This window comes from Paraburkholderia piptadeniae, assembly GCF_900007165.1.
Lineage (GTDB): Bacteria > Pseudomonadota > Gammaproteobacteria > Burkholderiales > Burkholderiaceae > Paraburkholderia > Paraburkholderia piptadeniae.
The window spans coordinates 1-57,671 of sequence record NZ_CYGY02000014.1 but is presented as its reverse complement, the minus strand read 5'-3'; the positions used below and the strand labels follow the sequence as shown (position 1 = coordinate 57,671).

Genomic DNA, 57,671 nt, shown 5'->3' with positions numbered 1-57,671 from the left:
CAATGCGCAGCGTGTTAAGCATCGGGACCAGCTGGTCGCGATGATTCGCGACACGACAGTATTGCGTGCGACAGGTGAGTGGATAGGCTTGATGGAGAGGGCGGGCGTGCCGTGTGGCCCAATCAACAACCTGAGCCAGGTATTCGTGGACCCACAGGTGCAGTCGCGCAACGTGCGCATCGAGATGCCGCATCCGCTGACGGAACAGGTGGCGCTGGTCGCAAATCCGATCCGTATGTCGGAGTCGCCGGTGCAGTACCGTCATGCACCACCGACGCTGGGGCAGCACACGGAGGAGGTCCTTCAGGACTGGCTGGATCTGGCTGCGGCGGATATCGACGAATCACACCGCTCATCGCCTTGCTAATCAATGCCGACCGTGCGCCACCTCTGCTTGTGTGGTCTGACTGGAACCTCAATACATGAATCCCCCGGAACTTCGCAGCCCGCGCGAGTCGATGGAATATGACGTGGTGATCGTCGGCGGCGGCCCGGCGGGCCTGTCGGCGGCCATTCGCCTGAAGCAGCGTGCCGCGGAAAAAGGCGTCGAAATCGGCGTCTGCGTGCTCGAAAAAGGCTCGGAAATTGGGGCGCATATCCTCTCGGGCGCGGTGATGGACCCCCGCGCGCTGAACGAACTGATTCCGGACTGGAAGGAAAAAGGCGCGCCGCTGGACGTCGAAGTCACGGAAGACCGCTTCCTGTTCCTGAACGAAACGGGCGCGAAGTCCGTGCCGAACTGGGCGCTGCCCGATAACTTCAAGAATCACGGCAACTACGTGATCAGCCTCGCCAACGTCACGCGCTGGCTCGGCCAGCAGGCCGAAGCACTGGGCGTCGAAATTTTCCCGGGCTTCCCTGCCGCTGAAGTGCTCTACAACGACGACGGCTCGGTCAAGGGCGTCGCGACCGGCAACCTGGGCATCGGCAAGGACGGCGAGCCGACGGAGAATTTTCAGCTGGGCATGGAGCTGCACGCGAAATACACGCTGTTCTGCGAAGGCGCGCGCGGGCATCTGGGCCGCCAGCTTTCCGACAAGTTCAAGCTGCGTGATGGCGCCGATCCGCAGGTGTACGGCATCGGCATCAAGGAACTGTGGGAAATCGATCCGGCGAAGCACAAGCCGGGTCTGGTGATTCACACCGCAGGCTGGCCGCTCGATACGCAGACCTACGGCGGCTCGTTCCTCTATCACATCGACAACAACCAGGTGATGGTGGGCTTCGTGGTCGGCCTCGGCTATTCGAATCCGTACCTGTCGCCGTTCGAAGAATTCCAGCGCTACAAGACGCACCCGGAAATCCGCAAATTCCTGGAAGGCGGCAAGCGCGTGTCGTATGGCGCGCGGGCGATCACGGCAGGCGGACTGCTGTCGCTGCCGAAGCTCGCATTCCCGGGCGGCGCACTGGTGGGCGACGATGCGGGCTTTTTGAACGCGTCGCGGATCAAGGGTTCGCACGCGGCAATCAAGACGGGCATGCTCGCCGCCGACGCCGCGTTCGACGCCGTGCAGGCCGGTCGCCATAGCGACGAACTGACCGCGTATCCCGAGTCGTTCAAGACTTCGTGGCTGCACACCGAACTCTATCGCGCGCGCAACTTCAAGCAGTGGATGAGCAAGGGCCTCTATCTGGGCACGCTGATGGTCGGCATCGAGCAAAAGCTCATGGGCGGCAACGTGCCGTGGACGCTGCATCATCAGCACTGGGATCACGAGATGCTGAAGCCGGCGTCGCAGTTTAAGCCGATCGAGTATCCGAAGCCGGACGGCAAGCTGACGTTCGACCGGCTGTCCTCGGTGTTCATCTCGAACACGAACCACGAAGAGAATCAGCCCGCCCACCTGACGCTCAAGGATCCGACTGTCCCGATGAAGGTCAACCTGCGAACCTACGCGGGTCCGGAAAGCCGCTATTGCCCCGCCGCTGTCTACGAGTTCGTGAAGAACGACGACGGCAGCGAACGCCTCGTCATCAACGCGCAGAACTGCATCCACTGCAAAACCTGCGATATCAAGGATCCGACCCAAAACATCGTGTGGGTCACGCCCGAAGGTGGTGGCGGTCCGAACTATCCGAACATGTAGTTCAAAGGTCCATATGAAAACGATTGGAATTGTAGGTGCGGGGCAGATGGGCTGCGGTATCGCGTTAGTCTGTGCAACAGCCGGCCTCGATGTGACCCTCAACGATGTCGATGCGCAAGCGGCGAAACGCGGCATCAACAGCATCTCCGGGAATCTTGCGCGGATGGTGTCAAAGGGGAAAATGACTTCGGATGAGGCAACTGCCGCGCTGGGACGAATCAGGGCGGGCGGGGTATTGGCTGAACTCATCGAATCCGATCTCGTGATTGAAGCGGCGACAGAGAACATTCAGATCAAGGAAGACATTCTCAGGAATCTCGACGCCATCGTACGCCCTGGTTCGGTCATCGCGACCAATACATCGTCGGTGTCCGTCACGCGATTGGGCTCAATGCTCGGTGATCCGGGGCGCTTCATCGGGATGCACTTCTTTAATCCAGTACCTGTGATGGCGTTGGTTGAAGTCATCCGCGGCCTTCGGACCAGCGATGCCACGGTCGATGCAACCGTTGCCTTCACAAAGCGCATTGGGAAGCAGCCTATATGCGTGAGCAATTCACCGGGCTTTGTCGTCAATCGCATTCTGGTACCCATGATCAATGAGGCGATCTTCGTACTACAACAGGGTCTGGCGAGTGCCGAAGAGATCGATGAAGGTATGAAGCTTGGCGCAAATCATCCAATCGGACCGCTTGCGCTGGCGGATCTTATCGGCCTCGATACGACGCTCGCCATCATGAACGTGCTGTATGCGGATTTCAGCGATTCAAAGTACCGGCCGGCATCGTTGCTCAAGGAAATGGTGGACGCGGGGTACCTCGGGCGAAAGAGTGGACGTGGCTTTTTCACATATTGATCGCATCTGCTCCAATCAGGCCGTGCGCGGAGAAGCCGGGGCAATCGAAGCTGATTATCTAAGGGGCATTTCCGTGGATGAAGGCAACGGTGTTTTATTTAGGGTGTTACGGAATGAAGATCATTGTCCCTGTCAAGAGGGTCGTTGACTATAACGTGAAGGTCCGCGTGAAGTCGGACAACACGGGTGTTGACATTGCCAATGTGAAGATGTCGATGAATCCGTTCGACGAAATCGCCGTCGAAGAAGCCGTGCGTCTGAAGGAAGCGGGCGTGGCGACGGAAGTGATCGCCGTGTCGGCAGGCGTGACGCAATGTCAGGAAACGCTGCGCACGGCGCTGGCGATCGGCGCGGACCGCGCGATCCTGATCGAATCGAATGAGGATCTGCAGCCGCTGGCTGTCGCGAAGCTGCTGAAGGCGCTGGTCGACAAGGAACAGCCGCAACTGGTGATTCTCGGCAAGCAGGCCATCGACGACGACTCCAACCAGACGGGTCAGATGCTGGCTGCGCTAACGAATCTGCCGCAGGCGACGTTCGCGTCGAAGGTTGTCGTGGCTGACGGCAAGGCGACGGTGTCGCGCGAAGTGGACGGCGGCGCGGAAACGTTGTCGCTGAAGCTGCCCGCGGTCGTCACGACCGATCTGCGCCTGAACGAGCCGCGCTACGTGACGCTGCCGAACATCATGAAGGCAAAGAAGAAGCCGCTGGAAACCGTGAAGCCGGAAGACCTGGGCGTCGATGTCACGCCGCGTCTGAAGACGCTGAAGGTCAGCGAGCCGCCGAAGCGCTCGGCTGGCGTGAAGGTCGCCGACGTGAAGACGCTGGTCGAAAAGCTCAAGACGGAAGCCAAGGTGCTTTGATCCACGGAACGCGGAGACGAATGAAATGACGATTCTGGTAATTGCTGAACACGACAACGCGGCGCTCAAGGCAGCGACGCTGAACACGGTGGCTGCCGCGCAGAAGATTGGTGGCGACGTTCATGTGTTGGTTGCGGGCCACAACGCGCAGGGCGCGGCTGATGCTGCTGCGAAAGTGGCCGGTGTGGCAAAGGTGCTGCTCGCCGACGCGCCGCAACTGGCCGCTGGCCTCGCGGAAAACGTCGAGGCGACCGTGCTGAACATCGCGAAGGATTACTCGCACATCCTCGCGCCGGCGACGGCTTACGGCAAGAACATCGCGCCGCGTATCGCCGCGAAGTTCGACGTCGCGCAGGTCAGCGAAATCACTGCGGTAATCAGCACCGATACGTTTGAACGCCCGATCTACGCCGGCAACGCGATTGCGATCGTGCAATCGGCGGATCCCATCAAGGTCATCACGGTGCGTGCGACGGGCTTCGATCCGGTCGCCGCGGAAGGCGGCAGCGCGTCGGTCGAGAAGATCGACGCTGCGGCTGACTCCGGCATCTCGCAGTTCGTGAGCCGCGAAGTGACGAAGCTGGACCGTCCGGAACTGACGTCGGCGAACATCATCGTGTCGGGTGGCCGCGGTCTGGGCAGCGGTGAGAACTACAACAAGGTTCTCGAACCTCTGGCAGACAAGCTCGGCGCAGCAATGGGCGCATCGCGTGCAGCTGTCGACGCTGGCTACGTGCCGAACGATTATCAGGTCGGTCAAACTGGCAAGATCGTCGCGCCGCAGCTGTACCTCGCGGTCGGCATCTCGGGCGCAATTCAGCATCTGGCCGGTATGAAGGACTCGAAGGTCATCGTCGCGATCAACAAGGACGAGGAAGCGCCGATTTTCAGTGTCGCGGATTACGGCCTGGTTGGCGATCTGTTCACTGCTGTGCCTGAGCTCGTCGTCCAGCTTGCGGGCGACAACCGTTAAACTTATCGCGGCGTCGGGAGTACAACAGCGAAACAGTTTGATACCTCAAACTGTAGCTCCACGGACTGCAGCACGTGCGGACGTCTTCGCGGCCGTCCCTTGCTTTCGGGTGCTGCCTCGCAAGATGAGTGTTGCGGGCGAGATCGATGTGTATGGCGCAGGGCTACCAGAATTCTGGCGGATCTGGTGCACGAACCAGAGTCCGCAGGCGGTGGCCAGGTCGTGTACGGGAAGTCCTACGGTCGTCAGCCCCGGGCCCCACCACCGGAACCCAAGCTCGTCGCCGAATCCGACCACCGAGAGGTCATCGGGCGCGCGCAGCCCTTGCGTTGTCAGCTCTTCGAGGATGCCCTGAGTCATCTGGACTGAACCGGCGACGATGGCCGTCGGCCGCTTCGACAGCGAAAGCAAGCGACGTATTGCATTGAGGCCGAACTCGGGATCGCCCGGCGCTCCAAGCTGAACGAGCGCAGGATCCGCCGACTCACCTCCCGGCAGTGCCTTGTGATAACCCTTCAAACGTGCCGAACCCGTAGGCAGATCGTCGGTGCCGCCGATATAACCAATCCGGCGATGACCCAGTTCGACGAGATGACGGGTTGCCTCGAAGATTGCTTGCGTATCGTCAATTCCGAACCATTGGTCGCCGATCGCGGCATGTCTTCGCAGCAATTGGACATGCGGTGACAGTTTGAGCAATCGGACTGTTTCGCGATGAGGCTTTGCAGTCGGCACGATGATGATCCCCGCGACGTTTGCGCTGGCGAGTTCACGGATGCTCTGTAACTCGACCATCCGGTCGTCGTCGGTTTCCGACAGCGCCAGCTGATATCCCGCGCCCTGCAGGCACTTGGACAGCGCATGGGCGATCGTCGCGTAAAAGCCATTTCTGATGTCCGGCAGCACCAGGCCGACGAGGTTACTCGATACACCTCGCATCATGCGCGCGGCCAGGTTGGCCACGTAACCCATTTCATCCGCGACTTCATTGACTTTCTGTTTCGTGGTTGCGCTGATACGAGGGTCGTTCGCGAGCGCCCGTCCAACCGTCGAAGGCGAAACCTGCAGGCGTGCGGCGATGTCTTTGATGGTGATCATAAGATGTCCATGTAAGGCTTTTTATAACGATAGCACAACGTCAGGGCGTCTCCGGCCAAAGCGCCGAGCCGCTTCCCGGGCTACGCATACCGAAATAGCCTCTCCTATGGGCGTTCACAGCGCATAAGTCGTACGCCAGCGGTTGACCAGAACGGGGCCGATCAAATGCTCAGTCAATTGTCGACGGAATTCCTCGGTCCATTGATGCTAACGTGCGCGCGTAAGGATAGCTATATTTATTTGACGACCATGTAGATCGCGATTAGCATAATGCTAACGTTAGCGCATTAAAGCTTCAGACACGCCGGACGCTCGCATTGAGGTTTGCACGGGCGATCCATCGGATGCTTGTGAAGAGGAGACGGAAGTGATGTTTGACGAAGGATCTTTGCGCTTCCATGTCGAGAAGTGGTTCGGAAGAACTGCTATCTCGTCGCTGGAAGTGAGTCGCGTTTGGTCGGAAAGGCTGGGCCGAAGCCGATGTGTCCGGGTTGTGTCGGCGACGTCGGATTGCCCCGTGACGATTTTCTTTTTTCAACACGGCGACGGTAGATGGAGCGTTTCGCCGCCGGAAATCCGGCGCGCGAAGTCGATGGTGTTCTGCCGTTAGTTCTGTGGGCAATCGTCCCCGACTGCGCAGCACCGAACAACGATTAACAGAATCAACACAAGGAGACATCACAGTGAATGCCCCGCAACATGACGTCCGCTACGAGCGCAAGACACTTGCGCTGCTCGGAATTGGTTTTGGACTGGTGGGCTTCGATCGATGGCTGCTTGCGCCGCTTTTTCCTCACATCATGCGCGATCTGGGATTGAGCTATTCGCAACTCGGAAGCCTCATCGGAATTCTGGGCGTTGCATGGGGACTTTGGTCGATAGCAATGGGACCGCTTGCCGACCGGATCGGTCGAAAGAAAATACTCGTGACGACGATGATCGCGTTCTCGCTTTTGTCGAGTCTTTCCGGTTTGGCGACGGGTTTTATCAGCCTGCTGCTCTTGCGGGCGGCGATGGGCGTCGCCGAAGGCGCTTTTACGCCCGCGAGCATCGCCGCGAACAGTGAGGCTTCGCTACCGGCACGCCGCGGGCTGAATCAGGGTATTCAGATCAGCATGATTCCGTTGATGGGTCTCGGATTCGCGCCTATCGTGGCTACGCAGTTGCTTCAGGTCGTCCCCAACTGGCATTGGGTATTCACGCTGTCGGCGGTTCCCGGTTTGATCGTTGCAACGCTCATCTGGCGTCACGTGCGAGATCGCGATACGTCAACGGTCAGCGTATCTCGCGAGCAAGTCGAACGTCCGCGCTGGACTGCGCTTTTCGCCAGCCGTAACGTCACGATCGCAACCATCGCGATCCTGTGCGCGATGAGCGGAATCTTCGTGATCGGCGCGATGGTGCCGACGTATCTGGTTTCAGTCGTCCGTCTCGACATGCGGAGCATGGGATTCGTCGCTTCGGCGGTCGGGTTCGGCGGCTTCATTGGGTGCTTTGCGCTTGCGGGCCTGTCCGATTTTATCGGTCGCCGGCCGACAGCGTTGATCGGGTTCGTCTGTGCGGCTGTTCTTCTCTATCTGTTTTCGTGTACCGGTCCGAATCCGGTTCTATTGTTCATCTTGCTGTTCGGCGTTGCGTTGTTCTCGATGGGCTTGTTGAGTCTGCTCAGCGGGCCCGTCGCGACAGAAGCCGCACCCGTCGGACTCATCGCTTCGACGATCGGTTTCGTGTCGGGCGTGGGCGAGACGTTCGGCGGTGGGGTTGCGCCCGTCGTCGCCGGGTTCATCGCGCAGCATTTCGGCCTCGTGCATACGCTCGATTTCGCGCTGTACAGCTTGGCTGCGGGCGCTGCTGTCGCCTTCTTCCTCATTGAGACCGCACCGCGCAAGCGTCGTCATCACGAGGCGCAGGCACCGCATTCCCCGGACCCTATCAGAGCAGTTATCCCACGTAACGGCGACGCATGATCCGGTCCACCGAAACGATCACTGCCATGCTGCCCGTCCTTGTCAACATCTCAATTGCGGGTTGCCGCCCGTTCCCCGCACTGTCGTTCGACACGCATGCACTTGCGTTGAGTCATTGGGTGTATCTGGGTTTGCGTGGGGTGGATTGCATCGAGCGCTTCATGCATGAGTGGGAGGCAAACTTCGCTCTGCTCCGGGGGATCTGCACCGACCCTGAGACCGCCGGTGCAATCGTGAAGGAGGGCGCGCCGCTCGCGAGCTTTCGGATGCACGCGCCGGTCGCACCTCGACAGGTCTATTGCACGATCGGCAACTACCGAAGCCAGCTTCTGCAAGCCGCCCTCGATGCCGACGATGGTCCGCAGGGACCGGGTGCCGCCGGGCGCCGGGACGCGTTGCTGAATGCCATCGAGGTGCGCCGCCGCGATGGCGCGCCATACATCTGCCTTAAAGGTCCGGCATGCGTATCCGGTCCTGATGATTCACTACCGATTGCACCAGACGTCAAGACCCTCGACTGGGAGGTGGAGATTGGTGTTGTCATTGGCAAGAGAGCGATACATGTCACGCCAGAAGACGCGCTCGATTGCATTGCAGGCTATTGCATTGTCAACGACCTGACGCTGCGCGATCGGGTATTTCGACAGGATGCTCCAACGATGGGCACCGACTGGCTGCAATCGAAATCGCGCCCAGGATGGCTGCCTGCCGGCCCCTGGATGGTCCCCGCATGGGGAGTTGCCGACGTGTCGCAACTCACGTTGTGGCTGCGTCTGAACGGCGGCCTGATGCAGGCCGGTGTGGCTAGCGACATGGTCTTCACCATTGGGGAGCAGATTGCCTGGCTTTCCAACTCGATTCGGCTGGAGCCGGGAGACCTCATATGCACCGGCACGCCGGCCGGGCTCGGCAGCCACTATGGGCGCTACCTGTGTCCCGGCGACGTTGTCGAAGCAGGCATCGATGGCCTTGGCATCCAGCGTGTGACGTGCGTCGAATCATCCAACTACTGATCGCCGTGCGGCTGAAAAGCAGGCCTGGCAGACAGGCCTGCTGTTTTGTGGTGTGCAGAAAGCTACAACTTACACTTTATAGAGGAGATCATGGTGCACAAAGATTCACGACGTTGGCTCGCGGTGTTGCTCATATCGGTCATGCCGCTCGCGGCGCAGGCACAAGCAGAGTTTGCGAGCGCACCTGCGCAAGAGAAGCCGGATACCGCGGCGACCGCGGCATCGTCGAGCAAAGCCGACAGCAAGGCACAGAAGCAGGCACTCAAGGCGCAGAGGCAGGCTGAGCGAAAGCAGGCTCGTCAGATCAGGAACGCCGAACTGAAGAATCTGCAGCGAAATGGATACGGGCCACAGGCAGCGCCTGATCAATATCCCGAAAACCTTCTCAATGCCGAGCGCAAGTCCGCGCCCCAGAAGGCAGTTCCCTTATCGCCGGCGTCGTCGAATTGAAGCATTTCCGGATGAACCATCAAGGAGTTGAAATGGAAAGGCGACAATACACGTCCATCGCGAAAACTCTTCACTGGACGATGGCTGTCGTGATCGTCTGTGCATGGATCGCGGGGTATTACTCCAGCACCCTTAGCCTGCCACAGAAGATCCAGGCTGACAGCATCATGCTGCACAAGTCGATCGCGACGATTACGCTGTTCCTGCTTGCAGCGCGGATTCCGTGGAGGCTCATGCACGGTGCGCCTGAGGCATCGTGCGGTGTTCCAACGTTGGAGCGCACGGCTGCACGTTTTGGACACTTCCTGCTGTACGTCTGCATGCTTGCGTTGCCATTGTCGGGTTGGCTCTGGAGTTCAGCGGCCGGATTCAAGATTCCCGTCGCCGGATTGTTCTTCTTGCCGCCATTGATGGATAAGACTCCCGCGCTTGCGCCTGTATTCAAGCAGGTGCATATCTATCTCGCTTATGCGATCGCCATCCTGGTCTGCGGTCACGTGCTCATGGCGCTCAAGCATTACTTTATCGACCGTAGTGATTCACTTGAATCGATGTTGCCTTCGTGGAGAGGGGGGCGCAGGGCGAACGAGCAGTAGCAGCAATTAGCGGCTAAGGCGAAACCCTGATATCAGTGTTCCATCCGTTCGCGCGCGAGAGCGCGAACCTTTGCCCGGCATTTCGCCGGGCACTTTTTCCGGATCGGCCATGCAGAGCAGTCTCAGCGGGAAAGCGCCACCGGATGTCCTGACGTAACTTTCGCCGCTCAATGCTGTATCGGCATGACCATCTCGTCAGCACTATGTGGAAGCACTCGTCACTTGCTACCCCGGTACTTTCGGCTTCTGAGGTATCTGGCAAGCACTTTCGACGAGCGAGCGGAACCACTGATGGGCGGCGTGGGAATGTACACGTTCATGCCAGACTAGCTTGTAGATCAGTTTCTCCGTCTCGAACGGAAGTTCTCTCACGACTAACTCATGTTGGGTGACGATGGTTCGTCCGTGGGCGTCGAGGAATCCACTCGGCACGCATGTCAGCAAATCGCTGCCGGCGACGATTCGTAGTGCGTCGGCGAAGTGGTTGACGACTACCGGGATCGCCCTTGAGCGACCATGCAAACTAAGCCATCCGTCTATGGCGCCGAGATCCATGCCGGAAGGAGTCACGAGCACATGTGACGCCGCGACGAATTGCTCGAGGTTCATCGCTTCACACAGAACATGGTCCGACCGCATCACGCAGACATAATGATCTGTCCGTAGCCCCTGGACATGGATATCCCGTGGGAGTGATGGAAACATCCCGATCGCGCAATCAAGCGTGCCGCGCTCTATTGCCTCGAGTGAATTGGCGTTTGTGTGAAAGGAGAATGCCACCTTTGCATAAGGTGCCATTAAGCGCAGTTGCAACGCAATGGCACTGATTGCTTCGCTGGCAAGGCTGTCAGTGACAGCAATCCGGAAACTGGTCGCGTCGGAGCGTGGGTCGAAATGTGCGGGGGCGATTGATGCCCTTATGACTGCCAGCGAGCGGTGGAGCTCGGGCCAGATCGCCATCATCCGTGCAGTCGGCTGGACGCCATCGGCGACTTTCAGAAACAGCTGATCGCGAGTCAGCTCTCTGGCTCGCCGAAGGGCGTTGCTTACCGCGGGTTGACTCATCGACAGGCTCGCAGCAGCACGCGTCACATTGCGCTCCAGCATGATGGCCTCGATGACGGCGAGCAGATTCAGGTCAAGCCGCATGATTATTCACCGAAATGATAATGGTCCCCACGAATTCTAAATTAGACGTCAGTGATCTTTTGGAAGATAGTGCACGCACCAGCGTGAGCAGGGCTTATCGCTGCCGCCGACTATCTCCCAATATATCATCAGGATTCGTCTCATGAATGATCGTACCGACGTTGACACGATGCCGAAGCTGACTGGAAAGATCAGTCCGGATCGCATCCGTCTTATGCGCACGCCGCGTCCCCCGGAAGGACTTATCGAAAAGCTCAAAAGCATTTCCGACGCGACGAGCGTCGTTGCAGATGTGATGGACGAACTGGGAATCACCGGCGCGATCGGCGCCTCGGTCCTGAAGCCAACGTTGCCAAACGCAAGCATCGTTGGCCCCGCGCTTACCGTGCGCAACCTCATGCAGCGTGAACACGTCTATGAGACCGCGCGGCTTCATGTGAACCGGATGGCCGAGTTCGAGGCCCACAACCTGGCACTGCCTGGCGATGTGGTTGTGATCGACGGTGTGGAGGGTATCTCCAATATGGGCGGCATCTCGGCTCAGACAGGTAAGCGTCAGGGAGAAGCCGGTGCAATTGTTTCTGGAGGCGTCCGCGACGTCGGTCACTCACGTCGTGCGGATTATCCGATGTGGGCAACCGAAATCACGCCCGTCACGGGCAAATGGCGTATCGAAACCGTGGAGATCAATGGCGATATCCAGATCGCAGGGATTCGCGTCTCGCCGGGCGATATCGTCGTCGCCGATGAGACTGGTGTCTGCTTCATTCCCGCCGCGCGTGCGGAAGAAGTGGCTGAACGGGCACTGGCGAAAGCGAATTTCGAAATCGAGAAGTGCCTTGCCATCGACGCAGGCACTGCCGTTGCCGATCTGCCGAGCAAAGAGTGAACGTCATGGTCTTTCAATTTCCAAAACTGCGCGTTGCCATCCTTGACGACTATCAGGATGTCGTACGAACGCTCGACTGTTTCAGCACACTGCAGGGGCATGAGGTTACGGTCTGGAACGACTCGGTGACTGACGTTGACGTACTTGCGCAGCGACTGGTCGACGCGGATGTCCTGGTGCTGCTTCGCGAGCGAACCAGGGTGGATGAAGCGCTGCTCAGCCGCTTGCCGAACCTGAAGCTGATCAGTCAGAACGGCCATGTACCGCACATCGATCTCGCTGCCTGCACGCGGCACGGCATCGTCGTTTCTTCGGCCCTGACGTCACGTCCTTCATATCCCACTGTGGAATTCACCTGGGGTCTGATTCTGGCCGCGATGCGCAACATTCCGCTCGAAAGTGCGGCCCTTCGCCAGGGGGTATGGCAGAGCACGGTTGGTCTGGGCTTGCGCGGGCGGACGCTCGGCATTTACGGCTTTGGTCGGCTCGGTTCGATGGTCGCGCGGATCGGTGCCGCATTTGGCATGAACCTGCTGGTGTGGGGGCGTCAGGGATCGATGGATCGTGCGCAGGCGGAGGGCTTCCCGGTCGCCACGAGCAAGGAAGCCTTCTTCGCGCAGTCAGATGTGCTGAGCCTTCATCTGCGCCTGAACGCGGAAACAGTTGGCCTGATTGGCCTCGAAGAACTTGCGCTTATGAAGCCGACGGCACTTCTTGTGAATACCAGTCGTGCGGAACTGATCAAGCCAGGGGCGCTGGTGGCCGCGTTGCGTGAGGGGCGTCCGGGCAAGGCCGCCATCGACGTGTTCGAGCACGAGCCGCTGACCGATCCGGCTGACCCTTTGCTTTTGCAACCGAACGCCTTGTGTACGCCCCATCTCGGCTACGTCGAACGTGACAACTATGAATTCGGCTACGGCAACGCATTCGACCAGATCGTTGCCTTTGCGAGAGGCACGCCGATCAACGTACACAACACGGATGTGCTGAAACAGGGAGAAGTGAAATGAACCTCGAGCTTGAAGGAAAGGTCGTTCTGGTCACGGGTGGCAGCAAAGGCATCGGCCTTGCCTGTGCACGTGCGTTCGCCCGGGAAGGCGCGCGCGTCGTCATCGTGTCGCGTGGAGCGAAAAACCTCGGCGCTGCGCGGGCGATCCTTGCGGCGGATGGCATCGACGTCACCACGTTCGCAGCTGATCTCTCCAAAAGCGCGGCGGCCGAACGGGCGGTGATCGCGGCAGAAGAGGAAGTCGGGCCCATTGCGGTGCTCGTCAATTCCGCAGGCGGAGCCGTGCGAGTGCCGCCGGGCGAACTGACGCCCGACAAGTGGCATGTAGCGATGGACGCCAAGTTCTTTACCTACATGAACGTGATGGACTACGTCCTGCCACGGATGGTTGCGCGTGGCGAGGGCTCTGTTGTGAACATCATCGGCACGGGGGGCAAGGTTGCCTCGCCGATCCACATCCCGGGAGGCGCTGCCAATGCGGCGCTGATGCTGGCTTCAGCAGGCCTGGCCGCCGCCTGGGGACACGCAGGCATACGCGTGAACGTCATCAATCCCGGCGCCACCATGACGGGGCGGGTGCAGATGTCGCTTGAGGCCGAATCGCGCGCGACAGGCAGTTCGCCCGAGGACATCCTGAGCCAGAACATCAAGCGCATCCCGCTGGGACGCTACGCCAACCCGGAGGAGGTGGCCGATGCGGCGCTGTATCTCGCGAGCGCGCGCGCATCGTACGTAACCGGTGCGTCGCTAACCATGGACGGCGGATTGACGCCGCTCGTCGTGTGACCGGATAGCCGGCAAAAACCAACGTAGGAGGAGACAAGATGTTCAGCTGGTATCGCGAGCTAACGAAACGCGAGCGAAATACGTTCTGGGGATGCTTTGCGGGCTGGGCTGTGGACGCAATGGACGCACAGCTCTTCAGCTTCGTGCTGCCGGTGCTGATCGCCGTCTGGGGCATGACAACTGCGCAGGCAGGCTATCTGGCTACGGCGACGCTTCTATCGGCGGCTGTGGGTGGCTGGGCGTGTGGCTATCTCGCAGACCGCTTTGGTCGTGTCCGGGTGATGCAATTCACGATCCTCTGGTTCTCGGTATTCACCTTCATCGCGGGTTTCACGCAAAACTTCGAACAGCTCATTGCTGTACGCGTGCTGCAAGGGCTGGGATTCGGCGGTGAGTGGGCCTCAGGTGCGGTTCTAATGGGCGAGATCATCAGGCCCGCCCATCGTGGCAAGGCGGTCGGCACGGTGCAAAGCGGTTTTGGCATCGGCTGGTGCGCGGCGGCGGGGCTGGCCGGCATCATCCTCGCGCACGTACCTGCAGAATTCGCATGGCGGACGCTGTTGATGATCGGAGTGCTGCCCGGCTTCCTCGTACTGTATCTGCGCCGGACGATCGAGGAGCCCGAGCTTTATCAGCAGACTCGCGCTGCAATAGAGGCCGCCGGCCATGCTCCCAGTCTTGTCGACATCTTCCGTCCCAGGATGTTGCGCGTGACGATTCTCGCGTCGCTGCTGGCGTTCGGTGTGATTGGCGTGGGAGGGGCGATCGTCAACTGGCTGCCGACGTTCATGAAAACGGTTCGTCACCTGTCGCCAGGCGCGTCCGGGTATTACGTGTTTCTGGTCACCGGTGGCTCGTTCTTCGGATTTCTGGCAAGTGCGTACCTGTCCGATGTGCTGGGGCGGCGGCGCACATTCCAGCTCTTCCTGGTCTGCTCGTGGCTGGTGACGATCGCCTATATGTTCCTGCCGCTGTCCGGCTGGTGGCTCATCCTGATGGGCGTACCGTTCGGCTTTTTCACCATCGGCAACTACGCTGCACTGGGGCCTTTTTTCACCGAACTCTTCCCAACCGCCGTACGCGGGAGCGGCCAGAGCTTCGCCTATAACTTCGGCAAAGCGGCAGGCGCCGTTGCAGTTGCATGTATTGGCATCCTCGCCCAGCGGATCACCCTCGCCGAGGCAATCGGATCGGTCGCGCTGCTTGGCTACAGCGTTGCGGTTGTAGCAACGCTCATGCTGCCAGAAACGAAAGGCATCAGCCTTACGCCGGGGCTTGGTGACGTAGCGGAACAGGGCTCCAGGCCGATTGATGAGGAGCGGCAGCGGCCTATTCCCGGCAGGTCTTGAGTGGTGTGTACCTCGGAGCACACAACGTGACAATGACAGGAGAAAACAGATGACTCAATCGATGACGGATGTCCGGGCGGACATCCCGGCTCAGGACGACGACGTCGCCGGCCGTCGCAAAAGTTTCACCGTTGAAGGTATTGCGCACAAATTCCCGGTACCAAACGCATGCCGGATCGGCAACCTGATCGTCTCGAGCGCGATTCACGCCATCGACCCGGTGACACGTGCGATGCCGGAGGACCTGGAGTCCCAGTGTGCCCTGGTTTTCGCAAACATGAAGGCGACTGTGGAGGCTGCGGGAGGAAGCACGGACGACATCATCAAGACGACATTCTTTTTGCGCGACCGAGGCAACAGAGGGCCGTTAAACGACGAATGGGTACGTATGTTTCCCGATGCCGATTCCCGACCGGCTCGCCATTCACAGCTTCTGCCAGCGGAAGGACCTTCCCTGATTCAGTGCGATTTCATCGCGGTCGTCACGGGTGCCGGCTGACACTGACCGGGTGTCCTGGAGGGCGACAGCGCGCGCTGATTCCCGTTACAGGAAAGCCAGGAGACCACTATGACAAATGAAAACTCGATCAATCTAACACGACGCTCACTCCTTGCGGCGGGATGTATCTGCATGGGTTGCGCTGTGAGCGGACCTTTGCTTGCAGGCATTCCGACGTTCGAGAGCAGCGTGCCGGAATTCTATCGTCTGCTGGTCGGAGACTTTGAGGTAACCGTCCTTTCCGATGGTAAGAGTCCTCTTCCGGCGACCAGGCTTTTACAGGGCAACCCATTGAGGATCGCCGATGCGCTCAAGAGAAATGCCCTTGGTGAAGAGGTCGAGACATCCCACAACTCGTTTCTGGTCAACACTGGCAAAAAACTTGTGCTCGTCGATGCCGGCGCAGGCTCACTGCTCGGGCCGCGTACCGGGAAACTATTGAGTAGTCTTCGAGGCGCAGGCTATCGGCCAGAGCAGGTCGACGAGGTTTTTCTGACCCATATGCACACGGATCATATCGGCGGCTTGATGTCTGGGAACCAGATGACGTTTCCGAACGCATTGGTCCGTGCCGACCGACGCGATACGGACTACTGGCTAAGCGAAGGCAACCGGCAAGACGCGCCTGTGGAGGCGGAGCGTTTCTTCGAGGCTGCCATGGCGTCGTTGTCCGCGTATATCAAGGCGGACCGGCTCAGGACGTTCGAAGGCATGACCGAGCTCGTTCCAGGCATTCGGGCGCGACCGGCATATGGGCATACGCCGGGTCACACGATGTACGAGGTGGAAAGCAGGAATGAGAAGCTTCTCCTCTGGGGCGACATTGTCCATGTTGCTGCCGTTCAATTCGCCAACCCCGAAGTCACGATCGGATACGACGTTAACCGGACGGAAGCTGAACTGGAGCATTTACGAGTATTCGGTGATGCGGCACAGAAGCGGTACATGATTGGCGGTGCGCATCTGCCTTTTCCAGGGCTGGGTCATGTGTATAGAACGAATGACGCGCACTATGCGTTTACACCTCTCGCCTAGGACGGAACGGAGCGTGTTCAAGAGCCAAGTGGCATCGACGAGAGATTAGTCACTGCAAAGACGGCAGCGTTATAGGCGGCAACTGACGCAGCTTTCAATATTTTTCCCGTGGTCCGCTTGGAAAGTCCAATAGTACGACCGTAGTTTTAATTAAATAGTACTACTAATATAGTAGATTGGAAAAGGAGACATTATGAAAAAGGCAATCTTTGTGCTGACTGCAGTTGGGTCGATCGCAGGAACGGCCAACGCGCAAAGCAATGTGACGCTGTATGGTCTTGTTGATGCCGGTCTTGCCTACGCAAACAATGTTGGTGGGCAAAAGCTTTATACCGCAAGCTCGGGCAATATCCAGGGCAGCCGCTGGGGTCTGAGGGGAAATGAGGATCTCGGCGGCGGACTGCGGGCGTTGTTTGTGCTAGAGAACGGTTTCAATCCGTACACAGGCCGTTTGAATCAGGGCGGCGACGAGTTCGGGCGGCAGGTTTATGTCGGGCTGACGTCAGACGGATATGGCTCAGTCCTGCTGGGTCGTCAGTATGACTCGGTGGTCGACTTCACCGGTCAACTGGAGGCCGCCAGTCAATGGGCCAGCCTCTATGGCGGCCATCCTGGCGATCTCGATAACATGAACAACACGAATCGGGTCAACAATGCGATCAAGTACGCAAGCGCGAACTACCACGGCCTGACTTTCGGTGGGTTATACAGTCTCGGTGGTGTCGCTGGCAATTTCAATCGCAACCAGATCTGGTCGGGCGGCGTCAACTATTCACAGGGACCGCTTACGCTGGGTGCGGCCTACCTGAATATCAAGAACCCGAACTACTCCTTCTTCGGCAATAACGCGTCATCGTCTGCGACGGCGACGAACATGTCGGGGTCGCAAGTGTATTCGGGGTTTGCATCCGCCAAAACCCAGCAGGTGATCGCAACGGGCGTGGCGTATGCAGTCGGCTCGGCCACGCTCGGAGCGACGTATAGCAATACGCAGTTTCGCGGTCTGGGTGAAACGGCGGTCACAGGTCTGCCAAGCGGTTCCCCAAAATCCGGCGATGCGAAGTTTCACAACGTAGAAGCGAATTTCAAGTATCAGCTATCGCCGGCATTGCAGCTCGGGGCGGCGTACGACTATACGAAAGGCTACAGCGTGACGAACGAGAAGATTCATCAAGCGATACTGGGTTCCGACTATTTCCTGTCCAAGCGGACCGACCTTTATGCAGTTGGCATCTACCAACATGCTTCGGGGAAGAACTCGTTTGGGGCGAATGCGACCGCGCAGATCACTACGCTTTCGCCGTCCTCATCGCAGAATCAGCTCGCAGCGATTGTTGGCATTCGATCGAAGTTCTGACTTCCAACTTGGCCGGACAGACCTGGACGTCGAGATCGCCGGATCACTCGGTTCGGAAGTCACATCTATGCGGCTTGCCGGATTGCGTATCCCGCCTGCACTACACGTTTGCGCGGGCAATCCAGCGATAACTGGATATCGTCGAAAGCTGGCTGGCTATCCCCGGAAGCCAGAGTTCATTTTGTTGCGCATGATGTGCGCAGGGAATTGCAAAGGAGATTTCGTTGCTGATCGGAATACCCAAGGAGACGCGGCCGTACGAAACACGTGTCGCCGCGACGCCCGAGACGGTCAGGAAGTACGTTTTGCACGGCCATAGAGTTACCGTACAGAGCGGCGCAGGAACGGCCGCGAGTTATCTGGACGACGCGTACGCAGCTGCGGGTGCAGAACTCGTCGATGCGCCAGCCGCATTCGGCGCAGAACTCGTTCTCAAGGTTCAAAGCCCGACTGATTCAGAACTCCCGCTTCTCAAACGCGGCGCAGTGCTGGTCGGCATGCTGGAGCCATTTAATGCTGAAAACGCATCGAAGCTAGCCGCTGCGGGCGTTACTGCGTTCTCGCTCGAAGCCGCGCCGCGCACGACACGTGCGCAAAGCCTCGACGTACTGTCGTCTCAAGCTAACATTGCGGGTTACAAGGCTGTGCTGCTTGCGGCCAATCTGTATCCACGCTTTATGCCGATGCTGATGACGGCGGCGGGCACGGTGAAAGCCGCGCGCGTGCTGATTCTCGGCGCGGGCGTCGCGGGCTTGCAGGCGATTGCGACGGCAAAGCGCCTTGGCGCGGTGATCGAAGCATCTGACGTGCGGCCCGCCGTGAAAGAGCAGATCGAGTCGCTCGGCGCGAAATTCCTCGATGTGCCTTACGAAACCGATGAGGAACGCGAGGCGGCCGTTGGTGTCGGCGGCTACGCGCGGCCGATGCCGCCTTCATGGCTCACGCGCCAGTCGGCGCTCGTCCATGAGCGCGCGAAGCAGGCTGACGTGATCATCTCGACGGCGCTGATTCCGGGCCGTCCCGCCCCGACGCTGCTGTCCGTCGAAACCGTGCAGGCGATGAAGCCGGGCTCCGTGCTGATCGACCTCGCTGCCGGGCGCGGCCCCGAGTACGAGGGCCAGCGCGGCGGCAACTGTCCGCTGACGGAAGCGGACAAGGTCGTCGTCAAGCATGGCGTGACGATCGCGGGGTATACGAATCTCGCGTCGATGGTCGCGTCGGATGCTTCGGCACTGTATGCGCGCAATCTGCTCGACTTCATGAAGCTGATCGTCACGAAGGAAGGCGCGCTCAATATCGATCTCGCGGACGACATCGTCGCGGCCACGCTGCTGGCCCGCGCCGGTGAAGTCACGCGCAAGGCATAAGAGGGGACGGGGTGATGGAAGTCGTCAACCATACCGTGATCAATCTGATCATTTTCGTGCTGGCGGTCTACGTCGGCTACCACGTTGTCTGGAATGTGACGCCGGCGCTACATACGCCGCTGATGGCCGTGACGAACGCGATTTCGGCGATCGTCATTGTTGGCGCGATGCTCGCGGCGGGCCTGACGGTGGGCGGCGCTGGCAAGTTCTTCGGCACGGTGGCCGTGGCGCTGGCCGCGGTCAACGTATTCGGCGGGTTCCTCGTCACAAGGCGAATGCTGGAGATGTTCAAGAAGAAGGAACCGAAGAAGATTGCAGGATCTGACAACTCAGCGAAGGAGGGTGCGTAAATGAATCTGAACGTCGTTACGCTCCTTTATCTGATCGCCTCCGTCTGCTTCATCCAGGCGCTCAAAGGGCTGTCCAATCCAAAGACCGCGCGTACGGGTAACGTGTTCGGCATGTTCGGCATGACTGTCGCAATTCTTACGACCGTCGCGCTGATCGCGAAGGAGGCTGAGTTTCTCGGCTCGAACCTCGCGCTAGGGTTGTCGCTGGTGGTCATTGCACTGATTGTCGGCGGTGGGGTCGGTGCGTTTGTTGCCGCGCGCGTCGAGATGACGAAGATGCCGGAACTGGTTGCGGCGATGCACTCGCTGATTGGTATGGCGGCTGTGTGTATCGCGTATGCAGTGGTGTCGGAGCCGGCTGCGTTCGGTCTCGGGCTGGAAGAGGCCATTCAGGGCTTCATTCCGTACGGCAACCGGATCGAGCTGTTCATCGGCACGTTCGTCGGCGCGATCACGTTCTCGGGTTCGGTCATCGCGTTTGGGAAGCTGTCGGGCAAGTACAAGTTCCGGCTGTTCCAGGGCGCGCCTGTCGTGTATGCGGGCCAGCATCTGATCAATCTGCTGCTCGCGCTTGCGATGACTGGCTTCGGCGTGGCCTTCTTCGTGACGCAATCGTGGCCACCGTTCATCACCATGACGCTGATAGCGTTCGCGTTGGGCGTGCTAATCATTATCCCGATTGGCGGCGCGGACATGCCGGTCGTCGTGTCGATGCTGAACTCGTACTCGGGCTGGGCGGCGGCAGGAATCGGCTTCTCGCTGAACAACGCGATGCTGATTATTGCGGGCTCGCTGGTCGGTTCGTCAGGTGCGATCCTGTCGTACATCATGTGCAAGGCGATGAACCGCTCGTTCTTCAACGTGATTCTGGGCGGCTTCGGCGGCGAAGCAGGCACGGCGGCTGTGGCCGGTTCGAGCGAGCAGAAGCCGGTGAAGTCGGGCTCGGCGGAGGATGCGTCGTTCATGCTCGGCAATGCCGAGACGGTGGTGATCGTGCCTGGCTATGGTCTTGCCGTCGCACGCGCCCAACACGCGCTGAAGGAACTGACGGACAAGCTCGTCGAGAAGGGCGTAGACGTGAAGTATGCAATTCACCCCGTTGCCGGGCGAATGCCGGGTCACATGAACGTGCTGCTGGCGGAAGCCGAAGTGCCGTATGAGATCGTCCATGAGATGGAGGACATCAACGGCGAGTTCGGTCAGGTCGATGTTGTTTTGGTGCTCGGCGCGAATGACGTTGTGAATCCTGCTGCCAAGAATGATCCGAAGTCACCGATTGCCGGTATGCCGATTATCGAGGCCTATAAGGCTCGGACGGTGATCGTTAACAAGCGGTCGATGGCGGCGGGGTATGCCGGTCTCGATAACGATCTCTTCTACATGGATAAGACCATGATGGTCTTTGGTGACGCCAAGAAGGTGATTGAAGAAATGATCAAGGCGGCCTAGCAGTTTGCATATTTCATCAAAGGTTCAACCGACGCTTAACTCGATTGACCCTTTGCTCGACATCAAGTTGCCGTTCGCACACGTCTCGTAGCGGCGGTGCACAGGTCGGATCGGACCAACGGTCTACAAATTGCCTTTACGGTTGTTAGCCCGTTAGTCCACCAGATCGGGACAGGAGATCGCAAGTACATGAGCCGTCTGTCGTTTCACCGAAAACTGTGGTCCTTTCTAGGAGTTGTCTGGCTCACACTTGCGACCATCGGCATCCTGAGCGCGTTTCACCAACGTCGCATCCTGCGCGAAGATCGTGCGGCCACACTTGAAGCCGTGCTTGACGCCGCGACCCACATCATTGAAGCATACGAGGCGAAGGCCAAGGTGGGGAAGATGAGCGCCATCGACGCTCAGAGCGCTGCGTTGTCGGATCTTGGTCACATCCGGTATGGAACTGACGGATACATTTTTGTGACGACGCGTGAACCGGTCATGTTGCTAAATCCTGCACGTCCAGGGCTGGTCGGAAAATACGTTGGCGATCTGCGGGATTCGAAGGGCAAGCTTATATTCGCGGGCATTCTGGAAGCGATGCGGATAGGTCGAGGCTATATCTATACCAGCACGCCGAAACCCGGTGCGACGACCGATTCCGAGAAGATATCTGCGGTGCGGAGCTTAAACGGCTGGAACTGGGTCATCGGCACAGGTGCCTACGTGGACGACATCGATGCTGTCTTCGTCAAGACGTTGCTCATGCAGGGAGGGGAGGTATTCGCCGCGGGTCTGATCGCATCAGCACTCGCGATATGGATCATTCGCAGCGTGAGCCGGGAAATCGGCGGTGATCCGGCGTTTGCCAGAGAGGCCGCGTATCAGATTGCTCAGGGACATCTTGATTTCCCTTTGAAGCCTGCCAGCGACGATGACACAAGTCTCGTCTTTTCGATGGCGAGAATGCAAGCCCGGCTATCGGATACGATCAGCTCAATAAAGGCGTCATCGACCGCCATTGCGGATGCAGCCCGTCAGATCGCCGCAGGAAATCTCGATCTTTCTTCACGGACCGAACAGCAGGCGGCGTCGTTGCAGGAAACTGCGGCGAGCATGGAGCAACTTACCGCTACCGTTAAACAGAACTCAGAGAGCGCAGACCAGGCAAGCGATTTTGCGAAGGAAGCGCGCATCGTCGCGAACGAAGGCAGCGCGATCGTACTCGACGTTGTCAGAACGATGTCTGAGATCAGCGAGAGTGCTGACCGCATGGCGGAGATTATCTCGATGATTGAAGGTGTCGCCTTTCAAACCAATATCCTGGCGTTGAACGCGGCCGTAGAAGCTGCTCGTGCCGGTGAACATGGGCGAGGCTTTGCGGTTGTCGCCGAAGAAGTTCGATCACTTGCGCAACGCTCGGCCTCTGCCGCGAAGGAGATCAGGGCGCTGATCGAAACGTCGGGCTTGCGGGTAAAGACAGGGGCGGAACAGGTCCGCCGCGCCGGTAACACCATGGATAGCATTGAATCGGCAATCGTGCGGCTCGCGACCATCATGACAGAGGTTGCGTCGGCGTCGGTCCAACAAAGTCGAGGTATCGAGCAGGTTGGGCTTGCGGTCGCGCAGATGGATAATGTCACACAGCAAAACGCAGCACTCGTCGAGCAGGCAGCCGCCGCGGCAGCGGCACTCGATGAGCAGGCGGTGCAGCTACGAGCGGCCGTAAGCGTCTTCCGTGTCGCATAAAGGGCGTGCACTACCAAAGCGTTCGATCCCGGTACGGTTGCCAAGAATCCTGTGGCGTTTTGGCGTTGCATCCAGGACTACGGGATCATCATTGCTGCAACAGCGAGGCGCCTCATCGTGAAGGCGGGCGTGTGCGGCACCCACAGTCCTCTCCCCCTGATGTCGCGCGGCGATTTATGCGGCGTGATGCAACTAGAGAGATGACAACCACCCCGGGTATTCGGTGCAGCTTGGTTACATGCCTTGTACCCAGACTAAATGACGCGTTGGAGAACTGAAATGGAATTGGACGGTCGGATTCGCGAGTTCTACGGTGTTGAAGACGGCCGTCTGCTGCGGCACTCACCTTGGCAGACTGCGGTGTTGCGCGAAAACATGCGTCTGCACAGCGAACTCGCGGAACGCGACGCGAGAATCCGGCAACTCGTGGATGCCAGTATCGACGGCATCTTCATGTGGAACCTTAACGGCGACATCCTTGATGCTAATGACGCGTTTCTCCGCATAGTCGGCTATGCGCGTGAGGACCTTGTCTCGTGTCGCGTGCGCTGGCAGGATCTGACGCCTTCGGAATGGGTGGACGGAACCGAACAGGCCATGAAACAGTTCAACGCATACGGGCGTACCCAACCCACAGAAACGGAGTACGTCAGGAAGGATGGTAGCCGCGTGTCTGTCATGGTCGGTATAGCCGCTTTCGGGGCGGACGGACATGAAAGCGTAGCGTTCGTCGTTGATTTGACCGAGCGCAAGGAGATTGAACGTCGCCGGCAAGAGTCCTGTGAGATGCAGCAAGCGCTTACGTCTCGCTGCGAGACGGCCCGCGAGGAAGAGCGCAAGCGCATCGCACGCGAAATGCATGATGAACTCGGGCAACACCTTACCGCTCTCCGCATGCACGCGTCCCTGTTACAAAAGAAGCTGGGCGATGGCCACCCCGAACTCGTGGATGAGACGATGTCCATGATTGCGATCATCGACGAAACGGTACGGGTTGTCAGAGGGGTTATTGCATCCCTGCGCCCTGCTGCTTTGGAAGCGGGCATCGTGGCGGCGGTAGAGTGGCTCGTTGCCGAGTTCAACCGCAACGGCCGTACGGTGTGTCACCTCTGCGTGGAGGATGAGAACATCATAATGAGCGAAGAGCGCGCGATAGTCCTCTTCCGATTTGCGCAAGAGGCTCTGACAAATGTTGTTCGGCATGCTGCGGCCAATACCGTGATCATTACGCTGCAACAATCATCGCAGGGCTGCCAGATGGAAATACGCGACGACGGTCGGGGCTTTGATGCGTTGTCGAGAAGAAATCAATCATTCGGATTAGCAGGGATGAAAGAGCGCGCGATGATGATAGGCGGGCAGCTTACTATCATGAGTTCGCCCGGCGCCGGAACCACGGTAACAGTCAAATTGCTTGACAATTCAAATCCGCCGCGGGATTAGCGGGTGTGCGGCGTTTGGGGCTCGGTACCATTGGGTTCTTCTGCCCATCTTGTCCGCAACTAACCGTCAGCGACGTTCTTCTTCGTAGCCGGCTTCGCCAGCAATCCGTCAGCAAGGCTAGGGCAAAAGGCGAGCAGCGTGCGAGGTGACCAGAATCCACCCGCAAAAGCAGCAGCGTAAGCGACCCGCGCCATCGGACCGGATCCGGGCTAGGAGTGGCCGTACGGGTTGCAGGTACGCGGTCGGACAAAAGGCTGCCGCGCGTCCCATATCGGACGTTGTTGCGGTCGTGCCTAAAACAGCGCAATAAGGCTCATAATGCCCCGCCTGTTCAGCGCGTCACCACCGCCCGATGCTGTAAGGCGAAAGGCTTCGGTGCTCGCCTGACGATCATGGCGAAGCGCCATGCCCGCGGACTCGTCGCTCGTGCACAGGGGCAGCTTCGTTCATCAGTTCGACGACCCAGTCGATAAACACACGCAGCTTTGCGCTGACATGGCGGTTCGGCGGATAGGCGATGTAAAGCGGCATCGGATCGAGCTGCCAGTCCTCGAATAGCGCGACGAGCTCACCCCTTCCAAGATGAGCTTTCGACATATAACGTGGGAGCCACATGATCCCGAGCCCGGACACTCCAGCCGCGAGATAGGCGTTGCCGTCATCGACGGCAAGCGCGTAACGGCCTTGCACCTTTACCGTCTCGCCGCGGCGATGCAAGACGAGCGGATAGAGGTTGCCCGCGCGTCCCCACGAGAACCCGATGATACGGTGATGTGAGTTCTCGAGTTCCCCGGGATGCGAAGGCGTACCTGCCAACGCGAGATATCCGGGCGACGTGAAGACCCCAAGCGGAAGCTCCGCCACGCGGCGGGCGACCATGGATTGATTGCTCGGCTCGCCTCCACGCACAACGCAGTCGACATTCTCGCTGATGATATCGACGGTGCGGTCACTCACACCCATGTCAAGTTGGATGTCGGGATAGCGAGCGAGGAATGCCGGCAGCGCCGGAATGAGGATCAGCCGGGCGAACGGGCTGGGCACGTCCACGCGAAGGCGGCCTCGCGGCACCGAAGATGCGCTCGACAGGCTCGTCTCGGCGTCGTCCATATCGGCGAGCAGCCGGGTCACGCGCTCGTAGTACGCGATCCCATCCGGCGTGACGTTGATTCGGCGCGTCGTCCTGTTCAGCAGCCTGACGCGCAAGCGCGCTTCGAGTTGCTGGACCAAATGCGTCACCGTGGTCTTGCTCATATGAAGCGTCTCGGCCGCCTTCGTGAAGCTGCCGGCCTCGACTACCCGGACGAAAGCGCGCATCGCGTCGAAGCGGTCCATGAGTGTTTGCCTCGTGTCTGAATTGTTTGCATTTTACAAACAGTCAGGAACACGGTTGATGGTTTATCGCGCAGGCGCCGATCGGTAGAGTGATCTGATCGAAACCGATAACAGAGGTGAAAGTGGGCAAGCGCGATGTGGTATTTCCGTCCGGACGTCGGGAGCTTTATGAACGTAACAGGTATTCTCCAGCCGTACGGGCGAGTGGTTTGCTATTTGTATCGGGTCAGGTCGGCAGTCGCGAGGATGGAACGCCTGAGCCGGATCTGCAGGAACAGGTGCGGCTCGCTTTTCGAAACCTGAATGCGATCCTGCGCGAGGCCGGATGCACGTTTGACGATGTGATGGACGTCACTGTTTTTATGGTCGATCCGCAATCGACATTCGAGCGCGTCTGGCAGGTCGTGCCGGAGTTCTGGGGCGACGCGCCGCATCCGACGCTCACCGCGGTCGGAGTGACATGGCTTTACGGCTTCGACTTTGAGATCAGGGTCGTTGCGAAGCTTCCGCTCAACGAATGACGCGTCGGTTAAGCGAGCTGGCGTCTTTCCCAGACGTGGGGCGGCTGTTCCCGCGACTGAATGACGGCTGCGCCTCGAAAAGCGACGTAACACCGAGCAGGTATCGAAGGTCGGGTCGAACAGCGACGACTGCCGGGGAGTCCACGGGGCTACCGTGCGGTGGAAGCCTGATCCATCTGGCAAGCCCTTTGACTTCATCGCTCTGCATTGGCAATCGTCGGGATCGAGGCGCGGCGCCGATTGTCGCGCACCTGTTTTCAGCTCTTCTCACGGGCAGTGCATAGGTGGCGTGCGTAATGGCGCATTCGGTGTGGACTGACGCGCTGTAGTTTTTTGGCGGCGACTGGATCAGGGTGCCGGTCATTTTCGTGCCGTTTACCGGGTTAGCGCCATCCCGGCGCGACAAGGCTTTCCGGTCTGTCTCCATATAAAATATTCGTTAGATCAGGGACTTGCTGTTTCCTTATATGGGAAGGTCGCAATGCCGCCGATGCCAATTGTCATAGTGTTGGCGTAGCCTGAGCGGTCCCTCTTCCGGCTGCGGAGCGGACGGCAATGGAATACTGGCGGCAGGCCTATCTCGCTCGCGGAGGCAAGGCTGTTAAGTTCTTCCAGCTTGCGCATGCGAAGCCCCGGGTCCGTCCGAGCCACCTTGCAGCGCTCAACTGTGCGCAAGGCACGGGCTACCTGCTGCACAAGCGGCTGCCTGCCTTCAGGCAGCCAGTCCGGCGGCAGATCAAAAATATGCACGGTACGTGTTTCGATGCCGCCGTGGCCCTTGTGATGCTGAACGTCGAAGTGGAACGGGGCGCAGTGACGTGCCAGGTCCTCGCATGCGGCCAGTAATTTCGACTGGTTTCCCTTGACCTGCACGAGTACATGCGCGCCCTTAGCCAAGCAAGCGCCAGAGTTTTTTGGGGGGCAATGCAGCGTATCCAGTGTGAACACGCGGCCCGGAAGCACCATCGATTCAATCAATGTCTGTGCAGCCGGGATTTCGTTGGACTTCTCCGACACCTCAACGTGGCCGAGCACAATCAGATCATTCGTAAGCGGCAGCTTTAGCACACCGAACGGAGAATCATGCAACTGAGGGTTGTGCGTAGGGTACCGCCGAGGAGCGCCGGGTGTGTCAGGCGTCCTGTGCCCTGGCCTCTTGATGCCGCGCATAGTTGAATGGCAAGAGGTCCGTCACGTCGGCGCCCGGTGGACGCTGCGGCAGTTCCTTGAGTACGTGCAACAGGTAGTCGTACGGTTCGACACCGCAGGCACGGCACGTCAGCATGAGACTGTAAATCGTGGCGCTCGCGTTTGCGCCGTCGACCGTGTCGCTGAACAGCCACGACTTTCTCGAAGTGGCAAACGGCCTGATGTCCCGCTCGCAGATATTGTTGTCTATTGCGGCTCGCCCGTCAGTGACGTAGCGGCTCAGATATTCCCACTGGTTACGCGCATAGGCGATTGCCTTACCGAGCAGGCTCTGGGGCGTCACCTTCGGCGCCAGTTCGTCAAGCTACGCCTTGAAGGCATCGAGCACCGCCACGCTGTGTTTCTGCCGCAGATCGTATGTGTAGTCGGCACGTGTCTGGCCGGCAGGCAGATCGCCTTTGGCCAGCGCCTCGACACGGTACAGGGCCTGGAAGTATTCAAGCGCCTTTGCCACACGAGCGTTCGGCGGCTTTGGCTTTTCGCCATCCCCTTTCTTCTGCGCTGCCTTGTCCGCCTTGACGAACAGCCTGCGCGCGTGCGCCATGCAACCGAAGTGCGTTGCCTTTTTCAGCGTGCGCCACGCGCTGTATCCGTCGCTTACCAGCATGCCGCTGTAGTCGCCGAGGAATTTCTTCGGATGCTCCTGGCCTCGCCCCGGCTGGTACTCGAACAGCACCACGGGTTCGGGGCAGTCTTCGGCGCTGCGGTAGACCCACGCATAGCTTTTACTCTGGGCTGATCTGCCGGGTTCCTTGAGCACCTGAAGCGTGGTCTCGTCGCCGTGGATCAGCGACTGCGACAGCAATGTCCTGTACAGCGCGTCGTACAGGCGGGTGTAGTGCAGTTCGCTGGGGCGGATGACCCAGTGTGCCAGCGTGCCCCGGCTCACCGGAATCTGCCAGCGGGCCATGGCGGCCTGCATCCGGTACAACGGCATGCCGTCGACATATTTCGCGGTCGCGACCGTTGCGATCACCGACGCATCCGCATGGCTGCCCGGGAGTGGCTGTACCGGCATCGGTGCGAGGACGACCGGCGTATGTTCGGCGTGACGCTCGCAGTGCCGGCACGCGTACTTTGCACGCACGTTCTGGTGAACCGTCCATTTGAGTTCGACATGCAACTGTTCGCTGATGTCCTCGCCGATGCGATGCATCGGATTGCCACAGCACGGGCAACCTCGCTGCTCTTCCGGCAGATCGTACTCGATGCGTTCGCGCTTCAGGTACGCCGGCAGCGGCTTGCGTCCCACCTTGCGCCGCTCAGGCTTGCCGGCCGGTGGCAAGCCGGTGTCAGGCAGCGCCGGCTGGATACCTTCGTCTTCCTCGTCGCATGGTTCGCTCCGGGCGATCTGCTCGGCTTCGTCGAACACGCGATCCTTGCGTTTTTCGCTTTTCGGCGCGTAACGCTCGGCCGTAAGCAGGCGGACCTGTTCCTCGAGCTGCCCGACGCGCTGGTTCAGTTCGTCGATGTGTTTCGCGTCGCCGGCTACCCGAGCTTCGAGGGCGTGGATATATCCCTGGACAGCCCAGGGTACGCGCTTGAGGTCAGGTGCATTCTTCATGCGCTCCAGGATAGCGAAGCGCGGTGCGCCGTGGGTTTACGTCAATTTGTAAAAGGCGCCCGGCCGTTGTTTACGTGCAACGTACCGGGCTAGCTGGCGTGCTCGTAATGACGTGCAGGATGACGGCGAAGCGCGTCGATGTCGATGCCATCGAGCAGCCACTGGAGCTGCTGCGTCGTCAGCTCGATCACTTCCTGATCGCGTCGCGGCCACACGAAACGGTCTTGCTCGAGGCGGCGCAGCAACAGCCAGAAGCCGGTGCGCTCGTACAGCAGGAGCTTGATCCGGTTGCATTTACGGTTGCGAAACGCGTACACGGCGCGCGCGAGCGGATCCAGTCGCATTGAATTCTCAACCACGGCGGCAAGGGTATTGATACCGCACCGGAAGTCGACCGGCTCGCGATGCAGATAGACCCGCAGGTCGCTATCAAAGCGCAGCATCATCTTGCCCTCAGCGTGTCGATCATCGCCTTCAGCAGCGCCGTATCCTGCGCCATGCACTCAAGCTCGAGGCTCACGCCGTTGGGCAGTTGCGCGGTCAACCGCGACGGCAAAGGCGGACGTTGCGACACCCGCACTGTTTCAGCTCGCATTGGGGCTGCCAAGGCCTCCAGCGTCGCCGGCCTGGGGGCCGCGACTTCCACGACCGGCACGAATGCCGGCGCATGGGCGTCAGCTTTCTGCCCGTACTCCCGCTTGACCCATTTGCGCAACTGGTTGGCGTTCACGCCAGCCTTGAGAGCCAGTCCGGAAACCGACGCCCCTGGTTTATGGCACGCCTCGATCAGCCGGCGTTTGTCCTCTGGATCGAAGCAGCGTCGGCCGCCTTCATCGATATGCGTGACTTTAAGGGGAAGGAAATCGAGATCGTCTGGGGTCATGTTTGCGTCCGCAAGTTGTGGTTGCGGACGCAAGCTTGACCCTCCTCACTTGACCACGCCAGACGCGGGGAAATTACCGCTTACGATCATTCTGATCGAAGGCTGACACTAGTCGCCTCGCTGCGATGCCAGCACACGTGAGACGCTTCACCTGCAGTCGATTGCGATGAACTACCGGGCGATGGGCGGCGAGGCCACTGCGTGAGCATGGGCGGGAATCGCGATCTCCAGTTCGTTATCCTCTGTTTCCAACAAGAACCCGTCCGATTGTCATCCAGCTTGGCGCCTTGCGGCAGTTCGTACCGAGCAGTCGATTCAGCTCCTCCAGCCGCTCGTCGATAAACGCCGCGATCTCCCTGAGCGAGCTCGCGCCTCTCACCGTCGCCAGTACTACAGCGCACAGCAGCGGCGCGAGTTCATAGCGCTTTCTCTGCGCCTTGCGACGGTCACCCAGTTCCGAAAATATGCCACCAAAAACTTCGCTCTCTTGCGTGATGATGGAATTCCAAGTTAACAGCCGTGGCATCCCGGCCACCGTCTAATACCCGCAAGAATGCGAGTGCGCACGGCTTAAGTTGATTACGTCGTTTGAGCCGCGCCCAAAATCATCCACAGTCACATCGCCCCACACGCATCTGCCAGCGCAGATACATACGAGAGGTGTCGGGAATACCCTGATTGTGCTAAACTTATCTCTGATAAGATGATGACGCAAGCGTTGCATGGCGCTATGAACGACTCTCGCTCCGGCGCGGCGAATACGGTGAGCGAATGGCGTGTCATCGGCACGGCCCTGATCGAGCGGTTCTGTTAGGCGCCTGGCCGATTTGTACAGCGACGCCGACTTCGTCGGTAACGGAACAGCTATACGAGCGGACTTGTCACTGCAGCGTGCGTTCAAGCCGTGGTGGTGCTCGTCATGGCCATGGCGTTGCAGCTAGAAAACGTTCTTCGTCAAGAGGGGGGCTCTGCCTCTGCGCTTCTGCTGCTAGCGGCCTCCGATCGTGCCCTCGGTCACGGTATGTCGCGAGCCAACATCCGGCAATCGCGACCAAAGATGTTCATCTAATTGAACCGTTCTGACTTTCGATAGCTATTGCAATGTCTGAAAAGCCCCAACCGCGTGCACGCGATGAGTATCAGCACTTCCTGAAGATCCCAACTCGTTGGATGGACAACGACGTGTATGGACACGTGAACAACGTCGTCTACTACAGCTATTTCGACACGGTTGTCAACGAGTATCTGGTCGGCGCCGGGGTCCTCGACTACGAGCGCGGTCGGACGATCGGTCTCGTAGTCGAGACGCAATGCAACTATTTTTCACCAATCGCGTTTCCGCAACAGGTCGATGCGGGGCTGCGCGTCGCGCGGCTTGGTACGTCGAGCGTGCGCTACGAGATTGGCCTGTTCACGACCTGTGATGCGTCTCCTGCCGCGCAGGGGCATTTCGTACACGTGTACGTCGATCGCGACACGCGACGGCCGGTGCAGTTGCCTGAGCCGATGCGCTCAGCACTTGCCGCCCTCGTTGTTTGACACGGGCGCGCTTTTGGCGCAGACGCAAATGAGGAGCGGGCCGCGAGTTTACCTCGACGTAACGATCGTGGGAGGCGACCCGAGCGAGTGGACTATCCAGACGTGAGACAAACCTGTCCGATCGGTTTCAAAGGTCGCAGACGAGTTCCACCGGGTCATTCACTACAGTTTCAAAAGGAAAGGGAAGCAGCATGACAACGCAATATCAGGACCGCGGCGGCGTGGTCGTCATTACATTGGACAACCCTCCCGTCAATGGGCTCAGCCACCGCACGCGAACGGGGATCTTGGACGCGATGGTTCGTGCACTCGATGACGATGGCGTGAATGCTGTCGTCATCGCTGGCACGGGTAACGCATTCTCGGGCGGTGCGGATATCCGTGAGTTTGGAACGCCAATGGCGTTCCAGGAGCCTACCCTGCAGACCGTGATCGACACTATCGAAGCTTCGCCCAAGCCCGTCGTGGCGGCGATTCATTCGGTGGCTATGGGCGGCGGGCTCGAGCTGGCACTTGGTTGCCACTACCGCGTTGCGGCGAAAGACGCGCTCATTGCGCTGCCGGAAGTGAAGCTCGGCCTGCTGCCGGGAGCCGGCGGGACGCAGCGGCTGCCACGCGCTATCGGCCTTGAGGCAGCGTTGAACATGATTGTGTCCGGTAAGACGACGACCGCCGGTGCGTTAGCACATACACGGCTTTTCGATCAAGTCGTCGAAGATGGTGTGCTCGAGGCTGCCGAAAAATATGCGCGAAACGTAGCTCATTCGCCAAGCGCACATCCGCGCTTGCGGGATCTTGCCGTGCAACACGAGAGCGCTGAAGCCTATCTCGGATACGCCGGAGCAACCATCGCCGCTACGGGTAACTTGCCGGCACCACTGAAATGTGTCGAGGCCGTGGCGGCATCTCTTAGGCCGTTCGACCAAGGCTTGCTGGCGGAACGCGACGCTTTCCAGTATCTGATGTCCACACCGGAGTCGCGCGCGTTGCGGCATGCGTTCTTTGCCGAGCGAGCCGCTAGCAAGGTTCCCGATGTACCCTTCGATACGCTTGCCCGCAAGATCGCTAAAGTCGCGGTGATCGGCGGAGGTCTTATGGGAAGAGGCATCGGTATGAGCTTCCTTAACGCAGGCCTGCCCGTTACTCTGCTGGAGACGACTGCCGACGCGCTCGCACGCGGCTTAGAGGCCATTCGTCGCAGTTACGAAGACACGGCAAAAAAGGGCAAGCTTAGTCAGGATCAGATTGCGGAACGCATGTCGTTGCTTACCGCGACGCTGTCCTACGACGACATCAAAGGCGCCGACCTTGTGATCGAGGCGGTGTTCGAGGACATGAGCGCGAAGGAGGCCGTATTCAGGAAACTCGATGAAATGATGAGGCCTGGCGCGATATTGGCATCGAACACGTCCACGCTGGACGTCGACACCATCGCGTCGTTCACGAAGCGCCCGCACGACGTAGTCGGCATGCATTTTTTTAGTCCCGCCAACGTGATGAAGCTACTCGAGGTTGTGCGCGGGAAGAAAACGGGTCGGGACGTTCTCGCCACGGTGACGGCGCTCGCAAAGCGGATCGGGAAGACCGCGGTGGTGTCGGGCGTCTGCGACGGCTTCATCGGTAACCGGATGATTGAGCAATACAGCCGGCAAGCAGGTTTCCTACTGGATGAAGGGGCGCTACCCGAGCAGGTCGATCGCGCCGTCGAGCGATTCGGATTTGCCATGGGGCCGTTTCGCATGATCGACATGGCCGGCAACGATATTGCATGGGCGATTCGAAAACGACGCGCTGTCGAAAATCCAGCTTTCAATTACTCAAAGGTCGGCGATCTACTTTGCGAAATGGGGCGCTTCGGCCAAAAGACTGGCAAGGGCTGGTACGACTACAAACCAGGTGATCGAAAGGCGTATCCCAGCAAAGAGGTGAATGACATGATTGTCCGTCATTCAGAGGATCTGGGTATCGCCCGGCGCCGAATCAGCGATGAGGAAATCGTCGAACGGCTCGTGTACGCGCTCGTCAATGAAGGCGCGCTGATTGTCGAGGAAGGCATCGCATCAAAGGCCTCCGATATCGACACTGTGTACCTGAACGGCTATGGATTCCCGCGGTTCCGCGGCGGTCCGATGCATTATGCCGACGAGGTCGGACTTTACAACGTCGCGCGTTCGATTCGGAAATATGCGCGGGGCTACCAAGGGCAGGCGTGGCAGCTCGCACCGCTCTTGAAGAAGCTCGCCGACTTGGGCCAGGGGTTTAACGATTGAATAGCTATGGTTGCCTGATGCCGGAATGTTGCGCCCCGCGGCACGTTCGGCACTTGCAAACAGAAGTGACGAATGACGCAGTAATCATCTCCCCGGCGAGGGTCGAGTCTGCGTTTGGACACCAGCGTCGCTAATCGAACGGCTGCTGGCGGAAAGCAAGTCGTTTGGCTAATCGAATACAGGAAACCGAGATGAGCAACGCAGTGATCGTATCTACCGCCCGAACTCCGCTGACCAAAAGTTGGAAAGGCGCATTCAACATGACCCATGGCGCCACGTTAGGGGGACATGTAGTTCAACAGGCGCTGGCGCGTGCAGGCATCGACGGTGCCGAAGTCGAGGACGTGTTGATGGGCTGCTCTGCACCAGAAGGTGCCACTGGCTACAACATCGCACGCCAGAGCGCGATCAAGGCGGGGTTGCGTGTCTCCGTGCCGGGGCTAACCCTTAGTCGCTTTTGCGGTTCGGGCCTGCAATCCATCGTGCTGGCCTGCCAACGTATTGGCATGGGGGAAGGCGAGGTCTTTGTAGCCGGTGGCGTGGAAAGCATTTCTTGCGTGCAGAATCAATCAAATCAGCACATGTCGATCGACCCCTCGTTGGAACAGATCAAGCCTGAGATTTATTGGAGCATGCTGCAGACGGCCGAAGAGGTAGCCAAGGTGTACGGCATTAGCCGAGAAGCGATGGACGTGTATGGCGCAGCGAGCCAGCAAAAGGCATGTGCGGCGCAGGCAGCCGGGCGCTTCGAAGCTGAAATTGCGCCAATCACCGTCACGAGGGGGCTCGTCGATCCAGAGCTTGGTTTCGTGACGCGCGAGGTAAATGTCTCGCGCGACGAGGGGCTACGCGAAGGAACCACGGTGGAGAGTATTGCCGGCATCAGGCCCGCGCTGTCAGGTGGCGTCGTAAGCGCGGGTAATGCAAGCCAGTTTTCCGATGGCGCGGGCGCGTGCGTGGTCGTGAGTGAAGCTTATGCCGAGCGGCACGGCCTGGAGCCGCTCGGGCGTTTTCTTGGCTTCGCAGTGGCCGGTTGCGAGCCAGGAGTGATGGGAATCGGGCCAATCTTTGCCGTACCCAAGGTGCTAGCGCGCTTGGGCTTGAATACGGACGATATCGACCTTTGGGAGCTTAATGAGGCATTCGCGGTTCAGGTGATTTATTGCCGTGATTTCCTTGGCATTCCAGACGAGAGGTTGAACGTGAGCGGAGGTGCCATCGCGCTTGGCCACCCCTACGGCATGTCGGGCCAGCGCCTGACGGGCCACGCGCTGATCGAAGGCCGGCGGCGCGGAGCTAAGCGCGTCGCCGTGACGATGTGCATGGCCAGTGGCATGGGTGCAGCGGCCGTTTTCGAAGTGCTCTAGGGATCCATGCAAGTCGTGATCGTGGCTTTTACCTGAGTGCGCGTGCTGCACGTTAGTGAGGTCGGCTCTGTTTAAACGAGCAAGCCGCTCGACGCATTTTCGCTCAAGGGGTCCACCATGGGATTTCCGCTAAAAGCTTACGAAGATGTAGTGATTTTTCTGCCACCTCCTATTTGATTCTTCTACACACAAACCCGTTGCGTAACGCATAAAAAGGATGTTTTCGATGATCGTGATCTTGGTCAATCTGAAAAATCAAACCCGGGACATCCGAGGCGTTTAGCTCGACGGCCCGGCAACTGGTCGATGCCTCACGCGCCGAACCCGGATGCATGGGCTACGAATTGCTCAAAGGCGATGCCGACACGTCGTACTCATTCCTTGAGCGCTACCGCGATGAAGAGGGGGCCGCCGCCCACCGCAAGTCCGACCACTACCGCGTTCTCGGAAGAAAGCTTGGGGACTACATCGATGGCAAGCCAGAAGTGATTACGCTTCACGGCCCAACGTAATTCTTCAGGGAGGCACGCCAAGGGTTTCGTTTGATTTGAGCGGGGCCCATATTACGGATGCTTCCGCTCGCTAGAAATCAGCTGTATCCGGATTGGCGAGTAGCGGCAGGAAAGCAATTGAAACGTGAAATCGAGAGTTGCCAGACTTTTCGGCATCAAGCATCCGATCGTTCAGGGCAGCATGCAATTCGCGATATCCCGGCCGTTAAGGACTTAAATTGATCGCAGGTGTACCTCGCTGTCAAGTGCCTGCGCCTGCGAGGACTTGGCTGGCCTGGCCGGTAAACACCTTATGTAGAGACGTTAACCATGTCTGAATTCATTACAAAGAGAATTGAGGATGGCGTTCTCGTCGTGACCCTTAACAGGCCTGGCAAGATGAACGCGATCACCGAGCCTATGTACGCTGCGCTGGCTGATCAGATCGAGGCTGCGCAGGGGGATTCGGAGATTCACGTCGTTCTCCTCCTATCGGAAGGAGATACGTTCACGGCTGGAAACGATATCTCGGCGTTCGCAGGCTGGGCGCAAGCTGAACGTAGCGAAATCCCAGCTAGCGTGCACCGTTTTCTGACGGCCCTTGCCACAGCCCGTAAGCCACTCGTCGCTGGCGTGCAAGGGCAAGCGATCGGCATAGGTGTAACTTTGCTGCTTCACTGTGACTTTGTCGTCGTTGCGCACGATGCGAGGCTTGTCGCCCCTTTCGTTAATCTCGCCTTGGTGCCAGAAGCTGCATCTACGTTGTTGATGGTTGCACGCATTGGGCACGCGAGAGCGTTCGCACTCTTCGCAATGGGCAAACCCATGGATGGCGACACAGCGGTATCGTGGGGCATTGCCAACCTGGCTGTCGAGAAGGGGAAGGTGCGCGAAGAAGCCTTGTCTGCCGCAAAGCTGCTGGCATCTGGGCCCCTGGGTGCGATGACGGCCACCAAGCAACTCATGCGGGACCAGGAGTCAATCCTTGCACAAATCACGGCGGAGAGCCAGCAGTTCGCGAGGCAGCTCGGCTCCCCTGAGGCCCGAGAAGTCTTCCAGGCCTTCCTTGCGAAGCGGCCGCCGAAGGACCTCGAATGAACCTGTGGCCCTTGCGCCAAGGTTGAGCGGACGGGGCTCTTTTAATTTTGCACGTCACGGACGCTCGGCTTTTCGCACGAGTGTTGGTTTTTCATGTCAGAAATAAACGTGTATATGATCCCATGCCTGCGAGGCGCAGTTACTAGGGTGGAGGACGATCTGCAAACCACGCCGGACAGCGGGGGGCGGTCGCTTGAGGGAGCTATCGAGCACACACTGAAAGAGGACTACTGCTTCGCAGTGAATCAAGCTAAGCGCTATGTTTCGAGAATCTACAACCGGCACTTAGCACAGGCATCGGTTACCATAGGGCAGTTAGAGATACTTATGGTATTGCGAGAACATGAATTCATGACGATGAACGAACTCAGCAAGATTCTAGTCATGGAGCGTACGTCTTTAGTGCGCGCCATCAAACCCCTTATTTCCGCGAGACTACTATTGAAAGCAAGCCATGCACACGATGGCCGACGCTGCATACTCTCGCTAACCGAGCTTGGCCTTGCAAAGCTGGAACGGGGTAGCGTGCACTTGAGGGCCGCACAAATGGAGCTCGAAAAGGTCTATGGCAGTGCGAAGGCCAAACGATTGCGGGCAGAATTGTTTTCTTTCGCGCGATGACGCTCCTGTCCCGCTGGTTCGGCTTGACAGCGGACCACGACGTGCGGAGAAAAGTAAGGAATCAGGTAGGGCGAACCGATGATGACGGCCAACCCCCATTGAAGTCGATAATCGCGCCAGTAAGGAAGCGCGCTTCCGTTGAAGCCAGAAACCTGATCACATCGCCGATTTCATCTGGTCGACCGAGTCGTCCAGCCGGAACATTCTTGGTTACATAATCTTTCCCTCTCTCGTCGTCAATGAATATTGCTTTCGGATAATAAGCTTCGCTGTACAAAAAGTTAGGAGATACTGCGTTAACCGCGATCGCATCCGGAGCCAGCTCTACCCCCAGCGACTTTACCAGCGCGTTGGCCGCAGCCCTTGCTGCATCAGGAATAGCGCCACCTCGAATAGGCGCGTGCGTGCGGCACGACGTGATCATTACAATGTTTCCACCACCTTGATCTCTCAAAAGAGGAATCGCTGCCTGCAGCAATGCAAACGGATTGAGCACGAGATATTCGAGCGTTTGTCTGAACTCGTCTAAAGGCGCCTTTTCAGATGAGATCTGTACCGCTGGATAGTGGTCGTTGCAAATGATCGCGTTGAGCTGCCCCGCCGTCTTCCACGCCTCGGTTACGAGTGTCGCAGGGTTGTCCGCGCAAATGACTTCTGCAGCCGGATGCATTTGGAGGAAATGTGCTATCGCTACAGGGTCCTTGAACGTCGCGTCATGCACGAAGACCCTGAACCCAGAGTTGCACAGAGCGGTCACGGCTGGCGGACCCGCGTATCCAGCAGCGTTCGTTACAAGAGCTGTTTTCTTCGCATCAGGCATGGCGGTCTCGGTACAGATCGTCGACGACCGTATCTTAGCCTACGATTTACCCAATTTGACAGTTTGCCTTGTAGCCGTTGGTCACAGTCTGATCGCTCAGCTCGATACGCATGTAGCGGACTTCCACATGGCCGAGTCCTTCCGAGTTCGTTGGCGCTCATCCCGCATGAACAGTAGGTCGTCTACTCGATCTCGAACGTCAAAGAGCAATTGCCTATTTTGCTGGCGTCCTTTCGGCACCGCATGCATTTAACTTCGAGGGCCCGTAGTGTCGCGACGCACCAACTGGATCGGCAGTACATCATGTGCATACGCTCCCATTCCTCCCGCGCGGATCCGCTCAACGAGCCGGCGCGCCGCCGTACGGGCCATCGCCTCGACGGGCTGGCGTATCGAAGTGAGCCCCACTAGTGGCGACCCCGCGAGTGGCATGTCGTCGAAACCAATGATGGAGAGTTGGTCCGGCACGCGAATGCCTTGCCGTTTCGCGGCCTCCAAGACACCCAGCGCGATCATGTCGTTCCCGGCGACGATAGCTGTAACCGGATCCGCCTCACGGAGCATCGAGATCGTGCTCGAATAGCCAGACTCGGTCGTGTAGTCGCCCCAGACAAGCGATATCGACTCCGGTGGCAAGCCAATTTCCTTCAGGCAGCTCGATACACCGATCGCACGATCACGACTCGTGGAAGTGTTTTGCGGTCCCATCACGAGGCCGATTCGCCGATGACCCAGCTCGTACAGATGCTCGGCCGCGACCGCTCCTGCGTAAACGTTGTCAATCTCCACGGTGTCAACCATCACGTGGTCCACTGAGCGGACGACCAGCACAAGTGGGATTCCTCGCCGTTGCATCTCGGCGACTACAGGGGAATCAAGCGTCGCTGTGGCGAAAATCAGACCGTCCAGATAGCCGTCTATCAGGGGCCGGAAGGCAAGGAGGTTCCCAGAGTCGTTCATCGAATCGATCATCAGGGTGATCTGATAACCAAGTTCCTGCAACGCGTCGTGCAGATGTGTCAGCAGAACAGTCATGAATCGGTTGTGAAGCGCACCGACCACGACACCTATCAGCTTGGTCGCCGATTTCTTCGCTCGCCGCCCTTGCGCAGGAACCCGATAGCCGAGTTCGGCAGCCGCCGCCTGCACTGAACCCCGGGTGTCGCTGCTAATCGCGGGGTGGCCTGCCAGCGAGCGTGAGACCGTCGACACCGAGATGCCCAGTTTTTTGGCCACGTCCTCGAGCCTTACCTTGACGGGTTTCGCGTCGGCAGGACGTTTTGCACCAGTTCGCATAATGAATTAATAGTTCGCCTCTGGAGATGACCCGAAGACAGTACCTTTAGGGTAATCGTCTATCGTTTGCATTCCTTTGCACGAAATATTTGCGATAGATTTGCATCAATGGTAGCGCAAGGCCTCCGTCACCAGGAAGGCAAATCTGGTCAACCATCCTGACAGGAAAAGCAAATGGCAATCCAATATCTGAAGCACGGCCGCAGCGCTGAAGAATCTTCCCTGGACGCTGCAAAAGTGCGCGACACGGTCACTGAAATCCTCGCCGATGTCGCCAAACGCGGAGATGCAGCGGTGGCGGAGTTGTCGAAGAAGTTCGACAACTGGTCTCCTGAAAGCTTCCGGCTTTCGGAAAGCGAAATCGCAGCTTGCGTCGGTGCTTTGTCGCAAGGCCAACTCGACGACATCAAGTTTGCACAGACGCAGGTGCGCAATTTTGCGCGGGCGCAGCGCGAGGCGCTCCGTGACGTCGAGGTGGAGACCCTGCCGGGTGTCGTCCTTGGCCACAAGAACATGCCGGTGGACAGTGTTGCGTGTTACGTGCCCGGCGGGAAATTCCCGCTCGTTGCGTCGGCGCATATGAGTGTCGTAACAGCGAAGGTCGCCGGCGTGCCACGCGTCATCACTGCCTCACCCCCGGTGCATGGCAAGCCAAATCCCGCAGTGGTCGCTGCGATGCACCTCGGTGGCGCCGACGAGATTTATACGTTCGGTGGTGTGCAGGCGATCGCTGCGATGGCTCTCGGCACCCAAACAATCGATGAGGTAGCGATGGTGGTGGGGCCGGGCAACGCGTTTGTTGCCGAGGCGAAGCGTCAGCTGTTCGGTCGCATCGGTATCGACCTCATCGCTGGTCCGACGGAAACGCTCGTTATTGCCGACGACAGCGTGGATGCCGAGATGTGCGCGACCGACCTTTTGGGTCAGGCTGAACATGGTTTCAATACGCCAGCTGTCCTCCTGACGAACTCGCTGGCGCTCGCGCAGGAGACGATCGCCGAAGTCGAGCGCTTGCTGAAGATTCTGCCCACTGCAAACACCGCGGGTGCTTCATGGCGCGACTATGGCGAAGTTATCGTCGTCGACACGCTGGAAGAAATGGTGCAGCAAGCGGACCGCATCGCTTCCGAGCACGTTCAGGTGATGACTCGCGATCCGGACTATTTCCTCAACAACATGAAGAACTATGGAGCGCTCTTCCTTGGCCCGCGAACGAACGTGGCCTTCGGCGATAAGGTCATCGGCACGAACCATACGCTGCCGACTGGCAAGGCCGCACGTTATACAGGCGGTCTGTGGGTTGGCAAGTTTATCAAGACCTGCACCTATCAGAAGGTCCTGACCGACGAGGCCAGTGCGATGATTGGGGCTTACTGCTCACGGCTCTGTGCCATTGAGGGCATGATTGGTCACGGCGAACAAGCCAACATTCGCGTCCGCCGGTATGGGCATCGGGACGTGCCGTATGGATCCGCCGTGGTCGCGTGAGACGATTAAAGAATGATACCGACGCTTCCGAGTTTCAGGCTCGATGGGAAGACGGCGCTGGTAACGGGAGCCGGCAGGGGAATTGGTCTTGCCGCTGCGGCTGCCCTTGCGCAGGCTGGTGCCCACGTCACATTGGCGGCGCGAACGGCGGAAGAACTCGAAAAAGCATGCGAAGCGATCAACTCTGCCGGTGGCGTCAGCGATTACGTCGTGCTCGACGTTACGGATTCCGCAGCGGTGACCGGTGAGGTCTTCGCGCGTGGGCCGTTCAACGTGCTCGTCAACAGCGCGGGAATGAACCGGCCGACGGACCTCGTAGCGGTGAAAGACGAGGACATCGACGCAATGTTGGCGCTGAACGTGAAGGCTGCATTTTACGCGTCGCGTGCCGTGGCAAAGGGTCTGTTGGAGACCAGGCAGGGCGGGTCGTTCATCAACGTTTCGTCGCAGATGGGGCACGTGGGGAGTCCCGGGCGCACCGTTTACTGCGCGACCAAGCATGCAATCGAAGGGATGACCAAAGCTCTCGCCTGGGAACTCGGGGCGCACGGGATCCGTGTGAACACGGTTTGTCCGACCTTCATTGAGACGGTATTTACAGAAGAGATGTTCAAGGCGCCCGGATTCCGCGACTGGGTAACATCGAAGATCGCACTCGGCAGGGTCGGGCAGGTCGAGGAGGTCATGGGGGTCGTGGTCTTCCTTGCGAGCGAAGCTTCATCGCTCGTCACAGGCAGCGCGCTCATGCTGGATGGCGGCTGGACCGCCGCCTGACGAGTATAGGAATCATCGGGAGCGTCGACTGGCCTGTGTTGCTGGTACCGAAGAGCAAAGAACACAAGGGATCGCTTGAACGTTGACGGTATGTAGGTGTTCGACAAACCTTGAATCCGATTGGTGCTGGCGGGGGCATCGACAAAATGTGCAACCCCGTCGGCTCCGCCATCGGAAGTCAAGTCAATCTGCCTTTGCAACAGAGGAGATGATGAAAGCCGTCCAATCATTTATTGGCGAGCCGGTGGCGATCGTAGGGGCCGGACTCGTCGGCGCGGGGTGGGCGATCGCCTTTGCTCGCGCCGGACTCACCACGCGGGTGTATGACGCCAATCCCAGTCTTTCAGAAAAGGTGCTGCCATGGGCTGCGAAGCAACTGTCGGCGCTGCACGCTCATGGGCTTCTCGGCGAACCGCCACAGGTGGTCGCAAACCGTCTCGTATGTGTGAACTCCCTCAAAGAGGCGGTTGATGGTGTCGCGTATGTGCAAGAGTCGGTGCTTGAGCGACTGGACGTGAAGCGCCAGTTGATGGAGGACCTGGATGCGATCGCAGATGCCGATGTCATCATCGGGAGTTCCAGCTCGGGAATTCCAGCGTCGGCGTTCGCCAACGATCTTGAAATTTCACCGCGCGCACTTATTGCTCACCCGGTTAATCCGCCTCATCTCGTGCCGGTGGTCGAACTGGTTCCGTCTACACAAACATCCGCAGACACGGTCGAATTCGTTGACAGGCTGATGGTTTCGATCGGCCAGAGCGTCGTTCATGTCCGCAAAGAAGTCGAGGGGTTCGTGCTAAACCGCCTTCAGGCGGCGTTGCTCCGGGAAGCATGGGCATTGCAACGCGACGGGGTAGCAAGTTGCGAAGACATCGACAAGACGGTGAGGGATGGACTCGGATGGCGATGGTCGTTTATGGGACCGTTTGAGACCATCGACCTCAATGCTCCCGGTGGCATTGCCGATTACGCCAGCAGGCTCGGCGCACTTTATTACTCGATCGCCAGATCGCGGGTTGATGATGGCCCCTGGAATGCAGAGCTCATTGCGCAAGTTGAAAAAGACCGGCGACAGCACCTCTGCGCGGATGACCTGGCGGCACGGCGTGATTGGCGAGACGAAAAGCTGATGGAGTTCGCGGCGCGAAAATCTTCGATATCCGGCCAGTCAGTCAGTGAACCCGGTAGTTGTACAGGTGCTTAACGCTGAACGTGCGCTGCCGTCGAAGCCGCCGGTGATCGATGTTTCGGCCCCGATCGTGCGGATGTCGCTGGTCGGCGGCTGAGCGCCGGCGCGACCTTCTTTTTCTTTTTGTGTATGGTCTGAGCTATCTGCGCATTCGCAACCTCGCAACCGCACTGAAAGCTCAAGATGAGCGAGTGCGCGAACGCATCAGAAGCATCAATGTACCGCGTGCGCCCGATCACTTAGCGCCTTTTTATTCGCCAACGACGCGCTGATCGCACGCGGGAATCCCGAGTGCGCAGCGATATGCGTAACGACCTCGAACTGTTGCTCACGCGTGTCTCCAACATTGAGCAGGCCGTGCATGTGAACCTTAAGCTGCGGCGGCGCGCTGCCCATCGCGGCGACCGTCACCATTTCACGCGACAGCAGGTCCAGCTGAGGACGCGCATACACGTCGCCCAAGCCGAATGCGATGATGAATCTCCCGAGGTCGGGAGCAATATCCGCGCGCGATCGATTTCAGCGATGACGGTATCAACGCGACCCCTTCGCTCGCAGCGATCAGACCGAGCAGCACGTGATGATCCGCGGGCTCCGGCGCACGCGTCGGGGTGAGCCCCAGCGTGCGAACAACGCTTCGAAGTGGTCGAAGTAAGCCGGTTTGAGGCGTCGCTTCGCGAATACGAATCAACCGGCGATCATCGCGGCGCTGAAAGACGTTGCGCCGGATCTCGCTGCCATGACGGTCAGCTTTGCGAGCGGGTGATCGAACCGCTGAAGGGTGATTGCGCTGCAACCACCTCGCGGCTCGCTGTGCCTTTACGACTCGTCGGGCTTCGCGTTACAGCCACTGCTATCGCCGGCTAGGTCGATGGCACTGCCGGAGCCGACCCGCGAACGCAGCTCGAATTTCTGGATCTTGCCCGTCGAAGTCTTGGGCAATTCGCCGAAACACACCATCTTGGGCAACTTGAAACCGGCCAGATAAAGCCGGCAATGCGCGATGATTTCTTCGGCGCTCACCTGCGCCCCCTCCTTGAGTTCCACAAAAGCGCAAGGCACTTCGCCCCACTTCGGATCCGGCATCGCCACCACCGCTGCGACGGATACCGCCGGATGCCGGTACAGCGTGTCCTCCACCTCGATGGTGGAGATATTCTCACCACCCGAGATAATGATGTCCTTGCTGCGATCCTTGATGCGAACGTAGTTATCCGGCATCAGCACGCCGAGGTCACCGGTATGAAACCAGCCGCCGCGAAACGCTTCGGCTGTCGCACGCTCGTTTTTCAGGTAGCCCTTCATGCAGATGTTGCCGCGGAACATGATTTCACCGAGCGTCTCACCGTCGTTCGGCACCGGTTCGAGCGTATCGGGGTTCAGGACTGCGATGGCCGATTGCAGGTGGTAGCGGACCCCTTGACGGGCGTTGAGCCGCGCGCGTTCGTCGTCGCCGACATCCTCCCAGCTGGCCTGCTTCGCACACACGGAAGCCGGGCCGTAGACCTCGGTCAGTCCGTACACGTGCGTGAGGTCAAAACCGATCTCCATCATCTTGCCGATCACTGCCGGGGAAGGCGCGGCGCCCGCCACCATTGTGTGCACGAGGTGGTCGATACCCGCGCGCCATTCGGCCGGCGCATTCGCGAGCGCGCTTTGAACAATCGGTGCACCGCAATAGTGGGTGACGCCTTCGCGGCGAATCAGCTCGAACACGTGTTTCGCGTCGAACTTACGCAGACATATGTTGACGCCCGCGCGGGCCGCCACCGTCCAGGCAAAGCACCAGCCGTTGCAATGGAAGAGCGGCAGCGTCCAGAGATAGATGGCATGCTTCGGCATGTCCCATTCGAGAATGTTGCTGAGTGCATTCAGGTACGCGCCACGATGGTGGTACACGACACCTTTCGGGTCGCCGGTGGTGCCTGAGGTGTAGTTCAGCGCGATGGCGTCCCATTCGTCGGCAGGCGGTGTCCAGCGATAGTTCGCATCGCCCTTTGCAATGAACGCTTCGTAGTCCGTGGCGCGGGGGAAAGACTCGGGGGACGCGGGCATCACGTCGCTCACGCTGATGATCGTCAGATGCGGAAAATCCAGCGACACCCGATGCGCCAGCTCCGCGTACTCGGTATCGACAATCAGCACCTTCGCCTCTCCGTGGCGCAGCATGAACAGCATTGACGAGACGTCCAGACGCGTATTCAGGGCGTTCAGCACCGCGCCGAGCATAGGCACGCCGAAATGCGCCTCGATCATCTCCGGAATATTCGGCAGCAGGGCCGCCACCGTATCGCCGCGCTGCACCCCAGCCTGACGCAGCGCATCTGCGAGTTGGCGCACGCGGTCATACGTCTCGCGCCAGGTTCGGCGAACCTCTCCATAGACGATCGCGAGACGGTCTCCATACACCTCCGCGGCACGGGCAATGAAATCGACCGGCGTCAACGGTACATGATTTGCCTCGCTCTGCGCGAGTCCATCGTCGAAAATATGCGACATGTCATTGTCTCCGTCGGTTATGCGTACGGGCGTATGTTTTCGGTTATTTTCTTTTACAGTCGCGTCTTGTCCCGACCTTTGAGGCCAATCATGTGGCGCACTTCGGCAGGCGTCGCGATCTGGAAGCCGAGCCGTGTCAAGATTTCGCGAATCATCTCGACCTGTTCGGCATTCGATGTCGCGAGCCGACCCGGTCCGATCGACAGCGAGTCCTCCAGACCCACGCGGACGTGTCCGCCCATCAAGGCCGCCTGCGTGACGAGCGGCATCTGGTGTCGACCGGCGCCAAGCACCGACCATTGATAGGTATCGCCGAACAGCTTGTCCGCGATGCGTTTCATGTGCACGAGATTCTCCGGATCCGCGCCGATCCCGCCGAGGACGCCGAGCACGAACTGCAGGAAAAGCGGCCCCTTGATAATCCCGCGATCGAGGAAGTGCTTCAGGTTGTACAGATGGCCGACGTCGTAGCACTCAAATTCGAAGCGCGTGCTGTGCTCGTGACCGAGCCGGGTAAATACCTCCTCGATATCGGCGAAGGTATTGCGGAAAATCGTGCGGCGTGTGCCTTCGATTTGGTCGCGCTCCCACTCGTACTTGAAGGTCTTCAACTTGTCGAGCATCGGAAAGATCCCGAAGTTAAGCGACCCCATGTTGCACGAGGCCATTTCCGGGGAAACGTCGATCGCCCCCGCAAGGCGTTCGTCGAGCGTCATGTTGTACGAGCCGCCCGTGGTGATGTTGATCACCGCGTCGGTGGCCGCGTGAATCTGCGGCAGGAATTGCCGATAGATCGCCGGGTCGAATGCGGGCCGTCCATCTCTCGGGTTGCGCGCGTGCAGATGCAGGATGGCGGCGCCGGCTTCGGCGGCAGCGATTGATTCACGCGCTATTTCGTCAGGCGTGATGGGCAGATAAGGCGACATGCTCGGAGTATGGATCGAGCCTGTCACTGCGCAAGTGATGATGACTTTTTGTGCCACGGTTAGCTCCTCCTACTATCAGGCCGGTCCGGCCACAACAGCGTTCTCGATGGGGCTCTCGCTCTCGATCGCGTATGACGTCTCCGCAAAGGCCCAGGCTTCTTTTGATAGTTTGGGTAGGGACATAGGCAGGGGCGGGCCACCGACCCAAAGCAGCCCGCGTGCAATCAGCGCCCGAGGAACCGGACGATGCGGTCCCCGATCTCGTCCGGTCGCTCGATATGAAGGAAGTGACCAACGCCCGGGATCACCTCCCGTTCGAGGCCTTTGGGAAACAGCGGTTCCATTCCCTCGCTGAGATACGTCGCCATGCAGCCGTCTTTCTCGCCGTGCAGGTAGAGCGAGGGGACGTTGATTGGCCCGTTCGCCTGAGCCTCGAGAGTCCGGAGCGTCGAATCTTCTGGCGGCGGCGCGAACAACTGACGGTAAAAGCCGAACGTCTGGGTCAGCACGCCAGGCTTCGCCAGGCTTTCCTTAAGCAATGCGCGCTCGCCCTCGGGCAACACATAGCTCGGCGACCATTCGCGCCAAAGCCGGTCAATGAATGCGAAATCATCGCGCGGTACCCCGACCTCGGCGAGGCGAGTCTGGAAGTAGAACATATACCAACTGCGCCGCTGCTGGTCTCCATCGGCAACGAGGGAGGCGCCAAATCTCTGCCCATACGCAACCGCCATGCCAACTAGCTTGCCGACGCTTTCGGCCCTAAGGCTCGCCGCGGCGTACGCAGCTCGCGCACCGATGTCATGTCCGATCAAGTGCGCGGTCTCGCGTCCAAGAGCCGCGATCAGCGCTAACGCGTCCTGCCCGAGGGCCGAACCACTGTAGCGGCCGTCGGGCGCCGCACCGCCCGACCAGTATCCCCGCATCGCCGGTGCCACCGCCCAATAGCCTTCCTGGGCAAGTCGCCTGAGAATCGGAATCCAGTTGCGCGCGTGGTCGGGAAAGCCGTGCAGACAGAGTACGAGTGGGCCGTCCCCAGCCTCGAGAATGGGGAATTCGAGGCCATTGGCGGCGACTGTTCGCTGCCTCACCCCCTCGTCGTTCCAAAGACCTGAATTTGTTAGCAACATCCGTTTATTCCTCTTTCAATATGGTTAGGCTCGGTCGCCACTGCACTAATGTCGCGGCGACTGACGCATCGAGGTGATGCTATGGGCGAGAATGACGAGGCCTTCGGTTAGCTGGCGGTGAAACGCTGCCGCTTGAAGTCCTTAAGATCCCCATGCTGAAGTTGATTGGGCACGCCCTTCTCGAAGCGCCAGGCTTCCGCCTCAATCACCGCCTTCAGTGGGGTCGCAGGCCGCTTTAGTAAATGCTCCACTTCGTTCTTGGCGTCCGCGATGTACTTGCCGCCGCCGTTCTGCAGGGCCAGGTTCTCGAGGTGGAGTGAGACATGCTCAGGAAGGCCCGGCGCGAGCGTCCGCAGTTGTTCACGAAAATCGTCGATTGTCGTGGGGACATAGGTGATCTTGCGTCCTAGCGCCGCCGAGAAATCTTCGGCGAACTCGTACCAGCTCTTCCGCGTAGGACCAGTGAGCACGTAGGATTTGTGCTCATGGCCGTGAGGTGCAGCGAGGACATCGATGCAGACGTCAGCGACATCCACCGTGGCTATTGGCGCGGTCTTGGCGTCGCCGAACGGCAGCCGGATGGTGTCATCTTCCTTGATCGTCGCCGCCGTCATCCATAGCGTGATCGGGTTCTCAACGAAGATCGCAGCCTGAATGTGGCAGACAGGAAGGCCGGACCAGTCGAGGGCGCGCTCCGCCGCCCAATGCACGCGCTGCTGGGGCGACCACTGCACATCGGCGCCAAGGATCGCAATGCGTTCGGCATCGGGACGAGACATGTTGTCGAGGGTCATATAACTTTGCTCGACGTTCGACATATTCACAAAGATTTCGCAGCTCCCCTCGCGCTTCGCTGCAGTCGCCATGAGGATGGTCGCGTCGGCATAGGATGGGTTAGGGCTCATGCTGAAGTAGATGCGCCCCACACCTTGGACTGCACGTGTCACGTCGCGCGGGTTGAACAGATCCCCGACGAAGACTTCGGCGCCCATGTCCCGCAGATCCTGGGCCCGCCTGTCGTCGGTGCGCACGAATGCGCGTACGGGGAGCCCGCGTGCGCGAAGGCCGCGCACGATGCTTCGTCCGATGGAGCCGGTACTACCGCCGGCGCTGGTTACGAGAATGGGTGCGTCAGTCATGATTTGTACCTCGTGTTCTCTTGAAATATGGGCATATGAGACTATCATTTGATTCGCATAGAAGCAACGCTGATTTTCCTAAGGTCCACTTCTGGGTAATTCGATGCTGTTCGGAAGCACCTCTTACCTCATAAAAAGTGCCTAAATCTAGGGGAAACTCCGCTGTTGACCAGGGTCCGACGTGGGCTTAGAGTCCGTCTATCTTATCAGCGATAAAATCATCGCAAAACAGGAGTGATCGAATGAGTGAAGACGTTGTCCTCAAAGAAAAGCACGGGTATGTGACCGTGCTTTCCATGAACCATCGCCCGTATAACCTGATGAATGCGACGCTGATGGACCCCTTGCTGGCTGCAATGCAGGAGGCGGTAGAGACGGGCAGTCGCGCCATCGTGCTGAGGAGTAACCTGAGGCACTTTTGCGCGGGGGCGGACGTCACTCAGTTCAGCGCCCTCATGCAGGCGGCCACGGAGGTCGAGGTCGGTGCTGAGACTGTAAGTGCCAACGAGGTGGCGACCGCTGTCGATGGACCGCGGGCATTCGCCCCTGTCGATGTGCTGCGTGCGTTCGAAACGCTACCGATCCCTATCGTCACGAGCATCCACGGTGCCTGTTTGGGTGGGGGGCTCGAACTCGCGCTCGCTTCGGACTATGTCATCGCCGCACGATCGGCGAAGATCGGTTCCGTCGAAAGTGCGCTCGGATTGCATCCGCTGATGGGGGGCATCCAGCGGCAGGTTCAGCGTATCGGCGTGGCGCGTGCGAAGGAAATGTCAATGCTGGGACGGCGCTACGACGCCGAAACACTTGAACGATGGGGGCTCATCAATCTGGTCGTCGCGGACGAGCAACTCGAATCGGCGACTCTCACCGTGGCGCAGGAGCTTGCAAATGGGCCGACAGTCGCACACCGCGTGACAAAGCAGATTGTGACGATTGCTGCCAATGAGGGCGTCGAGGCGGCTGATCTGGCGATGGGCGAATTGCAGAAGGCGATTTGGGCGTCCGAGGATGTGCAGGTCGGGCTTGAGTCCTTTCTGGCGAAAGGCCCCGGCGCAGCCAACTTCAGGGGGTGCTGATCATGGCTGGACCACTGCAAGGCCTGAAGGTCGTTGATCTTTCTCGAGTGTTGGCGGGTCCGCTGTGTGCTCGCACGCTGGCGGACCTGGGTGCGGAGGTGATCAAGGTCGAACCGCCGCGGCCGGATGTCTCTCGCTTTGCCTTTCCCAATACGGATGGCATGTCGGGCTATTACGCGCAGCAGAATGTTGGCAAGCGCAATGTCAGCATCGATCTGAATGTGGCCGGCGCGCGGGAACTGGTCCTGAAGCTCTGCAAGGATGCGGACATCTTCGTGGAGAATTTCCGCGCCGGCACACTCAAGTTCTTCGGACTTGACTACGAGGAACTTTCGAAGATCAACCCGAGGCTGATCTACGTGTCGATCTCGGGCTATGGTCAAGGGGGGCCTTGGGCTTCGCGCATGGCCTATGCACCCACGGTTCAGGCGGAGGCCGGGTTCACCCACAACACGCTGCGTCATTACGGCGGCGCGCTTTCCAAGCTCCGATCCGATCCGTTGTCGCATGCTGACGTTTATGCCGGCCTGGAAGCTGCGGTTGCCGTGCTGGCAGCGGTGCACCGGCGCCAGACCACCGGCCGCGGCCAGTACATCGACGTTGCTATGGCCGCCGTCATTATGGCGATTAACGAGCGCGCGCATGTGGACATTGCCGGAGTCGATACGGGCGCGGAACCCGCCATCATTGGTGCCGCTGATGGATCGTTTTTCGTTGGCCCTCACGGCGAGCGCCTTCTCACACCTGCAAGCCTGGTGGGTAGCCTGACCTTCCCGGCATATCTGGGTGCCATGCGGCGTCCTGATCTGGCAAGCGATCCGCGTTTTGCCACGGCAGCACTTCGCGCTCAGAACATCGACGCCCTTCATGCGATTGTCCAGACGTGGATGCTGACGTTTCGCGACATGGCAGCACTCGACGCCCAACTCGACGAGGCCAAGGTCGCGATTGGGCAGATTCGCACCATGCAAGAAGTGGCGCAGACGGAATGGGCCGAGTACTGGGGCGCCGTGCTGGAAGTGCCTGACAGGTTCGGCGGCACCTATCAGTTGCACGGACGTCCGTGGCGGTTCTCCGAAGACACGCTGGATGCACCGTCCGCTCCCGCATTCCGGGGCGAGCATAACGCCGAGGTGTTCGCTGAACTCGGCATGAGCGCGTCGGAGATCAGCGCCTTGATTGAGGCGCAAGCGCTGGTCGAGCACCCGCGTCAGAGTCCGCCCCTGGTGAGTTCGGCGTCGGATGCGCCGCCGGCAGCCGAAGCAGATGCTGGCTCAGTCACTGCATAGCGAGCAATAGGTGTCATCATGAGCGAAGCGATCGACCATACTCACAACCCGCGTGCACGCAGTTGGGTGCAGAGCGCCAATTCACCAAATACAGAATTTCCGATCCAGAATTTGCCGCTCGGCGTCTTCGAGCACGGCCAGTCGCCGAAAGGCCGGATCGGAGTGGCGATCGGCGATCAAGTTCTCGACATCGCCGCCGCCTTGGACAAAGGTTTGCTGCCTGAGTTGGCGGAGTTCAAAGCCGAGCTGCATATGTCCGCGCTCAATGCGCTGATGACGCACGGCCGCCGGGCAACCCGTGCACTACGCCACGCCGTGTTCGGACTGTTGCAGGAGGGTAGTGGACACGAGGCCCTGGCTTTGACGTGTCTGCTGCCCATGCGCGAGTTGCGAATGCAGGTGCCGGCGCACATCGGCGACTTCACGGATTTTTTCACATCGATCCACCATGCGCGTCGCACCGGAGAGTTGTCGCGACCCGATATGCCGGTGGCAGCGAACTTCAGACATATGCCCATCGGCTATCACGGGCGTGCGTCCAGCGTGGTCCAAAGCGGGGTGCCGTGCATACGGCCTCGCGGGCAGGCGACGCCTTCTTCCGCCGCAGCGGTTGCAGCGCAGGAATACCTGCCCACGCAGGCGCTTGACTTCGAGCTCGAAGTGGGTTGCCTGATCGGGAAGGGCAACGCGCTGGGATCGACAGTTCCGATCGATGAGGCCGAGGACCACATGTTCGGGCTCTGTCTGGTGAATGACTGGTCGGCGCGCGATATCCAGGGTTGGGAAAGCTACCCTTTAGGGCCGTTCCTCGCCAAGAGTTTCATGACCACTGTCTCGCCGTGGTTGGTCACGCTGGAGGCGCTGGCACCGTTCCGGGTGGCCGCGCCCGCTCGGACCCCAGAGGATCCGCCTTTGCCACCGGTCCTCACCTCGGCGAAGCATGCGGCAGTAGGAGCCATCTCAATCTCACTTGAGGTTCTTCTGCAGACAGCCGTCATGCGGGAACAAGGTCTGGAGCCTGTGGTCCTGACGAGCCCGCAGTTCAGCGAGCAGTACTGGACGCTTACGCAGATGCTCACGCATCACGCCAGCAACGGATGCAACTTGCGAACGGGGGATTTGCTGTCCAGTGGAACGGTCTCCGGTGTGGAACGTGAGAACAGCGGATGCATGGTGGAACTCACCACGTTAGGTAAAGAACCCTTGCGCCTGCCGTCGGGAGAAACACGTCCCTTCCTGGAAGACGGCGACGTCGTATGGCTGCGCGGCGTCTGCCGCCGGGACGGCTACCAGTCCATCGGATTCGGCGAATGCATGGGTCAGATCAAGGAGGGGAGATGACGCGACAACACATCACCATCACGGTCAACGGAGCCCCGGTGAGCGCAGTCATCGAACCGCGGGAACTACTCGTGCATTTCCTGCGAGACCACGCAGGCATGACTGGAACCCACATTGGGTGCGACACGTCGCAATGCGGCGCCTGCACCGTGCGGATGGACGGGAAGACGGTCAAGTCATGCACGGTCCTGGCGGTGCAGGCGCAGACGCAGACGCACAGCGTAACGACCATTGAAGGTCTGGGCACGCCGAAGAACATGACACCGCTACAGCAGGCCTTCACGGAAATGCATGGTCTGCAATGCGGCTTCTGCACACCAGGCATGATCTTCGCCGCGCAGGCGCTGCTGGATCGGGTCGCAAACCCGAACGAAGCGCAAGTACGCGAAGCTTTGCACGGCAATCTGTGCCGCTGCACCGGGTATAAGAACATCGTGGATGCGGTCCTGCTAGCTGCAAGCCGTGCAAATCAGACGACCAACGACGCCAGCAAACCGAAGGAGAACGCGTAATGAGCATGCCCGATCACGCAGCGTCTTCGCGCCTCGTTGGGCAATCCATCACCCGGCGAGAAGACCCGCGCCTGCTAACTGGCCGTGGGCGGTACACCGATGACATCGCGATCGAGGGGCTGACCTGCGCCATGGTACTGCGCTCGCCCCATGGTCACGCACTGATCGAATCCATCGATACATCGGCGGCATTGGCCATGGAAGGGGTGGTGGGCATCCTGACCTACGAAGACCTGCGCGGCAAGGTCGGCGACATCCGTCCCAACTGGGTCGTGAGCGGCGCAAAAGTGCCCCCTCATCCACCACTGGCCGATGGACATGTGCGCTATGTCGGCGAAGCGGTCGCGCTTGTGGTGGCCCATACTCGCCAGCAAGCGGCGGATGCACTCGAAGCTATCATTGTCGACTACGAAGTACTGTCGGCGGTTGTCGATGAGGAGGCTGCCCTGCGGGAAGGCGCACCGCAATTGCATGACAACGTGCCCGGCAACCTCATCGGGATATACCGCGGCGGCGGCGGTGACTACGGGGCAGCAGCGGAGCAGGCCGATCGCCTGATCAAGGTGCGGCTGGTCAACAACCGGTTGATTCCGAGTCCCATCGAGCCTCGCGCGGTGCGCGCGGTATTTGACGAGAACGACGACAGGCTCACCATCTACCTGCCGACACAGGTTCCCCACATGTCCAGGCGCTGGTTGGCCGAAACCCTGGGCTGGCCCGAACACAAGATTCATCTGATTGCCCCCGACATTGGTGGCGGGTTCGGTTCCAAGATGCACCTCTACGCAGAGGAGATCCTCGTTGCATTCGCTGCGAGACACTTCGGGCGACCCGTGGGCTGGACCGAGACGCGCAGCGAGGCACATACCGCCACCACGCACGGTCGCGCACATATCGAGTACGTGGAAGCAGCGGTGAGAAAGGATGGCCGTGTGCTCGGCATCAAGATGCGCTCGTTGGCCAACTTGGGTGCGTATCTCTCCAACATGGCGACCGGCATCCCGACCATCAATACGGTTTCGTTCGCCTGCGGCAACTATGACATCCCCGCGCTCGATGGGGAGATGCGGCTCGTGACGACCAACACGACACCGGTGGATGCCTACCGAGGCGCTGGTCGGCCGGAAGCCACGTATCTCATCGAAAGAACGATGGACGCAGTCGCTGCCGAGCTGCGTATGGATCCGGTCGAACTGCGCCGGATCAACCTGATTCGAAAACATCAGTTTCCCTACCATCCTTACGAGAGCCCGGTCTTTACCTGGGACACCGGCAATTACGAGGGCTGCCTCGAGGCTGCGGTGGAGGCAATTGGCTACAACCAATGGCGCGAGCGACAGGTCGCGTTGCGGGCGCAGGGGCGCTATGTCGGCATCGCCGTGACTTGCTACCTGGAAATGGTGGGCGTCGGCAATTCAGTTCCGCTCAGGTGGGTCGGATTTGACCGTGGTGGATGGGAAAGCGCGCTGTTGCGCGTCCATTCCGATGGGAAGGTGACGCTTTTCACGGGTTCCATGCCACAAGGACACGGGCACGCCACTGTCTACGCACAGATCGTCGGTGATGCTCTGCAGTTGCCCATGGACCACATCGACGTCGTTTTCGGCGACACGGACAGAGTCCCGGCTGGGCATGGCACGTTCAACTCGAGGTCCATGCCGGTTGGCGGCTCGGCCGCGCATATGGCGGCCAAAAAAGTGCTGACCAAGGCGACCGCAATCGCGGCGGAGATGCTGGAGGCGACCCCCGAAGAGGTGAGTCACGCCTCGGGAACCTTCTTCCTGAGCGGGCAATCCGAGCGGCGGGTCAGCTTCGGCGAGGTCGCGCGGATGGCATACGTGAGCTCCGAACTGCCGCTTGGCATGGAGCCCGGGCTGGAAGAAACGGTGTTCTTTCAACCGGAAGATGGCGTTACAACGTTCGGCAGTCACGCCGCCGTTGTCGAGGTGGACATCGAAACAGGGTTGGTGAGCGTTCTCGATTATGTCGCAGTCGACGACATCGGAAATGTCATCAACCCCATGCTTGTCGACGGGCAAGTTCACGGCGGAGTCGCTCAGGGAATCGGCCAGGCCTTGTATGAAGGCGCCGAATACGATGAAAGCGGGCAACTTCTCACTGGTTCGCTGCTTGATTACGCTGTGCCGAAGAGCGAACAAATCCCACGCGTGCGTACGAGCTTCCAGGTGACGCCTACTCCGATAAATCCGCTTGGCGCCAAGGGCATCGGCGAAGCCGGCTGTGTCGGCGCGCCCCCGGTGATCGTTGGGGCCGTTTGCGATGCGCTTAGCAGTTTTGGCATCACCCATATCGACATGCCGTTGACGCCGCCCAAAGTGTGGCGCGCTATCAGTGCTGCACGAGTCGACAAAAGGAGCCCAGCATGATTCCGCGTGCATTCGAGTATGTACGGCCCGACAGCTTGTCAGAGGCTATTCGTCTACTTGTCGGCGGAGGCGAGGAGGCGAAGTTGCTGAGCGGAGGTCATTCGCTGCTCCCGATGATGAAGCTGCGCCTGGCGAGTCCAGGCACGCTGATCGACGTGAGTGAACTAGCCGACCTTCGGGGCATCACCATCGACGGGAACGAGGTCGTCATTGGCGCTGCGACCACGCATGCCGAGCTTGAACACCACGTCGAGCTGAACAGAGTGTTGCCGATGTTTGCAACGGTCGGCCACCAGATCGCAGACCCGACGGTGCGCAATCGCGGCACCCTGGGTGGCTCGTTAGCGCACGCAGACCCTTCGGCAGATTGGCCGGCTGCGATGCTGGCCCTCGAAGCGAACCTCGACGTCGTGGGAGCGAAGGGCGCGCGTTCGATCGCTGCGGATTCGTTCTTCAAGGGACTCTTCGAGACAGCTTTGGAGACCGACGAGATCATCGTACACGTGCGTGTTCCGGTGTTGCCGGGTCGGCGCGTGGCCTATCGCAAGTTCCGCCATCCGGCCTCGGGCTACGCCGTCGTCGGCGTGGCCGTTGTGCTCGCTCTTCAGGCCGGTCAATGCACTGGCGGGCGAATTGCGGTGACAGGCCTTGCCGACCACGCCTACCGCGCGAACCGCGCCGAAGCGGCGCTGGAAGGGTACACCGGCCAACTGGCGCAGACGGAGCATTTGCTGGACCTGGCATTCCATGGGGTCACCCCGTTGGAGGACCGCTTCGCTGATGCCGAGTACCGCATCCAACTCGGTCGAACGATGCTTCGGCGCGCGCTCGCTGATGCGATGGCGACGGACGGATCTCATTGATTCACGTTAGAGGTGCGCCATGAGTCAATTAGCTGGTGACTTGCTCGACCTGTTGCGCCTTGGCGCGAATAATCCGGGCGCGCTTATTGAACACTTGTTGCGCGAACTTGCGTTGAATCTCATTTCGCCGGGCTGCGCTGCCGTGTCGGCCCTAGATGCCGAGCCTGGCGACGCAATGCATTTTTTAGGAAGTGATATCCGTGGCGAAGTCGCGGGCCTGACCGAACGGAAACATGCCGGAGAGATTGAATGAAATTCGTTGGAGAAAGACTGATTCCCGCGCCGATTGCCGCCACGTGGGAGGCCTTGAACGACCCTGAGGTGCTCAAGTCGTGCATTGCGGGATGCGAGTCGCTGGAACTGGTGCAGCCGGACACGCTGATGGCCGTACTGGCGGCGCGGGTCGGGCCGGTCGCTGCACGCTTCAAGGGAACGGTGACAATGAGCAACGTGCAGGCGCCGCGCAGCTACATGTTGTCCTTCGAAGGGCAGGGCGGGATCGCCGGCTTTGGCAAAGGGTCGGCAGACGTTTCGCTGACTGAACAAGGGAGTCAGACGTTGCTGAGTTACACGTCTCGAGTTCAGGTGGGAGGTCGCTTGGCTCAGGTCGGTTCCCGCTTGATCAATGCTGCCGCGTCGAAGATTACGGAGGACTTCTTCTCGGCGTTTGAAGCCCGGTTGGGGCCGGCCACGGCCGAATCCGCCACTCCTGACGTCGCCATCCAAAGCGACACCGACGTGCCGACGATATCACGCCTTGTCGCTACTACTGCACCGAAGCACAGTCGGAGCTTGCCGTCGGTTGCAAAGTTGAGATCGCAGCCGAAACCGACCGAAGTGGGAGCGAATGAGCCACACATGCTCCCGGGAACCGTGGAGGCTCCAGCGAAACTGAGTAATGTCGATGCTGGTACGTCGATCAAGCTTATCGGAGAAAGACTGGTTGCGGCACCGATATTGGCAACCTTCAACGCACTGGCTAATCACGAGGTGCTCAAGGCGTGCATTCCAGGAATCCAGTCGCTGGATCAGATGCGGCCGGATAGGCAGGCGCAAGTTCTGGCGCCGATGGGGCCGTTGGGTCCGCGATTCAGGAGCAACCTTCGAGTGCATAACGTCCACGTGCCGATGAGCTTTATGGTGTCGTTTGTCGGAGAGCGGGGGTCAACGGGATTGTGCAAGGTCTCGCTAATTGAGGAGGGAAGGCAGACACGCGTGTGCTACGACCTCCAGGCACAGATAGGCGGTTTCGTTGGCAAGGCTGGATCGCGGGTACTCGAGTTCATCGGTTCGCAGATCGGCAATCAATTTTTTTCGGCGCTAGATGCGCGGTTTCACGCATCGATTGCCCGGATGGCAGCGGGTGCGGGTCGCGGTAAGCGCCGATCGTGGGCAAAGCGAGGGTTGTGGACAGTGTTGGGGGTTAGCGCGGCCGCGGCCGTGACTGCCTTTGCTCTACGAGTACATTGCTCATGGCCGCTGACGATCTTGCACCTATTGCACACGTGCACCGCTTAGTTCGCGGGAAAGCACGCAGTCTTGTCGGGCCGCCGGCTCAATGTCGGGCGGTTCCATCGAGGACGACTCAATAGCAACTGTGCAAATCGGCGGCTTCGATGCGCTGGTTCCACGCGGCTTGTCTCACTCTGTCACCTTCGGTGTGACGACGGAGCGCACAAGTTCGGGCTGCCCTGCGGCGGGGCTTGAGGTTGACCCGGTTCA

The 57,671-nt window shown here is 59.5% G+C and carries 53 protein-coding genes and 1 pseudogene (1 of these 54 running past the window's edge); 39 read left to right on the top strand and 15 right to left on the bottom strand.

Annotated features, from left to right (window positions below; translation table 11 throughout):
• From BN2476_RS06750 to BN2476_RS06730, 5 genes are all read left to right on the top strand, one after another.
• A protein-coding gene (locus BN2476_RS06750) for a CaiB/BaiF CoA transferase family protein (RefSeq protein WP_087733391.1) crosses the window boundary here: on the top strand, nt 1-367 show its final stretch. It extends 872 nt beyond the left edge of the window; only the last 367 of its 1,239 coding nucleotides appear in the window; the start codon falls outside the window, past its left edge; the stop codon is at nt 365-367.
• Between the two features lie 55 nt (nt 368-422).
• Nucleotides 423-2,087, top strand: a complete 1,665-nt coding sequence (locus tag BN2476_RS06745; protein WP_087733390.1) for an electron transfer flavoprotein-ubiquinone oxidoreductase — start codon at nt 423-425, stop codon at nt 2,085-2,087.
• Nucleotides 2,088-2,100: 13 nt separating this feature from the next.
• Nucleotides 2,101-2,943 carry a 3-hydroxybutyryl-CoA dehydrogenase gene (locus BN2476_RS06740; RefSeq protein ID WP_087733389.1) on the top strand — a complete coding sequence of 281 codons (843 nt, stop codon included), beginning with the start codon at nt 2,101-2,103 and terminating at the stop codon, nt 2,941-2,943.
• 113 nt (nt 2,944-3,056) lie between these two features.
• On the top strand, nt 3,057-3,806 hold the full coding sequence (locus tag BN2476_RS06735; protein ID WP_087733388.1) for an electron transfer flavoprotein subunit beta/FixA family protein: 750 nt from the start codon (nt 3,057-3,059) through the stop codon (nt 3,804-3,806).
• 25 nt (nt 3,807-3,831) lie between these two features.
• Nucleotides 3,832-4,779 (top strand): electron transfer flavoprotein subunit alpha/FixB family protein, encoded by a 948-nt coding sequence (locus tag BN2476_RS06730; RefSeq protein WP_087733387.1) that lies wholly within the window; start codon nt 3,832-3,834, stop codon nt 4,777-4,779.
• A 45-nt stretch (nt 4,780-4,824) separates the two neighbouring features.
• Here the strand turns inward: BN2476_RS06730 and BN2476_RS06725 are convergent, their stop codons facing one another.
• Nucleotides 4,825-5,877 (bottom strand): LacI family DNA-binding transcriptional regulator, encoded by a 1,053-nt coding sequence (locus tag BN2476_RS06725; RefSeq protein ID WP_087733386.1) that lies wholly within the window; start codon nt 5,875-5,877, stop codon nt 4,825-4,827.
• Nucleotides 5,878-6,560: 683 nt separating this feature from the next.
• On the opposite strand from BN2476_RS06725, the gene BN2476_RS06720 reads away from it, so the two are divergent.
• The 4 genes from BN2476_RS06720 (at nt 6,561) to BN2476_RS06705 (ending at nt 9,903) form a co-directional block, all read left to right on the top strand.
• Complete coding sequence (locus tag BN2476_RS06720) at nt 6,561-7,844, top strand: MFS transporter (protein WP_087733385.1); 1,284 nt, start codon at nt 6,561-6,563, stop codon at nt 7,842-7,844.
• A complete protein-coding gene (locus BN2476_RS06715; protein ID WP_087733384.1) occupies nt 7,841-8,857 on the top strand; it encodes a fumarylacetoacetate hydrolase family protein in 1,017 nt (338 codons plus the stop codon). Before BN2476_RS06720 ends, BN2476_RS06715 begins: the two co-directional genes overlap by 4 nt.
• A gap of 90 nt (nt 8,858-8,947) precedes the next feature.
• Nucleotides 8,948-9,307 (top strand): hypothetical protein, encoded by a 360-nt coding sequence (locus BN2476_RS06710; RefSeq protein WP_235850740.1) that lies wholly within the window; start codon nt 8,948-8,950, stop codon nt 9,305-9,307.
• Nucleotides 9,304-9,903, top strand: coding sequence for a cytochrome b (locus BN2476_RS06705; protein ID WP_235850739.1), 600 nt, complete (start codon nt 9,304-9,306; stop codon nt 9,901-9,903). Before BN2476_RS06710 ends, BN2476_RS06705 begins: the two co-directional genes overlap by 4 nt.
• Nucleotides 9,904-10,128: 225 nt before the next feature.
• Here BN2476_RS06705 and BN2476_RS06700 read toward each other — a convergent pair whose 3' ends face one another.
• A complete protein-coding gene (locus BN2476_RS06700) occupies nt 10,129-11,052 on the bottom strand; it encodes a LysR family transcriptional regulator (protein WP_087733382.1) in 924 nt (307 codons plus the stop codon).
• A 142-nt stretch (nt 11,053-11,194) separates the two neighbouring features.
• On the opposite strand from BN2476_RS06700, the gene BN2476_RS06695 reads away from it, so the two are divergent.
• The 12 genes from BN2476_RS06695 (at nt 11,195) to BN2476_RS06640 (ending at nt 24,319) form a co-directional block, all read left to right on the top strand.
• Nucleotides 11,195-11,941 (top strand): RraA family protein, encoded by a 747-nt coding sequence (locus BN2476_RS06695; protein WP_087733381.1) that lies wholly within the window; start codon nt 11,195-11,197, stop codon nt 11,939-11,941.
• A gap of 26 nt (nt 11,942-11,967) precedes the next feature.
• On the top strand, nt 11,968-12,951 hold the full coding sequence (locus tag BN2476_RS06690; RefSeq protein WP_162497859.1) for a D-2-hydroxyacid dehydrogenase family protein: 984 nt from the start codon (nt 11,968-11,970) through the stop codon (nt 12,949-12,951).
• Entirely contained in the window at nt 12,948-13,736 is a 789-nt protein-coding gene (locus BN2476_RS06685; protein WP_087733379.1) for an SDR family oxidoreductase, read from the top strand. Before BN2476_RS06690 ends, BN2476_RS06685 begins: the two co-directional genes overlap by 4 nt.
• 38 nt (nt 13,737-13,774) lie before the next feature.
• Entirely contained in the window at nt 13,775-15,085 is a 1,311-nt protein-coding gene (locus tag BN2476_RS06680) for an MFS transporter (RefSeq protein WP_087733378.1), read from the top strand.
• Between the two features lie 49 nt (nt 15,086-15,134).
• Complete coding sequence (locus BN2476_RS06675) at nt 15,135-15,584, top strand: RidA family protein (protein WP_218274503.1); 450 nt, start codon at nt 15,135-15,137, stop codon at nt 15,582-15,584.
• 69 nt (nt 15,585-15,653) lie between these two features.
• A complete protein-coding gene (locus tag BN2476_RS06670; RefSeq protein ID WP_087733376.1) occupies nt 15,654-16,619 on the top strand; it encodes an MBL fold metallo-hydrolase in 966 nt (321 codons plus the stop codon).
• 193 nt (nt 16,620-16,812) lie between these two features.
• Entirely contained in the window at nt 16,813-17,976 is a 1,164-nt protein-coding gene (locus tag BN2476_RS06665; protein ID WP_087733375.1) for a porin, read from the top strand.
• A gap of 224 nt (nt 17,977-18,200) precedes the next feature.
• Complete coding sequence (locus BN2476_RS06660; protein ID WP_087733374.1) at nt 18,201-19,343, top strand: Re/Si-specific NAD(P)(+) transhydrogenase subunit alpha; 1,143 nt, start codon at nt 18,201-18,203, stop codon at nt 19,341-19,343.
• 14 nt (nt 19,344-19,357) lie between these two features.
• Nucleotides 19,358-19,693, top strand: a complete 336-nt coding sequence (locus tag BN2476_RS06655; RefSeq protein WP_087733373.1) for an NAD(P) transhydrogenase subunit alpha part 2 — start codon at nt 19,358-19,360, stop codon at nt 19,691-19,693.
• Nucleotides 19,694-21,142, top strand: coding sequence for an NAD(P)(+) transhydrogenase (Re/Si-specific) subunit beta (locus BN2476_RS06650; RefSeq protein ID WP_087733372.1), 1,449 nt, complete (start codon nt 19,694-19,696; stop codon nt 21,140-21,142). It abuts the gene before it with no gap.
• A gap of 189 nt (nt 21,143-21,331) precedes the next feature.
• Nucleotides 21,332-22,876, top strand: a complete 1,545-nt coding sequence (locus BN2476_RS49495) for a methyl-accepting chemotaxis protein (RefSeq protein WP_087733411.1) — start codon at nt 21,332-21,334, stop codon at nt 22,874-22,876.
• Nucleotides 22,877-23,155: 279 nt separating this feature from the next.
• Nucleotides 23,156-24,319, top strand: a complete 1,164-nt coding sequence (locus BN2476_RS06640; protein ID WP_235850738.1) for a PAS domain-containing sensor histidine kinase — start codon at nt 23,156-23,158, stop codon at nt 24,317-24,319.
• 390 nt (nt 24,320-24,709) lie between these two features.
• Here the strand turns inward: BN2476_RS06640 and BN2476_RS06635 are convergent, their stop codons facing one another.
• Nucleotides 24,710-25,654 (bottom strand): LysR family transcriptional regulator, encoded by a 945-nt coding sequence (locus tag BN2476_RS06635; RefSeq protein WP_087733370.1) that lies wholly within the window; start codon nt 25,652-25,654, stop codon nt 24,710-24,712.
• 122 nt (nt 25,655-25,776) lie between these two features.
• Here BN2476_RS06635 and BN2476_RS06630 point away from each other — a divergent pair, with 122 nt between their 5' ends.
• Nucleotides 25,777-26,175 carry a RidA family protein gene (locus BN2476_RS06630; RefSeq protein ID WP_087733410.1) on the top strand — a complete coding sequence of 133 codons (399 nt, stop codon included), beginning with the start codon at nt 25,777-25,779 and terminating at the stop codon, nt 26,173-26,175.
• Between the two features lie 444 nt (nt 26,176-26,619).
• Here BN2476_RS06630 and BN2476_RS06625 read toward each other — a convergent pair whose 3' ends face one another.
• The 5 genes and pseudogenes from BN2476_RS06625 to BN2476_RS06605 form a co-directional block, all read right to left on the bottom strand.
• Nucleotides 26,620-27,264 (bottom strand): hypothetical protein, encoded by a 645-nt coding sequence (locus tag BN2476_RS06625; protein ID WP_143810914.1) that lies wholly within the window; start codon nt 27,262-27,264, stop codon nt 26,620-26,622.
• 43 nt (nt 27,265-27,307) lie between these two features.
• Nucleotides 27,308-28,948, bottom strand: a pseudogene (tnpC, locus tag BN2476_RS06620) (IS66 family transposase).
• 89 nt (nt 28,949-29,037) lie between these two features.
• Nucleotides 29,038-29,391 (bottom strand): IS66 family insertion sequence element accessory protein TnpB, encoded by a 354-nt coding sequence (tnpB, locus tag BN2476_RS06615; RefSeq protein ID WP_235850746.1) that lies wholly within the window; start codon nt 29,389-29,391, stop codon nt 29,038-29,040.
• Nucleotides 29,391-29,831: an IS66-like element accessory protein TnpA gene (gene tnpA / locus BN2476_RS06610; protein WP_087733367.1), complete on the bottom strand. Its 441-nt coding sequence runs from the start codon at nt 29,829-29,831 to the stop codon at nt 29,391-29,393. The genes tnpB and tnpA overlap by 1 nt, the downstream gene beginning before the upstream one ends.
• Before the next feature lie 235 nt (nt 29,832-30,066).
• The gene (locus tag BN2476_RS06605) at nt 30,067-30,357 is read right to left on the bottom strand and encodes a transposase family protein (protein ID WP_087733366.1); all 291 of its coding nucleotides are present in this window, start codon (nt 30,355-30,357) and stop codon (nt 30,067-30,069) included.
• A 575-nt stretch (nt 30,358-30,932) separates the two neighbouring features.
• Between BN2476_RS06605 and BN2476_RS06600 the strand changes: the two genes are divergently transcribed.
• The 6 genes from BN2476_RS06600 to BN2476_RS06575 all read left to right on the top strand — a co-directional run bounded on the left by BN2476_RS06600 (nt 30,933) and on the right by BN2476_RS06575 (nt 37,217).
• A complete protein-coding gene (locus BN2476_RS06600; protein WP_087733365.1) occupies nt 30,933-31,370 on the top strand; it encodes an acyl-CoA thioesterase in 438 nt (145 codons plus the stop codon).
• 191 nt (nt 31,371-31,561) lie between these two features.
• The gene (locus BN2476_RS06595) at nt 31,562-33,640 is read left to right on the top strand and encodes a 3-hydroxyacyl-CoA dehydrogenase NAD-binding domain-containing protein (RefSeq protein WP_087733364.1); all 2,079 of its coding nucleotides are present in this window, start codon (nt 31,562-31,564) and stop codon (nt 33,638-33,640) included.
• A gap of 191 nt (nt 33,641-33,831) precedes the next feature.
• A complete protein-coding gene (locus BN2476_RS06590) occupies nt 33,832-35,007 on the top strand; it encodes an acetyl-CoA C-acyltransferase (protein WP_087733363.1) in 1,176 nt (391 codons plus the stop codon).
• Between the two features lie 254 nt (nt 35,008-35,261).
• Nucleotides 35,262-35,519, top strand: a complete 258-nt coding sequence (locus BN2476_RS06585; protein WP_087733362.1) for a putative quinol monooxygenase — start codon at nt 35,262-35,264, stop codon at nt 35,517-35,519.
• A gap of 309 nt (nt 35,520-35,828) precedes the next feature.
• Nucleotides 35,829-36,596, top strand: coding sequence for an enoyl-CoA hydratase-related protein (locus BN2476_RS06580; protein ID WP_087733361.1), 768 nt, complete (start codon nt 35,829-35,831; stop codon nt 36,594-36,596).
• A gap of 147 nt (nt 36,597-36,743) precedes the next feature.
• The gene (locus tag BN2476_RS06575; RefSeq protein WP_143810913.1) at nt 36,744-37,217 is read left to right on the top strand and encodes a MarR family winged helix-turn-helix transcriptional regulator; all 474 of its coding nucleotides are present in this window, start codon (nt 36,744-36,746) and stop codon (nt 37,215-37,217) included.
• Nucleotides 37,218-37,278: 61 nt separating this feature from the next.
• Here the strand turns inward: BN2476_RS06575 and BN2476_RS06570 are convergent, their stop codons facing one another.
• Both BN2476_RS06570 and BN2476_RS06565 read right to left on the bottom strand, forming a co-directional pair.
• Nucleotides 37,279-38,037 (bottom strand): SDR family oxidoreductase, encoded by a 759-nt coding sequence (locus tag BN2476_RS06570; protein ID WP_087733359.1) that lies wholly within the window; start codon nt 38,035-38,037, stop codon nt 37,279-37,281.
• Between the two features lie 249 nt (nt 38,038-38,286).
• Nucleotides 38,287-39,273, bottom strand: a complete 987-nt coding sequence (locus tag BN2476_RS06565; RefSeq protein ID WP_235850737.1) for a LacI family DNA-binding transcriptional regulator — start codon at nt 39,271-39,273, stop codon at nt 38,287-38,289.
• A gap of 234 nt (nt 39,274-39,507) precedes the next feature.
• On the opposite strand from BN2476_RS06565, the gene hisD reads away from it, so the two are divergent.
• The 3 genes from hisD to BN2476_RS06550 all read left to right on the top strand — a co-directional run bounded on the left by hisD (nt 39,508) and on the right by BN2476_RS06550 (nt 42,799).
• Nucleotides 39,508-40,821 carry a histidinol dehydrogenase gene (gene hisD / locus BN2476_RS06560; protein ID WP_087733357.1) on the top strand — a complete coding sequence of 438 codons (1,314 nt, stop codon included), beginning with the start codon at nt 39,508-39,510 and terminating at the stop codon, nt 40,819-40,821.
• A 12-nt stretch (nt 40,822-40,833) separates the two neighbouring features.
• A complete protein-coding gene (locus tag BN2476_RS06555) occupies nt 40,834-41,595 on the top strand; it encodes an SDR family NAD(P)-dependent oxidoreductase (RefSeq protein ID WP_087733356.1) in 762 nt (253 codons plus the stop codon).
• 211 nt (nt 41,596-41,806) lie between these two features.
• Complete coding sequence (locus BN2476_RS06550) at nt 41,807-42,799, top strand: 3-hydroxyacyl-CoA dehydrogenase (protein WP_087733409.1); 993 nt, start codon at nt 41,807-41,809, stop codon at nt 42,797-42,799.
• A gap of 198 nt (nt 42,800-42,997) precedes the next feature.
• Here BN2476_RS06550 and BN2476_RS06545 read toward each other — a convergent pair whose 3' ends face one another.
• From BN2476_RS06545 to BN2476_RS06520, 5 genes are all read right to left on the bottom strand, one after another.
• Entirely contained in the window at nt 42,998-43,285 is a 288-nt protein-coding gene (locus tag BN2476_RS06545; RefSeq protein WP_087733355.1) for a carboxymuconolactone decarboxylase family protein, read from the bottom strand.
• A gap of 318 nt (nt 43,286-43,603) precedes the next feature.
• Nucleotides 43,604-45,283 (bottom strand): acyl-CoA synthetase, encoded by a 1,680-nt coding sequence (locus BN2476_RS06535; protein ID WP_087733354.1) that lies wholly within the window; start codon nt 45,281-45,283, stop codon nt 43,604-43,606.
• Nucleotides 45,284-45,336: 53 nt separating this feature from the next.
• The gene (kce, locus tag BN2476_RS06530) at nt 45,337-46,209 is read right to left on the bottom strand and encodes a 3,5-dioxohexanoate:acetyl-CoA acetone transferase (RefSeq protein ID WP_235850743.1); all 873 of its coding nucleotides are present in this window, start codon (nt 46,207-46,209) and stop codon (nt 45,337-45,339) included.
• Nucleotides 46,210-46,433: 224 nt separating this feature from the next.
• Nucleotides 46,434-47,339, bottom strand: a complete 906-nt coding sequence (locus BN2476_RS06525; protein WP_087733352.1) for an alpha/beta fold hydrolase — start codon at nt 47,337-47,339, stop codon at nt 46,434-46,436.
• Nucleotides 47,340-47,446: 107 nt separating this feature from the next.
• Nucleotides 47,447-48,478: an NAD(P)H-binding protein gene (locus BN2476_RS06520; protein ID WP_160111682.1), complete on the bottom strand. Its 1,032-nt coding sequence runs from the start codon at nt 48,476-48,478 to the stop codon at nt 47,447-47,449.
• A gap of 242 nt (nt 48,479-48,720) precedes the next feature.
• On the opposite strand from BN2476_RS06520, the gene BN2476_RS06515 reads away from it, so the two are divergent.
• From BN2476_RS06515 to BN2476_RS06480, 8 genes are read left to right on the top strand one after another with little or no spacing between them, the layout of a single operon-like run.
• Nucleotides 48,721-49,557, top strand: a complete 837-nt coding sequence (locus BN2476_RS06515; RefSeq protein WP_087733350.1) for an enoyl-CoA hydratase/isomerase family protein — start codon at nt 48,721-48,723, stop codon at nt 49,555-49,557.
• A 2-nt stretch (nt 49,558-49,559) separates the two neighbouring features.
• Nucleotides 49,560-50,846 (top strand): CaiB/BaiF CoA transferase family protein, encoded by a 1,287-nt coding sequence (locus BN2476_RS06510; protein ID WP_087733349.1) that lies wholly within the window; start codon nt 49,560-49,562, stop codon nt 50,844-50,846.
• Nucleotides 50,847-50,864: 18 nt separating this feature from the next.
• Nucleotides 50,865-52,187: a fumarylacetoacetase gene (gene fahA / locus BN2476_RS06505; RefSeq protein ID WP_087733348.1), complete on the top strand. Its 1,323-nt coding sequence runs from the start codon at nt 50,865-50,867 to the stop codon at nt 52,185-52,187.
• Nucleotides 52,184-52,699, top strand: coding sequence for a (2Fe-2S)-binding protein (locus tag BN2476_RS06500; protein ID WP_087733347.1), 516 nt, complete (start codon nt 52,184-52,186; stop codon nt 52,697-52,699). Before fahA ends, BN2476_RS06500 begins: the two co-directional genes overlap by 4 nt.
• Nucleotides 52,699-55,086 (top strand): xanthine dehydrogenase family protein molybdopterin-binding subunit, encoded by a 2,388-nt coding sequence (locus BN2476_RS06495; RefSeq protein WP_087733346.1) that lies wholly within the window; start codon nt 52,699-52,701, stop codon nt 55,084-55,086. Before BN2476_RS06500 ends, BN2476_RS06495 begins: the two co-directional genes overlap by 1 nt.
• Complete coding sequence (locus BN2476_RS06490; RefSeq protein WP_087733345.1) at nt 55,083-55,949, top strand: FAD binding domain-containing protein; 867 nt, start codon at nt 55,083-55,085, stop codon at nt 55,947-55,949. The genes BN2476_RS06495 and BN2476_RS06490 overlap by 4 nt, the downstream gene beginning before the upstream one ends.
• Before the next feature lie 19 nt (nt 55,950-55,968).
• Nucleotides 55,969-56,202, top strand: a complete 234-nt coding sequence (locus tag BN2476_RS06485; RefSeq protein WP_087733344.1) for a hypothetical protein — start codon at nt 55,969-55,971, stop codon at nt 56,200-56,202.
• Nucleotides 56,199-57,467: an SRPBCC family protein gene (locus BN2476_RS06480; protein WP_087733343.1), complete on the top strand. Its 1,269-nt coding sequence runs from the start codon at nt 56,199-56,201 to the stop codon at nt 57,465-57,467. The genes BN2476_RS06485 and BN2476_RS06480 overlap by 4 nt, the downstream gene beginning before the upstream one ends.
• The last annotated feature ends 204 nt before the right edge of the window (nt 57,468-57,671 follow it).

Coding starts and splice junctions, on each gene's coding strand:
- tnpB (WP_235850746.1), bottom strand. CDS start 29,391: ATGCTGCGCTTTGATAGCGACCTGCGGGTCTATCTGCATCGCGAGCCG.
- BN2476_RS06650 (WP_087733372.1), top strand. CDS start 19,694: ATGAATCTGAACGTCGTTACGCTCCTTTATCTGATCGCCTCCGTCTGC.
- BN2476_RS06735 (WP_087733388.1), top strand. CDS start 3,057: ATGAAGATCATTGTCCCTGTCAAGAGGGTCGTTGACTATAACGTGAAG.
- BN2476_RS06740 (WP_087733389.1), top strand. CDS start 2,101: ATGAAAACGATTGGAATTGTAGGTGCGGGGCAGATGGGCTGCGGTATC.
- fahA (WP_087733348.1), top strand. CDS start 50,865: ATGAGCGAAGCGATCGACCATACTCACAACCCGCGTGCACGCAGTTGG.
- BN2476_RS06570 (WP_087733359.1), bottom strand. CDS start 38,037: ATGCCTGATGCGAAGAAAACAGCTCTTGTAACGAACGCTGCTGGATAC.
- BN2476_RS06715 (WP_087733384.1), top strand. CDS start 7,841: ATGATCCGGTCCACCGAAACGATCACTGCCATGCTGCCCGTCCTTGTC.
- BN2476_RS06555 (WP_087733356.1), top strand. CDS start 40,834: ATGATACCGACGCTTCCGAGTTTCAGGCTCGATGGGAAGACGGCGCTG.
- BN2476_RS06670 (WP_087733376.1), top strand. CDS start 15,654: ATGACAAATGAAAACTCGATCAATCTAACACGACGCTCACTCCTTGCG.
- BN2476_RS06595 (WP_087733364.1), top strand. CDS start 31,562: ATGACAACGCAATATCAGGACCGCGGCGGCGTGGTCGTCATTACATTG.
- BN2476_RS06515 (WP_087733350.1), top strand. CDS start 48,721: ATGAGTGAAGACGTTGTCCTCAAAGAAAAGCACGGGTATGTGACCGTG.
- BN2476_RS06490 (WP_087733345.1), top strand. CDS start 55,083: ATGATTCCGCGTGCATTCGAGTATGTACGGCCCGACAGCTTGTCAGAG.
- BN2476_RS06635 (WP_087733370.1), bottom strand. CDS start 25,654: ATGGACCGCTTCGACGCGATGCGCGCTTTCGTCCGGGTAGTCGAGGCC.
- BN2476_RS06495 (WP_087733346.1), top strand. CDS start 52,699: ATGAGCATGCCCGATCACGCAGCGTCTTCGCGCCTCGTTGGGCAATCC.
- BN2476_RS06665 (WP_087733375.1), top strand. CDS start 16,813: ATGAAAAAGGCAATCTTTGTGCTGACTGCAGTTGGGTCGATCGCAGGA.
- BN2476_RS06725 (WP_087733386.1), bottom strand. CDS start 5,877: ATGATCACCATCAAAGACATCGCCGCACGCCTGCAGGTTTCGCCTTCG.
- BN2476_RS49495 (WP_087733411.1), top strand. CDS start 21,332: ATGAGCCGTCTGTCGTTTCACCGAAAACTGTGGTCCTTTCTAGGAGTT.
- hisD (WP_087733357.1), top strand. CDS start 39,508: ATGGCAATCCAATATCTGAAGCACGGCCGCAGCGCTGAAGAATCTTCC.
- BN2476_RS06580 (WP_087733361.1), top strand. CDS start 35,829: ATGTCTGAATTCATTACAAAGAGAATTGAGGATGGCGTTCTCGTCGTG.
- BN2476_RS06525 (WP_087733352.1), bottom strand. CDS start 47,339: ATGTTGCTAACAAATTCAGGTCTTTGGAACGACGAGGGGGTGAGGCAG.
- BN2476_RS06605 (WP_087733366.1), bottom strand. CDS start 30,357: ATGCCACGGCTGTTAACTTGGAATTCCATCATCACGCAAGAGAGCGAA.
- BN2476_RS06535 (WP_087733354.1), bottom strand. CDS start 45,283: ATGTCGCATATTTTCGACGATGGACTCGCGCAGAGCGAGGCAAATCAT.
- BN2476_RS06685 (WP_087733379.1), top strand. CDS start 12,948: ATGAACCTCGAGCTTGAAGGAAAGGTCGTTCTGGTCACGGGTGGCAGC.
- BN2476_RS06600 (WP_087733365.1), top strand. CDS start 30,933: ATGTCTGAAAAGCCCCAACCGCGTGCACGCGATGAGTATCAGCACTTC.
- BN2476_RS06550 (WP_087733409.1), top strand. CDS start 41,807: ATGAAAGCCGTCCAATCATTTATTGGCGAGCCGGTGGCGATCGTAGGG.
- BN2476_RS06485 (WP_087733344.1), top strand. CDS start 55,969: ATGAGTCAATTAGCTGGTGACTTGCTCGACCTGTTGCGCCTTGGCGCG.
- BN2476_RS06520 (WP_160111682.1), bottom strand. CDS start 48,478: ATGACTGACGCACCCATTCTCGTAACCAGCGCCGGCGGTAGTACCGGC.
- kce (WP_235850743.1), bottom strand. CDS start 46,209: ATGTCGCCTTATCTGCCCATCACGCCTGACGAAATAGCGCGTGAATCA.
- tnpA (WP_087733367.1), bottom strand. CDS start 29,831: ATGACCCCAGACGATCTCGATTTCCTTCCCCTTAAAGTCACGCATATC.
- BN2476_RS06700 (WP_087733382.1), bottom strand. CDS start 11,052: ATGCGGCTTGACCTGAATCTGCTCGCCGTCATCGAGGCCATCATGCTG.
- BN2476_RS06510 (WP_087733349.1), top strand. CDS start 49,560: ATGGCTGGACCACTGCAAGGCCTGAAGGTCGTTGATCTTTCTCGAGTG.
- BN2476_RS06655 (WP_087733373.1), top strand. CDS start 19,358: ATGGAAGTCGTCAACCATACCGTGATCAATCTGATCATTTTCGTGCTG.
- BN2476_RS06710 (WP_235850740.1), top strand. CDS start 8,948: ATGGTGCACAAAGATTCACGACGTTGGCTCGCGGTGTTGCTCATATCG.
- BN2476_RS06675 (WP_218274503.1), top strand. CDS start 15,135: ATGACTCAATCGATGACGGATGTCCGGGCGGACATCCCGGCTCAGGAC.
- BN2476_RS06500 (WP_087733347.1), top strand. CDS start 52,184: ATGACGCGACAACACATCACCATCACGGTCAACGGAGCCCCGGTGAGC.
- BN2476_RS06480 (WP_087733343.1), top strand. CDS start 56,199: ATGAAATTCGTTGGAGAAAGACTGATTCCCGCGCCGATTGCCGCCACG.
- BN2476_RS06590 (WP_087733363.1), top strand. CDS start 33,832: ATGAGCAACGCAGTGATCGTATCTACCGCCCGAACTCCGCTGACCAAA.
- BN2476_RS06680 (WP_087733378.1), top strand. CDS start 13,775: ATGTTCAGCTGGTATCGCGAGCTAACGAAACGCGAGCGAAATACGTTC.
- BN2476_RS06695 (WP_087733381.1), top strand. CDS start 11,195: ATGAATGATCGTACCGACGTTGACACGATGCCGAAGCTGACTGGAAAG.
- BN2476_RS06745 (WP_087733390.1), top strand. CDS start 423: ATGAATCCCCCGGAACTTCGCAGCCCGCGCGAGTCGATGGAATATGAC.
- BN2476_RS06730 (WP_087733387.1), top strand. CDS start 3,832: ATGACGATTCTGGTAATTGCTGAACACGACAACGCGGCGCTCAAGGCA.
- BN2476_RS06640 (WP_235850738.1), top strand. CDS start 23,156: ATGGAATTGGACGGTCGGATTCGCGAGTTCTACGGTGTTGAAGACGGC.